Annotated in this window: 50 protein-coding genes and 9 pseudogenes (2 of these 59 only partly in view); 34 read left to right on the top strand and 25 right to left on the bottom strand. The window is 55.2% G+C overall.

Features of this window, described 5'->3' with window-relative positions:
- Together AC07ZE_RS30520 and AC07ZE_RS30515 are read right to left on the bottom strand one after the other, a co-directional pair.
- Positions 1–204, bottom strand: partial view of a methyltransferase domain-containing protein gene (locus tag AC07ZE_RS30520; RefSeq protein ID WP_137807344.1) — the 5' end (the start) only. The gene continues 840 nt to the left of window position 1, outside the view; 204 of the gene's 1,044 nt are visible here — the first part of the coding sequence; it begins with the start codon at positions 202–204; the stop codon falls past the left edge of the window.
- Positions 205–716: 512 nt separating this feature from the next.
- Positions 717–1,232, bottom strand: coding sequence for a YHS domain-containing (seleno)protein (locus AC07ZE_RS30515; RefSeq protein ID WP_137807345.1), 516 nt, complete (start codon positions 1,230–1,232; stop codon positions 717–719).
- 152 nt (positions 1,233–1,384) lie between these two features.
- Here AC07ZE_RS30515 and AC07ZE_RS30510 point away from each other — a divergent pair, with 152 nt between their 5' ends.
- Positions 1,385–2,200, top strand: coding sequence for an AraC family transcriptional regulator (locus AC07ZE_RS30510; RefSeq protein ID WP_137807346.1), 816 nt, complete (start codon positions 1,385–1,387; stop codon positions 2,198–2,200).
- Between the two features lie 746 nt (positions 2,201–2,946).
- Positions 2,947–3,717 carry a YkgJ family cysteine cluster protein gene (locus AC07ZE_RS30505; RefSeq protein ID WP_137807372.1) on the top strand — a complete coding sequence of 257 codons (771 nt, stop codon included), beginning with the start codon at positions 2,947–2,949 and terminating at the stop codon, positions 3,715–3,717.
- A 445-nt stretch (positions 3,718–4,162) separates the two neighbouring features.
- Here the strand turns inward: AC07ZE_RS30505 and AC07ZE_RS30500 are convergent, their stop codons facing one another.
- The 9 genes from AC07ZE_RS30500 to AC07ZE_RS30460 form a co-directional block, all read right to left on the bottom strand.
- Entirely contained in the window at positions 4,163–4,588 is a 426-nt protein-coding gene (locus tag AC07ZE_RS30500) for a DoxX family protein (protein WP_137807347.1), read from the bottom strand.
- Positions 4,589–4,662: 74 nt separating this feature from the next.
- Positions 4,663–5,745 carry an FAD-dependent oxidoreductase gene (locus tag AC07ZE_RS30495; protein WP_137807348.1) on the bottom strand — a complete coding sequence of 361 codons (1,083 nt, stop codon included), beginning with the start codon at positions 5,743–5,745 and terminating at the stop codon, positions 4,663–4,665.
- A complete protein-coding gene (locus AC07ZE_RS30490) occupies positions 5,742–7,931 on the bottom strand; it encodes a dihydrolipoyl dehydrogenase family protein (RefSeq protein ID WP_137807349.1) in 2,190 nt (729 codons plus the stop codon). Before AC07ZE_RS30490 ends, AC07ZE_RS30495 begins: the two co-directional genes overlap by 4 nt.
- Positions 7,928–8,899, bottom strand: coding sequence for a hypothetical protein (locus tag AC07ZE_RS30485; protein WP_137807350.1), 972 nt, complete (start codon positions 8,897–8,899; stop codon positions 7,928–7,930). The genes AC07ZE_RS30490 and AC07ZE_RS30485 overlap by 4 nt, the downstream gene beginning before the upstream one ends.
- 2 nt (positions 8,900–8,901) lie before the next feature.
- The gene (locus AC07ZE_RS30480; protein ID WP_137807351.1) at positions 8,902–9,420 is read right to left on the bottom strand and encodes a redoxin domain-containing protein; all 519 of its coding nucleotides are present in this window, start codon (positions 9,418–9,420) and stop codon (positions 8,902–8,904) included.
- Between the two features lie 9 nt (positions 9,421–9,429).
- Positions 9,430–10,815: a sodium:solute symporter family transporter gene (locus AC07ZE_RS30475; protein WP_137807352.1), complete on the bottom strand. Its 1,386-nt coding sequence runs from the start codon at positions 10,813–10,815 to the stop codon at positions 9,430–9,432.
- An 11-nt stretch (positions 10,816–10,826) separates the two neighbouring features.
- Positions 10,827–11,798 carry an arsenosugar biosynthesis radical SAM (seleno)protein ArsS gene (arsS, locus tag AC07ZE_RS30470; RefSeq protein WP_137807353.1) on the bottom strand — a complete coding sequence of 324 codons (972 nt, stop codon included), beginning with the start codon at positions 11,796–11,798 and terminating at the stop codon, positions 10,827–10,829.
- Positions 11,799–11,851: 53 nt separating this feature from the next.
- Positions 11,852–12,532, bottom strand: coding sequence for a haloacid dehalogenase type II (locus tag AC07ZE_RS30465; RefSeq protein WP_137807354.1), 681 nt, complete (start codon positions 12,530–12,532; stop codon positions 11,852–11,854).
- A gap of 72 nt (positions 12,533–12,604) precedes the next feature.
- Positions 12,605–13,189, bottom strand: a complete 585-nt coding sequence (locus AC07ZE_RS30460; protein WP_238347437.1) for a TetR/AcrR family transcriptional regulator — start codon at positions 13,187–13,189, stop codon at positions 12,605–12,607.
- A 946-nt stretch (positions 13,190–14,135) separates the two neighbouring features.
- On the opposite strand from AC07ZE_RS30460, the gene AC07ZE_RS30455 reads away from it, so the two are divergent.
- From AC07ZE_RS30455 to AC07ZE_RS30445, 3 genes are read left to right on the top strand one after another with little or no spacing between them, the layout of a single operon-like run.
- On the top strand, positions 14,136–15,392 hold the full coding sequence (locus AC07ZE_RS30455; RefSeq protein WP_137807356.1) for a TolC family protein: 1,257 nt from the start codon (positions 14,136–14,138) through the stop codon (positions 15,390–15,392).
- Positions 15,389–16,873: an efflux RND transporter periplasmic adaptor subunit gene (locus AC07ZE_RS30450; protein WP_137807357.1), complete on the top strand. Its 1,485-nt coding sequence runs from the start codon at positions 15,389–15,391 to the stop codon at positions 16,871–16,873. Before AC07ZE_RS30455 ends, AC07ZE_RS30450 begins: the two co-directional genes overlap by 4 nt.
- A complete protein-coding gene (locus tag AC07ZE_RS30445) occupies positions 16,870–19,998 on the top strand; it encodes an efflux RND transporter permease subunit (protein WP_137807358.1) in 3,129 nt (1,042 codons plus the stop codon). Before AC07ZE_RS30450 ends, AC07ZE_RS30445 begins: the two co-directional genes overlap by 4 nt.
- A gap of 186 nt (positions 19,999–20,184) precedes the next feature.
- Here the strand turns inward: AC07ZE_RS30445 and AC07ZE_RS30440 are convergent.
- Positions 20,185–20,514 (bottom strand): annotated as a pseudogene (locus tag AC07ZE_RS30440) (MerR family DNA-binding protein); the annotation flags it as partial.
- On the bottom strand, positions 20,507–20,983 hold the full coding sequence (locus tag AC07ZE_RS30435; RefSeq protein ID WP_137807359.1) for a MerR family DNA-binding protein: 477 nt from the start codon (positions 20,981–20,983) through the stop codon (positions 20,507–20,509). The gene AC07ZE_RS30435 and the pseudogene AC07ZE_RS30440, both read right to left, overlap by 8 nt.
- 71 nt (positions 20,984–21,054) lie before the next feature.
- Between AC07ZE_RS30435 and merT (AC07ZE_RS30430) the strand changes: the two genes are divergently transcribed.
- From merT (AC07ZE_RS30430) to AC07ZE_RS30370, 13 genes and pseudogenes are all read left to right on the top strand, one after another.
- The gene (gene merT, locus AC07ZE_RS30430; protein WP_137807360.1) at positions 21,055–21,405 is read left to right on the top strand and encodes a mercuric ion transporter MerT; all 351 of its coding nucleotides are present in this window, start codon (positions 21,055–21,057) and stop codon (positions 21,403–21,405) included.
- Between the two features lie 13 nt (positions 21,406–21,418).
- A complete protein-coding gene (gene merP, locus AC07ZE_RS30425; RefSeq protein WP_057978976.1) occupies positions 21,419–21,694 on the top strand; it encodes a mercury resistance system periplasmic binding protein MerP in 276 nt (91 codons plus the stop codon).
- Between the two features lie 2 nt (positions 21,695–21,696).
- Positions 21,697–21,942 (top strand): mercury resistance system transport protein MerF, encoded by a 246-nt coding sequence (merF, locus tag AC07ZE_RS30420; protein ID WP_137807361.1) that lies wholly within the window; start codon positions 21,697–21,699, stop codon positions 21,940–21,942.
- On the top strand, positions 21,939–23,591 hold the full coding sequence (gene merA, locus AC07ZE_RS30415) for a mercury(II) reductase (RefSeq protein ID WP_137807362.1): 1,653 nt from the start codon (positions 21,939–21,941) through the stop codon (positions 23,589–23,591). Before merF ends, merA begins: the two co-directional genes overlap by 4 nt.
- 17 nt (positions 23,592–23,608) lie before the next feature.
- Positions 23,609–23,972 (top strand): annotated as a pseudogene (gene merD / locus AC07ZE_RS30410) (mercuric resistance transcriptional repressor MerD).
- On the top strand, positions 23,969–24,205 hold the full coding sequence (gene merE / locus AC07ZE_RS30405; protein WP_137807363.1) for a broad-spectrum mercury transporter MerE: 237 nt from the start codon (positions 23,969–23,971) through the stop codon (positions 24,203–24,205). Before merD ends, merE begins: the two are co-directional and overlap by 4 nt.
- Positions 24,206–24,333: 128 nt before the next feature.
- Entirely contained in the window at positions 24,334–24,573 is a 240-nt protein-coding gene (locus AC07ZE_RS30400) for an EAL domain-containing protein (protein ID WP_425312262.1), read from the top strand.
- 132 nt (positions 24,574–24,705) lie between these two features.
- A complete protein-coding gene (locus AC07ZE_RS30395) occupies positions 24,706–25,026 on the top strand; it encodes a thioredoxin family protein (protein WP_202879048.1) in 321 nt (106 codons plus the stop codon).
- Between the two features lie 140 nt (positions 25,027–25,166).
- Positions 25,167–25,496, top strand: coding sequence for a heavy-metal-associated domain-containing protein (locus tag AC07ZE_RS30390; protein WP_202879044.1), 330 nt, complete (start codon positions 25,167–25,169; stop codon positions 25,494–25,496).
- Positions 25,493–26,386: a transporter gene (locus tag AC07ZE_RS30385; protein WP_137807364.1), complete on the top strand. Its 894-nt coding sequence runs from the start codon at positions 25,493–25,495 to the stop codon at positions 26,384–26,386. Before AC07ZE_RS30390 ends, AC07ZE_RS30385 begins: the two co-directional genes overlap by 4 nt.
- A gap of 9 nt (positions 26,387–26,395) precedes the next feature.
- The gene (locus AC07ZE_RS30380) at positions 26,396–27,379 is read left to right on the top strand and encodes an NHL repeat-containing protein (RefSeq protein ID WP_137807365.1); all 984 of its coding nucleotides are present in this window, start codon (positions 26,396–26,398) and stop codon (positions 27,377–27,379) included.
- Between the two features lie 52 nt (positions 27,380–27,431).
- Positions 27,432–27,509: a MerR family DNA-binding transcriptional regulator gene (locus tag AC07ZE_RS30375; protein ID WP_372242185.1), complete on the top strand. Its 78-nt coding sequence runs from the start codon at positions 27,432–27,434 to the stop codon at positions 27,507–27,509.
- Complete coding sequence (locus tag AC07ZE_RS30370; protein WP_259332071.1) at positions 27,506–27,847, top strand: MerR family DNA-binding protein; 342 nt, start codon at positions 27,506–27,508, stop codon at positions 27,845–27,847. Before AC07ZE_RS30375 ends, AC07ZE_RS30370 begins: the two co-directional genes overlap by 4 nt.
- 121 nt (positions 27,848–27,968) lie before the next feature.
- On the opposite strand, the pseudogene AC07ZE_RS30365 reads toward AC07ZE_RS30370, so the two are convergent.
- Positions 27,969–28,136: pseudogene (locus tag AC07ZE_RS30365) on the bottom strand (transposase); the annotation flags it as partial.
- Between AC07ZE_RS30365 and AC07ZE_RS30360 the strand changes: the two are divergent.
- The 8 genes from AC07ZE_RS30360 (at position 28,122) to AC07ZE_RS30325 (ending at position 37,422) form a co-directional block, all read left to right on the top strand.
- The gene (locus AC07ZE_RS30360) at positions 28,122–28,439 is read left to right on the top strand and encodes a DUF3734 domain-containing protein (protein ID WP_404940909.1); all 318 of its coding nucleotides are present in this window, start codon (positions 28,122–28,124) and stop codon (positions 28,437–28,439) included. The pseudogene AC07ZE_RS30365 and the gene AC07ZE_RS30360 sit on opposite strands and share 15 nt — an antisense overlap.
- A gap of 69 nt (positions 28,440–28,508) precedes the next feature.
- Positions 28,509–29,369, top strand: coding sequence for a sterol desaturase family protein (locus AC07ZE_RS30355; RefSeq protein ID WP_137807366.1), 861 nt, complete (start codon positions 28,509–28,511; stop codon positions 29,367–29,369).
- 201 nt (positions 29,370–29,570) lie between these two features.
- On the top strand, positions 29,571–29,996 hold the full coding sequence (locus tag AC07ZE_RS30350; RefSeq protein WP_137807367.1) for a MerR family DNA-binding transcriptional regulator: 426 nt from the start codon (positions 29,571–29,573) through the stop codon (positions 29,994–29,996).
- Positions 29,993–32,536, top strand: a complete 2,544-nt coding sequence (locus tag AC07ZE_RS30345) for a heavy metal translocating P-type ATPase (protein ID WP_137807368.1) — start codon at positions 29,993–29,995, stop codon at positions 32,534–32,536. The genes AC07ZE_RS30350 and AC07ZE_RS30345 overlap by 4 nt, the downstream gene beginning before the upstream one ends.
- Entirely contained in the window at positions 32,533–34,158 is a 1,626-nt protein-coding gene (locus tag AC07ZE_RS30340) for an efflux transporter outer membrane subunit (RefSeq protein WP_171017126.1), read from the top strand. Before AC07ZE_RS30345 ends, AC07ZE_RS30340 begins: the two co-directional genes overlap by 4 nt.
- Before the next feature lie 8 nt (positions 34,159–34,166).
- The gene (locus AC07ZE_RS30335; RefSeq protein ID WP_138739390.1) at positions 34,167–35,375 is read left to right on the top strand and encodes an efflux RND transporter periplasmic adaptor subunit; all 1,209 of its coding nucleotides are present in this window, start codon (positions 34,167–34,169) and stop codon (positions 35,373–35,375) included.
- Entirely contained in the window at positions 35,372–36,685 is a 1,314-nt protein-coding gene (locus AC07ZE_RS30330) for an ABC transporter permease (RefSeq protein WP_137807370.1), read from the top strand. Before AC07ZE_RS30335 ends, AC07ZE_RS30330 begins: the two co-directional genes overlap by 4 nt.
- A 2-nt stretch (positions 36,686–36,687) precedes the next feature.
- Positions 36,688–37,422, top strand: coding sequence for an ABC transporter ATP-binding protein (locus AC07ZE_RS30325; RefSeq protein WP_137807371.1), 735 nt, complete (start codon positions 36,688–36,690; stop codon positions 37,420–37,422).
- A gap of 186 nt (positions 37,423–37,608) precedes the next feature.
- Here the strand turns inward: AC07ZE_RS30325 and AC07ZE_RS30320 are convergent, their stop codons facing one another.
- A complete protein-coding gene (locus AC07ZE_RS30320) occupies positions 37,609–38,052 on the bottom strand; it encodes an oxidoreductase dimerization domain-containing protein (protein WP_057978534.1) in 444 nt (147 codons plus the stop codon).
- A gap of 33 nt (positions 38,053–38,085) precedes the next feature.
- Positions 38,086–38,511 (bottom strand): mercury resistance transcriptional regulator MerR, encoded by a 426-nt coding sequence (gene merR, locus AC07ZE_RS30315; RefSeq protein WP_057978532.1) that lies wholly within the window; start codon positions 38,509–38,511, stop codon positions 38,086–38,088.
- Between the two features lie 71 nt (positions 38,512–38,582).
- Between merR and merT (AC07ZE_RS30310) the strand changes: the two are divergent.
- Positions 38,583–38,932 (top strand): annotated as a pseudogene (merT, locus tag AC07ZE_RS30310) (mercuric ion transporter MerT).
- Positions 38,933–38,945: 13 nt separating this feature from the next.
- A pseudogene (merP, locus tag AC07ZE_RS30305) lies at positions 38,946–39,191 on the top strand (mercury resistance system periplasmic binding protein MerP); the annotation flags it as partial.
- Between the two features lie 38 nt (positions 39,192–39,229).
- Here merP (AC07ZE_RS30305) and AC07ZE_RS30300 read toward each other — a convergent pair.
- Positions 39,230–40,731: pseudogene (locus AC07ZE_RS30300) on the bottom strand (IS3 family transposase).
- Between AC07ZE_RS30300 and AC07ZE_RS30295 the strand changes: the two are divergent.
- Positions 40,708–41,043: pseudogene (locus AC07ZE_RS30295) on the top strand (oxidoreductase dimerization domain-containing protein); the annotation flags it as partial. The pseudogenes AC07ZE_RS30300 and AC07ZE_RS30295 overlap by 24 nt on opposite strands.
- A gap of 55 nt (positions 41,044–41,098) precedes the next feature.
- Here the strand turns inward: AC07ZE_RS30295 and AC07ZE_RS30290 are convergent.
- The 5 genes and pseudogenes from AC07ZE_RS30290 to ltrA all read right to left on the bottom strand — a co-directional run bounded on the left by AC07ZE_RS30290 (position 41,099) and on the right by ltrA (position 45,668).
- Complete coding sequence (locus AC07ZE_RS30290) at positions 41,099–41,569, bottom strand: arsenate reductase ArsC (protein ID WP_057978531.1); 471 nt, start codon at positions 41,567–41,569, stop codon at positions 41,099–41,101.
- 76 nt (positions 41,570–41,645) lie between these two features.
- A complete protein-coding gene (locus AC07ZE_RS30285) occupies positions 41,646–42,392 on the bottom strand; it encodes a DUF6969 family protein (protein WP_057978529.1) in 747 nt (248 codons plus the stop codon).
- A 91-nt stretch (positions 42,393–42,483) separates the two neighbouring features.
- A complete protein-coding gene (locus tag AC07ZE_RS30280; protein ID WP_082631619.1) occupies positions 42,484–43,125 on the bottom strand; it encodes a cytochrome c peroxidase in 642 nt (213 codons plus the stop codon).
- Positions 43,126–43,636: 511 nt separating this feature from the next.
- Positions 43,637–44,090, bottom strand: a pseudogene (locus AC07ZE_RS30275) (IS5 family transposase); the annotation flags it as partial.
- A gap of 72 nt (positions 44,091–44,162) precedes the next feature.
- Positions 44,163–45,668, bottom strand: coding sequence for a group II intron reverse transcriptase/maturase (ltrA, locus tag AC07ZE_RS30270; RefSeq protein WP_057978527.1), 1,506 nt, complete (start codon positions 45,666–45,668; stop codon positions 44,163–44,165).
- A gap of 709 nt (positions 45,669–46,377) precedes the next feature.
- On the opposite strand from ltrA, the gene AC07ZE_RS30265 reads away from it, so the two are divergent.
- The gene (locus AC07ZE_RS30265; protein ID WP_057978525.1) at positions 46,378–47,394 is read left to right on the top strand and encodes an IS110 family RNA-guided transposase; all 1,017 of its coding nucleotides are present in this window, start codon (positions 46,378–46,380) and stop codon (positions 47,392–47,394) included.
- A 251-nt stretch (positions 47,395–47,645) separates the two neighbouring features.
- Here AC07ZE_RS30265 and AC07ZE_RS30260 read toward each other — a convergent pair.
- The 3 genes and pseudogenes from AC07ZE_RS30260 to AC07ZE_RS30250 all read right to left on the bottom strand — a co-directional run.
- A pseudogene (locus tag AC07ZE_RS30260) lies at positions 47,646–48,146 on the bottom strand (IS5 family transposase); the annotation flags it as partial.
- Between the two features lie 413 nt (positions 48,147–48,559).
- Positions 48,560–49,600, bottom strand: a complete 1,041-nt coding sequence (locus AC07ZE_RS30255) for a phospholipase D family protein (RefSeq protein ID WP_057978523.1) — start codon at positions 49,598–49,600, stop codon at positions 48,560–48,562.
- 59 nt (positions 49,601–49,659) lie between these two features.
- Entirely contained in the window at positions 49,660–51,579 is a 1,920-nt protein-coding gene (locus AC07ZE_RS30250; protein ID WP_057978521.1) for a hypothetical protein, read from the bottom strand.
- Positions 51,580–51,895: 316 nt separating this feature from the next.
- Here AC07ZE_RS30250 and AC07ZE_RS30245 point away from each other — a divergent pair, with 316 nt between their 5' ends.
- The 4 genes in view from AC07ZE_RS30245 to AC07ZE_RS30230 are tightly spaced (at most 2 nt apart) and all read left to right on the top strand, a layout consistent with a single transcriptional unit that may run on beyond the window.
- Positions 51,896–52,198, top strand: coding sequence for a hypothetical protein (locus AC07ZE_RS30245; RefSeq protein ID WP_057978519.1), 303 nt, complete (start codon positions 51,896–51,898; stop codon positions 52,196–52,198).
- A gap of 2 nt (positions 52,199–52,200) precedes the next feature.
- Positions 52,201–53,232: a conjugal transfer protein TraF gene (gene traF / locus AC07ZE_RS30240; protein ID WP_082631618.1), complete on the top strand. Its 1,032-nt coding sequence runs from the start codon at positions 52,201–52,203 to the stop codon at positions 53,230–53,232.
- Positions 53,216–54,643 (top strand): conjugal transfer protein TraH, encoded by a 1,428-nt coding sequence (locus AC07ZE_RS30235; RefSeq protein WP_057978518.1) that lies wholly within the window; start codon positions 53,216–53,218, stop codon positions 54,641–54,643. Before traF ends, AC07ZE_RS30235 begins: the two co-directional genes overlap by 17 nt.
- Positions 54,643–57,457, top strand: partial view of a conjugal transfer protein TraG N-terminal domain-containing protein gene (locus tag AC07ZE_RS30230; RefSeq protein ID WP_057978516.1) — the 5' portion only. Its footprint extends 218 nt past the window's final position; 2,815 of the gene's 3,033 nt are visible here — the first part of the coding sequence; it begins with the start codon at positions 54,643–54,645; its stop codon lies off the right edge, out of view. Before AC07ZE_RS30235 ends, AC07ZE_RS30230 begins: the two co-directional genes overlap by 1 nt.

The following is a 57,457-nucleotide window of genomic DNA, read 5'->3' as shown; positions in this document are numbered from 1 at the left end:
GAGATCAAGTACTCGACAGCCCTCCAACAATGCGGGAGCAACCAGACCACAGCCGTAGTAGCGAGCGCTGACCTCTGGATGGATATTTGCTAAAAACTGCTTAAGCCATGTGGGTACATCGGAGACATCACAGCATGCGCTGGTTTTCAGGTCCTCGTTGCTTTGCAGGACTTTGCCATAATAATTCTGAACAGATTCGCGCATGTGATTCCTCTGTGACCGTGATTCAAAACGTTAGGAGCGGCGAGTCACTCCGTTTGCAACCAGGTCAAAATCCTGGTGTGCCGTTGAGTACTGCTCCCGGTACTGATGAGTCGACTCCAGATTTGTTACAAAGTCTTTTTCTTGATCCGCCAATTGATCTCTAAAGGAGGTAGATTCTCAACCAGAGTTTGGGGGGGCAGCGTTCGCTGAGAGCCGCTCAGAACCCATTCGATAAGGAAAGTACGAAGCAGTCGAGAAATGAAGCTAGTATCATATCGCCATTAATGCGACCAGAGATTCATTCATGACTTACCTTAAACTTTGATAAGCGGACAAAACATTATTATCAGAGATTCTCGAAAAGAGGATTAGTCGATACAAGTGCTAATATATTAAAAGCCTCTTTTGAAATATTCTTGTGCGATGAGGGCAGATTATAATCTGCCCTCATGTCAAAATCATTGCAGTCCGACCCTGACGTCCTAAGTTGTGAGTGGAATTTGGCCTTACGGTTATAATGCTGCCGGTGTTAGGTCTCTGATGTTGGGCCAGTTCAAGTTGGCCTTGTTTATATTGCCGGGGACATCGTCTAACCAGCGGGCTTGGGCTTCTTTATGTACATTCAGGTATAGTTTTCCATCCACAACGCGCCACAACTGCGGATTTACATCCAGTTTTTTCCCGAATACGACGCCCATTGCACAGAAACCACCGAAAGCAGGTTTGTACTTTTCTGGATTTTTCTTGAAAGCGTCTCGATTATCGGCGTTAGCAAATCGATAGGTTGTTCCTTCGTTAACATCAATGAAATTTGATGTGCCGAGCTTCGGCCCTCCAGGAGTGAAGTATGAGACCGGGTCGTATCCTTGAAGTGCGATGCCATTGCTGTCGACATTCATCGCACTCGTAGACTGTTCATCATAAGCATTAGCAGTCAAGGGTATCGAGATTGATACCATCGCTGCAACCATCAGCACTGCAGTAGAAGCGATGATATTACGTCGTGAGATATGAATAAACGCTTTCATGTGGACCTCCAGAGTCACTAGAATTATGTCGCTTTCGCTGGTTATTGATGAAAAATCAGCGTCAGACGACTATCGATAGACTACATCTCTGCTTGATACGCATGGCAACCAAACGTATCATAATATGCACCATTCGTATCGATTAAGATCTCATGGACAGACTGACGCATTTGCTGGACCAGTTCTCCTTGCATGCTGGAGTTTTTTATTCCGGTACAATTTGTGGGGAGCAATCCTTTCAGGCGATACCTTCGCGAGGTCATGTTCATCTGGTGAAGCGCGGGCCAGTCAAGCTGATTGGCGCTCAAGTAGACGTGATTGATGTGATTAATCCAACTTTATTGTTCTTGCCGCGACCTGAGCCCCATCGCTTACAAGCAGATGAGTCCGCGGGAGCTGATATTATTTGTGGGACAGTTCAATTTGATGGTGGCCGAGCGAACCCCATAATAGACTCACTTCCCAATATACTAATGATCGAAATTAGTGTCCTCCCTGGAGCTGATAGCGTAATCAACATGATGTTCGAAGAGTCTCTTTCTATGCGTAGTGGAAGACAAGCTGTAATGGATCACCTTTGTGAAGTACTGATGATTTTATTACTTCGCTATTGTGTCGAACAGGGATTAACGCATGCTGGTACATTGGCGGGATTGTCAGATATCCGATTAGCCAAAACGCTCATTGCCGTGCACAATAATCCTGCTCACGAGTGGGATATAAGTTCTATGGCATTGCTTGCGGGGATGTCCCGCGCTCGTTTTTCCTATCACTTTCGCCTGGTTACAGGTGACACTCCTGCTGATTATCTTGCCTCATGGCGCGTCATGATTGCGCAGAGACTTTTGATGAGAGGATTGCCTCTTAAGCAGGTTGCTTACGATGTCGGTTATGGTAGCGCTAGCGCTTTGACTCGAGCTTTTTTCCGTAAAATAGGTTGCACACCAAATGAATGGATCAAGCAATAAGTAAGTGAGGCGCAACAAAGGAATCTAACCTTGAAGAGACATTAAACGTTTCAGCTGCCCGGCATTTTTTCCGAAGCTATGATGATTAGCGTGCACGACTTATACCTCGTCACATCAAACGATATTACCTCTAAATTTATATAGTTCAGTTATAGACGCCACTTCCTCTGCAATTTTCAATATAACTGGCGACAGACTCATTTTATTTAAAGTGCCAATGACTCCCTCATGGAGATATTGCTACGCCCTGTCTACAAAGCACCTTAAGGTGACCGCTCCCAACTAGAACCCTGCTATTAATTTATTACCGTTTAAATATTTCTGTTAAAGTGGGTTGTCCAAACATTTTGCTATCACCAGTAGTTTCGTGCAAGACGCGCATTTAACAATCGATGATAAGCATCATATATTAACACTGCTCGATGCATTTCTTTACCGCGATATTGTACTTAAACTAGCGACCGAAAAATTTGACCTCACGCCATTAATCAATCGCTTTTTATTAAGAATTTAGCACTCTATTCAATCTCCTGATGTAACTCTTGAGTCACTGCAGCTATAATCTATCTTGTTGGTGGAGCTCAGCTTCTTAGCATGTTAAAAGCCGGTTAAATGCTGCGATATGAGAAGCGGTTCATTATCGCCAAGGAACACTATTTTTCGAGCAGATTTGGATGTACCAAGATACTGTTCCCAATCCAGTCACGACAATATCAAACAATAACAACCGAGTGGACAACCTGCTGATGGACATACAATATTCATGTGTTGGATGTGGTAAATGCTGCAATGATCACCATGTTCCATTGACGCTTAACGAATCTAAACGATGGGCGACAGATGGAGGGGCAGTAATCATATTGGTAGAAGCGTTTCTTGAAAATGGTTATGGCATACCAGAACATCAATTGAACCACGCACGCAGTCGCTCCCTTCTGGTCTCAAGTGGTGAAGCCAGAGCTTATATTGCGATTACATTCGCTGCGTACAATGCCGGCCCATGTCGAAATTTGAATTCAGATAATATGTGTAACATTTATGAGCGTCGCCCGTTGGTGTGCCGAATTTATCCAATGGAAATTAATCCTCACATCCCATTGCGACCAGTTACAAAAGACTGCCCTCCGCATTCATGGGAGGCAGGGCCAGATTTGATTATTGGTGGCAAGCTGGTCGATTCTGAGTTAGCGACTCTGATCGAGCAATCCCGACAGGCGGACCGGGACGAAATCATTACCAAGGAAGCGATTTGTACTCAATTGGGTATCTGCACGACTGCGTTGAAAGGCGATGGTTTCGCTACCTACTTACCAGATATGCCATCTTTCGCCGCAGCGATAGAGCAGGTTCTGGGACAGTCGATTATTCCTCCCTCCGAGTCCAACTGGTGCTTTCAACTTTCACGCGACTCTATTACAGACGCAATGAAACTTCATGGCGCCAAAATATCGAATTCCGGCACAGGTATCTATACCTTTATCCCATTGCAACAGGTAAGCTCAGCACTTGGAAAGTGATGTGAAATAGCGCTCTGCTACAAGCGCGCAGCGTGTTTAATTCGACGAACTTATTGTGTTATTTGCGGCGCGTCAATGAGTAGAGCAACGGTTAGATAGTTGTCTTTAAAGTGCGATTTCAAAAAATGCGCCAGGGATGGCATACATTTCTTAAATTGCATTTACAAACTGTGCACCACTTGATGCAACCCGGTGTATTTATGAGGTTTTTTGGTTTGACACATCATTTTCAATTTAAAAAAAAGGCCGTATAAATACGGCCTAAAGTCGGAGAACGAGGAGCGACCCCTATTTTTCACCCAGTCCAGAGTGAAAACCTTAAAATTGACAATGCAAATAATCTTTACAGTTTGACCTGTATCAGCGCCAACTTATTTAGAGCTTCTCTCAACACAACCCCTAAGATACTGTTTAGATGACGACGACCTCTCTGTAGAGAGCAACTTCAATGTCTCGATGAATCTCCACGTCGAAAGGTATCCAGTGCCAATCGATCCTGATCCCGAAATGCTATAAGCACGAGGCTGCCAGCAAATATAATCAAAGAAGGATAGAAAAGTACATTGCTGCCCTCATACATCCAACCCCACGGATCAACAACAGACTTCATAACGGCAAAGAGCGAGGCCGCGTTTAACAAAAGTTGTACGGGGTAGGTCCAGCGCCGTGCCAAACCCCAAACCACCAACAGCCCGACCAGTATTTGTAGCGCCCCAGCCACCTGAAGGGCTGAATCTAACGTCAGGACCCCAAAATAAAACTTGCTCGCGACTGCCTTGCTATGCTCCAGGTTGAAAATCTTATCTGCCCCCCAGATAACGAGTAACCAACCAAGTGAGATTCTTAAAAACAGCAGGGTCCAATTTTTCATAACGTTATTTTTCCGTTTCACACCTATACCGGAATTTGGTCTAGGTCATAGTAATAGGCGCCTGAATACATGCGTCATTGTTTGCTGGCTCTATGACGAGTCATGAACCTTCGATCCAAATAGTCTTTCCACTTTCCTATAAAAGATCCTTCTGCAATAAATCCCGCCCAACTCATCATCGCTCCTCCCTCACCGTCGGATAGCAAGGCTAGCGCAATTCGTTGCGGAACGTAGTTGGTAAATAGCTCCCCTTTAAGCGCAGACGCCAGGTTGGCAGCCAAAACAGGTCCTTGTCGGACTGCATAGACACCATTTCGTGGGGTGTCAACAAGGTTGGCGCAATCACCTGCTGCAAAAATTTGTGGGTGAGAAACACTCTGCAGTGTGGGCGACACCTGGATGAATCCCTGTTCATTACAGCTAAGACCAGACTCGCAAAGCCACCCTAACGGGCTAGCGCCAGTGGTAAGGATCAGTCTTACACCTCTCCAAACAATTTCACCTTTGGATATGAGTGCCCCTCCTAGAATTCGGTCGACCGGGCAGCGCTCGTGGAGCTCAACACCCAGTTGATGTAGATGCCTAATTGCAGCACCACGCAAAGCAGGTGCATGTCCCGCCAAAATATTCGCGGCGCTAAAAAGCGCTAGCGATGGCACTGTTCGAGCTAGTGCTAGAGCCAGCTCTACCCCGGCGGCACCACCTCCTAATATCGCAAGTCTCTGAGGTTTCTTTTGCCATTGCTCCCAGCGTGAGATAAAGCTAGAAAATGGCTTAACTGGTAGCAACTCCATGCCTGCATCCTCCGATTCCGGAGGTCTAGGTAATGAGCCTAAGTTTAGTGAAATCCATTCACTTTGTAGCGTTTCACCGGTATCTAGGTGAAGTAAATTAGCTTCTGGTTGGAGTGATGTAACGGCAGAGCTTATAAACTCAATACCTGCTGCCTGACAAAGAGGTTGCAAGTCAATACGGCACTGATCAGTTTTGTAGCGACCGGTTAACAAGCCCGGAAGCATGCCGGAATACCAAGCGTGTTGATCGGGAGAAATTAAACCTATCCGTCCACCGGGAGGTTTATCGCCTGCCCACAAACGCAGAACACCGAGGTGCGCATGACCCGCTCCCGCGAGCAACAAATCGAATTTATTGCTCACGAGATTTTGTCGCTCGGGGCCAGTGTCTCAGCCGGACGTTGACTTCGACCTAGACGCCATTGATGAAACTTGCCCAACCAGCGCAATGCTCGTTGGGGGGCGTGCGCCCTCTTCCATTCACCCGCCGCATACTTGTTAGCTTCAGCTAGTGTGGGATAGATATGGATGGTGCTGAGGATTTTGTTAAGCCCGTAACCATGCTTCATCGCCGCTACATATTCGGTGATTAGGTCACCGGCATGTTCACCAACTATGGTCACGCCGAGGATACGATCTTTGCCTGGCTCTGTTAGCACCTTGACGTAACCATGTGCGGCCTCATCAGCGATGGCGCGATCGAGATCGTCAAGTCCATAGCGAGTAACCTCATAGGCAATGCCTTGAGCTTTAGCATCCAATTCGTTGAGACCTACACGCGCCACCTCAGGATCAGTAAAGGTGGCCCACGGAATCACTCGGTAATCCACCTTAAACCTTTTAAAACCACTAAATAGACCATTTACGGCGGCATACCATGCCTGATGCGCCGAGGTATGGGTAAACTGATAGGGGCCAGTAACATCTCCTACGGCAAAGATGTTTGGGAAGCGCGTAGCCAAATATTCGTCGGTCTCCAATGTGCCGTTGGCGCGTACCTCGAGCTGCAGCTCCTCAGCGCCAAAGCCTTTTACGTTAGCGACCCGCCCCAAGGCCAGCAGTACCTCGTCGAAAGGTAACAGCACCTCTTCACCATCAACCAAGTTGCTACATACGAGTTGTCGCTGACCATTGGCCAACTCAAATCGCACAGCTTTGTGTTGGAGACGTAAATCAACACCGTCACCGCGCAGGCTAGCCATCACCGCTTCGCTGGCTTCGATATCTTCACGAATAAGGAGGCGTTCGACCATTTCAACCTGAGTAACAGCACACCCTAGGCGCTGGAATGCCTGCGCCAGCTCACAACCAATCGGCCCACCACCGAGAACTAGCAGCCGCTTAGGACGCTCGCGCAGATCCCAAATATTGTCAGAGGTAAGCGGCTCCACCAATTCGATACCTGGAATTCTAGGCACAAGCGGCCGTGCGCCTGTAGCGATGACAATGGACCTCGTGTTCAAGGTTTGGCCATTGACTTCGACTGTCCATGGTGAGGTTATCTTCGCCTTACCCTCCACAACCTCAACACCGAGCCCGGTATAGCGCTCGATGGAGTCATGGGGCTCCACCTCTGATACCACTCGCTGAACACGCTGCATAACTGCGGCGAAATCCACCTCGCCACTGACGTTTTTGAAACCCAATTGCTCCGCCTTCTTTAGCTCATTGGCTAACTTGGCCGAGCGAATCAACGCTTTTGAGGGAACACAGCCTGTGTTTAAGCAGTCTCCACCCATTTTGTTTTTCTCGATAAGGGTTACCTTGGCCTTTACCGCCGCGGCTATATAAGCCGATACCAAACCGCCCGAACCGGCACCAATCACCACTAGATTTCGATCAAAAAACTTGGGCTTGACCCACCCTGAATAGACCTGGCGAGCCTTGAAAAAGCCAAGCAGCCTTCGCGATAGAATCGGCAATAGACCTAGCAGCACAAAAGCACCAAGCAATCCCGGTGACAGAATCCCAGCTAGAGACTCCAGTTGTCCCAATTCTCGTCCCGCATTCACGAAGACTAATGTGCCCGGTAGCATGCCTAGCTGACTGATCCACCAAAAGGAAGAAGCTGATAATTTAGTCAGGCCCATGGCCAAGTTGATCAAAAAAAACGGAAATACTGGTACCAAGCGTAAAGCGAATAGATAGGAAGCCCCTTCGCGCTCAATGCCCTTGTCGATACCCGCCAAGCGGCGACTAAATTTTGCTTGCACCCAATCGCGCAACAGGAACCGGCTGATAAGCATGGCCAAGGTTGCCCCCAGAGTCGAAGCGAACGACACCAGTAAGGTGCCGCCAAGCAAACCGAACAATGCCCCTGCGACCAAGGTCATCAAAACTGCGCCGGGTAGTGAGAGTGCGGTGACGACGACATACAGTAGAAAGAATATCCCCCCAATTAAAAAAGGATTGGCCTCAACCTGGGCGTTCAACGCAGCTTGTTGGGCCTTAAGGGTCGATAGATTGAGATATTCACCAAGATCAAGGGCAAAAAAGCTGGCTATCAAGCCAAAGATCACTGCCAGTACTAGTAGCTTACGAACATTCATGGGAGACAGGCATCCTGTAGAGGGTTGGATTGGCATAGATGAAATCCGTGCAGCAGCGCCGAATGAGGCGTGCCGCTGGGCCCTTCGATCAGACGGTTCCAATATGAATAAGCTGCGGGGCTTTCTGATGGCCACTGTCGGCTGAAGTCGAGGAGAAAGTTTGTCTGGTCATAGACCAATGGTATTGCTTCCACAAATAGGTCATTTAACTGCGTTCTATATATCGCCAACGGATGTTGAGAGTTCGCGATTCGACTGACCAAGCCATAATGCGTACCGGCAAAATTGGGCATACCGGCTGCGCCGTTGTTGATTACAACGCCCTCTGCCATCTTCAGTGCAGCCGGTGTGCATGTGTGGCTAGTCGCAAGTACCGAGACCCGTTGTTCGGTCATCCAGGTAGCCAGTTGTCGACGGCGAGAGGCGTTTTGTAAGGCCTCACGCGAACACTGCCAACCAGCCAGAGATTGCTCATCCCCATGAGTAATGGCTATACGATGACCATTTACGTTCACCAACGCGTAGGCCGGCCTGCTTGCCATTTGCTCGCGGAGCCCAGGCAAGCCCATGAGCGTTGTACGCAAAGTACGATGTATAGCGTTGGACCAGTCAACAGTGTGTTCCGCAACGCTGTCAGGATAAGCGCAGCCACAGCCAGCGCCATTATCCCCACTACGTCCGAGCTCGGTTTCAACATTCCCGCGCAGGGGTAAGTGCTTAATGAGCCGTTCTTCTATCTCGAGGAAAAGTTGCTGATCGCGATCAAACCAATGCGCGTCACCGTTGAATACAGCTTGCGCACCCGGCTCCTGCAGTAACAACTGTTCAAGCGCATCCAACGCCTGGAGATTGCCGTAAAGTCCTCCTACTACGTAGAGGCTCTGGCAACTCAGCTGTGTCTCACCACTGAATGCCGCCGAAGATAGCCGGTAATCCAACGGGCAATCGCGACCAGGACGCAAAGTCATTTTCAGGCCTCGCCACGCGCCGGATAATCTTTGGCAATGATGTAATCGACTGCTCCAAGAATTTCATCGAAATGAGGGCGAGCGAAAGGCATGGTATTGATTGAGGCCATGTACAAGGTGCCATTGGGGCGGATCAGATATACCCCGGGCTCCGAGAACAGCGCGGGCTCATCGGAACCTGGTGTAGCTTTTGAAATGTATAGACCCCAGCGTCTAGCCTCCTCAATGCTCAAGCCGTAGCCTAGGCGTACGTTATTGATCGTCCAAATCTCTTGCGTTTTCTCGGCGCGCTCCCGGCTGTCACTAGAGAGAGCAATGACTTGAACACCCTTTTCGGCAAAACTTCCCACATGCCCGTTGAGCTCTTGCAGAGACTTACGGCAAAGCGGGCAATGCAGCCCTCTGTAGAACACCAATAACGTAAAATTCGCAGGGGGTTCAGCATTGAGGGTCCATTGCCCTTCCGGCACAAGTGATACATTCAAAGACGGCACTGGTTGACGAGGCATCAGCAACAACATAGCAATCTCCTAACAGTTCTCAGGTTGAGGAATTAACCCAGGCAACAGGTAGCCCAGGGTGCACAGCATTAAGCCGTAAAGATTGGCGCCAAGAAGCAAGGCATATTTACCCTCACCAATGGCCCAGCTTTCCGGTACCCAGCCAAGGACGAGTGATACACCCAATGCCATGCCAATCCAGAAGCTCAAGTGAAAACTCAACCAAGTTGGGCGCACCAAACCATGAAGGATGAAAACGGGAGCAAGCCCTATCACCATCGTTCCACTGATGGTGGTTGCCTTAAGAATATCGGTACCGGCCATCATCGGTATGTTGCCTAGTACGGCAAAAACCACCATCGCCGCCATTCCAGCGCCGATAGCCTTCCGCCCTAGGTCATGTCCGGCTAGTGCTGGCAATTCACGCCCAGCCAACTTGGCCAAACTGGAGAAGGTCGAGTCCAAGGTAGATCCCGCCGCAGAGACCATCACCACTGTCATCACCAGCAGGGCCACTACACCCATAGATTTCGCCAGTGCTGCCGGCACGTTGTCCGATACAGCGATATGAACCAGGCTGGCGTGAACCCCAATCAAGCTGAAGGCGAGGATCGAGAAAAAACCCAACACGCCGGCGATTACAAAGGAGCGGCGCATGGTTTTCTCTTCACTGATAAAACCGCGATCTGTTAGTACTGGGTCGTGGAACGGATAACTGAACACCTGTAATCCGGCGACAAGCAGCAGATCCACACCCGAATCGAGTGCCCAATGACTGGTACTGGCCAGTTCGATTGCACTGTGTTGTGGCAACACCAACCCGAGTACCCAGATCAGTGCTATTAAAAAAATTGCTGCTTGCGCTGCATCGGTCACGATTGAGCTGCGTAGACCGCCACGCAGGCTGTAGGCCAGGGTCACTGCGGTGAACAATAAGGCCGCAGCAATGAACGACAGACTGCCGGACTCTCCATAGTACCCCCCTACTACCGCCGTATTACTCCACACCTCATTGAACAGGCGTATCAAAATCGCGGCTGTAAACGCGAGAGCCGCCGCCCGCCCATAGTGACTAGTCAAAAAGCTCACAAGGCTGGTAGCGCCAAAACGTCGGCGTAATCGAAAGATGACGAATCCGGCCAGAGGAATTGATAGCCAGTAGGTCGCATACGCCAGACCACCCACCAGACCATAACTGGCCCCCAGATTGGCAGCATTGGTCACTGATTTTGCAAAAATCCAGCTAATGAAAATGCTGGAGGTCAGCAGCCAGGGCGCTGCACTGCGACCTTTTGCATCTTCTCCGTGAAAAAAGCCTCCTACGGTTACTGCGCGTGGTGACAGGGCGATCATAATCACGCCATAGACCACCAAAAAACCCCAAAAGAACACACCCAGTAAGCTATTCGTCTCCATTAAGATCATCCCTAGTCCTTGAGTGCGCCAGTACAACTTGAACCTTGACCTGCGGTACAGGCGTAGCAATGATCTCGAGTAACAATCGGATTACCTTCTAAACTTTGGGCATTGAGCAAATCACGCAAATGAGGTCGATCGCGACCGATCAGGTCTGACAGTGGTAGTTCGAGCATCTGATTGAAGTCGCAGTCATATAGATAACCCTGCCAGTCGACACTGACCAGGCTGCGGCACATTACGGCTTCGAGATTCTCTGGGCGGTAGCTGTCACGCAACAATTGCATGTAGCTGTTGAATTGACCTTTACTCACCAGGGTGCTGCCAAAGCGGGCAATCGGTTGGTTGGTAATGGTGAGTAGGTGGTTGAAGTGAATACCAAAGTCCTCGGCCAGATGGACTTTGTAGTCTGCTTCAAGCTGCGCCTGAGGTGGGGGAAGATTTGGGCCTTGCGGGTTGTAAACCAAGTTCAAGGTAAGACCACTGCCGTCGATGCCGTACCCCAAGGCATTGAGTTTTTTAAGCCCCTCAATGCTGGCATCGAAAACGCCGTCACCGCGTTGTTTGTCGACGTTTCCCCGTGAGTAGCATGGCAAGGATGCACTGACTTCAACCCGCTGTTGCGCTAGGAAGTCGGCTAGATCCTCATAACCCGGCTCACTCAAAATCGTCAGATTGCAGCGATCAATTACACGTAAACCTTCGCGCCGCGCATGGATGACAATCTCCCTGAAGCGCGGATGCATTTCAGGCGCTCCACCCGTTAGGTCGAGCGTATGAACCGGATGTGCATCAATAACCTGGTGCAGCAACACGAGACTTTCATCGGTCATGGCTTCAGTGCGTGTTGGCCCGGCGTTGACATGACAATGCAAGCAGCGTTGGTTACACAAATAGGTAAGATTGACCTGCAGGGCTTCTAGCTGACCTCGGCGTATTGACGGGAAATCTAGAGCGTTCAGGAGAGGTAAGGTCGCGTGCATAGCAAGGGTTACTCTTGGGAGCTTCTGAGTTTGAGACTCAAGACAGGCCTGCGTTACAAACTAGCCGCTTGTATTTTGCTAGCGATATCGTCAAACCCTCCTAGAACCAGATCAGGCACCACACCCCAAGGATCAAAAATCACCGTTGGATCGCGACGTAGCCAAGCGGTACGCAAACCGTAGTTAGCGGCCCCAATGACGTCGAAAGGATTGCTGGAGACCAGCCAAACCTCTCCTGCGGGCACCTCACATTGTTTGACGAGGTGTTCATATACAATTGGGTCCGGCTTGAAGGACCGCACGTCCTCAACGCTCAATACATCAATAAAGCTCTCTCGTAGCGTTGCATACCGCAAGAGGGCGTCGATGGCAGTTCGACTGCCGTTGGAGAAAGCAAACAGTCGGAGCTTTGAGCTTTGCAAGTCAGCCAGCCCGCCTTTCACGTCATCGAAAGCCTCCAGCTCTGTATAGGCATGCATCGCCTGCTCCTGCTCTGAGGTGCTAAGCGTCACACCATGGCTCTCACAAGCGAACAGAAGGGCGTCATGCGTACAAACAGAGAAGTCCTGATAATCGCGCATCAGTCCTCGTCGAAAGCTGTATTCCAACTGCTTCTGTCTCCAAAGCTCCGAGATAACCACAGATTTTTGGCCAGCCAGCAATCCCAAGGCTCTCTCTACGGATTTTGTGTTGATCAACGTTCCGTAGACATCGAAAGCGATTGTTGGAGTCATCTGGAGATCCTCAGTAGTGACGCTGATGCGGTCATATACGAACCGATCAGTCCAATTATAGGCAAAAAAATATCAGAAATTCGCCATGATTATTTCAATAACTGTAAGAATTTCTTTCCGAGCAATCCCGGATTTGACCTGAGTACGCAAACCACTCATCGCACAATGCATAAAAAGGGCAAGTGACGCGGGGTCTTTAGACTGGGATACCTCGCCACTTATTTTGGCTTGTTCGAAAGCTTCAACGAAGACTTCGCGAAAACGGCGAGTTGCAAGAAATATTAGCTTTTCTACAGATGGGTCATTGGTCGAAAACTCGTTTGCGACGTTCACGAGCATGCATCCACGCGGCCCGTATCCAGGGGCTACGTCCTCAAGAACCGAGTTCAAACAGTTGCGAATGAAAGCCAAGGGGCTGGCAGCCCTGCCCAGCTCCTCACGCATCAAGACAGCTCGCATATCGAAGTAACGGGTAAATGCAGCTTCAAACAAACTCTGCTTGTTACCAAAACTATCGTAGAGACTACTTTTCGACAGCCCAGTAGCTTGCAGTAGATCTTGCAGGCTGGTCGCTTCATAACCTTTGCGCCAAAAAAGCTGCATTGCGCTTTCTAGCACATATTCAGGGTTAAAAATTCTTGGGCGTCCACGATTCATGGGTGGATTATGGACTATTCGGTTCGCTATAGGAAGTGAGCCCCAAACACCAAGTCAGGAAGGATAAAGTCAATTTTTCCAAGGTGTATGAGCACTTAGGTTCCGCGCTATACCCTGCTGCGGCTTTCACTAGTCAATTTCTCCACCGATGTAAGGACGCAAGCGTGCACCATAGCAATGCTTTTGACGCTGAGCGTCCAGCGGAGCTCCGCTGTCGTAGGCGTGCAAATCACTTGCTGAATTTGTTGAGATGTAACAACACGCACTGAAAGTCATCTATGTGAACAATCAACGCTCAACCCAGGTGAGGCACTACCGGAGCACTTGATCACTTTCTTGCTAGGTCAAGTCAAAATGGCTCATGGTTTTGCTGCTGAAAGTGGATGCCTCATTTGGACCTCGAAATATTGCTATTCGTAGCGTAAGGTCCCAGTGCTGCTACTGTGGATGACTTGACGACGTGGTGCTATGCCTATGTTCGCCTCCCAATAACCTTGGCATTGATATGAAAACACTTGCTCGGCTCGGTATCTGCCTTCTGCTTTGCATTGCCCTTCCCTTCAACGGGATTGCGGGGCTTGCTGCGGCCACAGAGCTTTGCCCGATGAAGGCAGCAGGTGCGCCAAGCATCGGCGACAAAGCCCACAATTGTTGTCAAGACGAGGGTAACCGCTCTGACCATGGAAACCCCTGCAAACCCGGCCAGGAATGCAAGACCGGCTGCATGCTGCAAGTACTGATCATAAGAACACCGCCCACAGTACCAACCCGTATTGACGCTCAATTATTCAACGATTTCTTACCCGCCAGAACCCCGCTTGCAGTTTGGCGACCTCCTCGTACCTGATTCCTGTACCACACCGAGTTCCATTCCACGCTAGTGGGATGGCATATCTGCGCGCATATCTAATGAAGCGCGCAGTGAAACATCACAGGAATCGTGAGTATGAATCCCAAACGCTATTGCACAGGGTGGCCCGTCGTGGCTGCCCTGGCGGCAAGCGTACTCGCACTGCCGAGTCTCGCCGCCCCTCTAACACTCGATGAAGCCTTGCGACTGGCCGAAAGCAATGCTCCATCGCTGACCGCCCAAGCCGCCAAACTGCAAGCCGCCAGTAATGCAGCCATTCCAGCCGGCGAACTACCCGATCCCAAACTGCTGCTGGGCGTACAGAACTACCCCATTGGCGGTCCGAATCGTTGGACTATTGACCAGGACTTCATGACCCAGCAATCGGTTGGAGTTAGGCAAGAAGTACCCAATCGTGACAAACGCAAAGCACGTATCGAGGTCGCTGATGCCGCCGTCGATCGAGCAGCGGCCGAAGGTCGTGTCGAGCGCTTGAACGTCCGTCAGGCCACGGCACTGGCCTGGATCAGCAGCTATTCCATCGAACGTAAAGAGGTCCTGTTCCAGGACTTTTACAAAGAAAATCGTTTGTTGACCGAAACCATTCGGGCACAGATCGCCGGTGGTCGTGCCCAACCTGCCGATGCAGTGACACCCAAGCAGGAGGCGGCTCAATTAGCGGATCAACAGGACGACCTAATCCGCCTGCGTGCTCAAGCCCGGGCTGGGCTTAAGCGCTGGATTGGGCCGGCGGCCAACGACGAACCAACTGGTGGCTTGCCGCAATGGCCCGTCGAGACCTCTGGTTACACCCGCAAACTGCAACATCACCCCGCGCTGGCGGCCTTTGTGCCGATGACTCGCGAGGCGCAAGCCAAGGTGCGTGAAGCCGAGGCGGAAAAGCAATCCGACTGGAGTTGGGAACTCGATTACCAACACCGTGGCCGTCAGTTCGGTGACATGGTCAGCGTGCAGTTCAGTTTCGATCTGCCACTGTTTCCCGACTCCCGTCAAAATCCCAAGATCGCTGCCAAACACGCTGAACTGAACCAATTGGAGGCTGAGCGTGAAGTCACTGTGCGTGAGAAAACCCAGCAACTGGAGGAGGACTTGGCCGAATACGAACGCCTGAATCGCGCCGTGCGCCGCAGTCAGGAAAGCCTGGTACCCCTGGCCAAAGAAAAGGTCGGACTGACCATGGCCAGTTACCGCGCAGGGAAAGGCAACCTGACGGCTGTCGTCGCAGCTCGACGTGAACTCATCGAGGTCCGACTCAAACAAGTCGACATCGAAGAGCAGCGAGCCCTGACCAATGCGCGCTTGTATTTCAATTACGGGGAAACCAGCCTATGAGCACTCGAATATGGAAAGCGGCTGTGTTGACTGGCTTGTCGGTCGCCCTAGGGGTTGCAGGCGGCTACTGGTTCGCTCAGCAGCGTATGAGCGCAATGCCTGATGCGCTCGCCGAGCAGAGTCCCAAGACACAAGACCAACGCAAGGTGCTGTATTGGTACGACCCGATGAAGCCGCAGCAGAAATTCGATAAGCCGGGCAAATCGCCCTTCATGGACATGCAACTCGTGCCGCAATACGCTGACGCTGCAACGAATGGCGCAGCCATCAGCATTGATCCAAGTCTGACTCAGAATCTCGGCCTGCGCCTGGCGACAGTCACCCGTGGAGTCCTCGCTTCCAGCCTGGACGTGGTCGGCGTGCTGGCGTTCAACGAACGGGATGTCGCCGTGATTCAGGCGCGTACTGCGGGTTTTGTGGAGCGGGTCTATGCCCATGCTCCCGGCGATATGCTGAAAGCCAATGCGCCATTGGCGGATATCCTGGTACCGGAATGGGCTGCAGCCCAGGAAGAATTCCTTGCACTTAAACGTCATGGTGATGCTGACTTGTTGGTGGCAGCACGCCAACGGTTGCACCTCACCGGGATGCCGGCGGCGCTGATTACCCAGGTAGAACGCAGCGGCAAGATTCAGCCTAACCTGACCCTCACCAGCCCCATTAGCGGTGTGCTGCAAGAGTTGGATGTACGTACGGGTATGACCGTGGCGGGAGGCGAGACTCTGGCTCGAGTCAATGGCTTGAGTAGCGTCTGGCTAGCCGTGGCCGTTCCAGAGTCGGAGACGGGATCGATCGTCCTCGGTCAAACGGTCGAAGCACGCCTGCCAGCCTTCCCTGGGACTGTGCTCGGAGGCGTGGTCAGCACGATTCTTCCCGAAACCAATCCGGACAGCCGCACCGTTCGTGTGCGGGTCGAACTCGCCAACCCTGATGGGCAACTCAGACCGGGTATGACGGCGCAGGTGCGCTTGAATCGTTCAACCGAGCAAAGCGTGTTGTGGGTGCCGAGCGAGGCCGTCATTCGCACCGGCCGACGCGTCCTGGTGATGCTCGCCGAAGACGCTGGTCGCTACCGACCCGTAGAGGTGCAACTCGGGCAGGAAAACGAAGGAAAAACGGTGGTATTGAACGGTCTGGAGGAAGGCCAGCAAGTGGTCTCCTCTGGACAGTTCCTGCTCGACTCCGAGGCCAGCCTCAAGGGCATCGTCGCGCGAACGCTGGAAATGCCACCACCTCCCGCAACAGCCTCAGCCTTTCATGAGGCGGATGGGCAAGTCGTACAGATCAATAGCAAAGACGTGACCCTCGCTCATGGGCCGTTCAAGACGCTGGGCATGCCTGGCATGACCATGACCTTCCCATTGGCGGACCCTGCACTCATGCAAGGACTCAAGGCGGGCGACAAGGTTCGTGTATCAGTCAGTCAAACCGACGATGGTTTGCGAGTCGAGCGTCTGGAAAAACTAGGGGGCCAGCCATGATCGCCGCCCTTATCCGCTGGTCAGTGGCCAACCGCTTCCTGGTACTACTGGCCACGCTGTTCGTCACGGTCTGGGGCGTCTGGTCGGTTCAGACCACTCCCATCGATGCACTGCCGGACCTCTCCGATGTTCAGGTGATCATCCGCACCCCCTACGCGGGGCAAGCGCCGCAAATTGTCGAGAACCAGGTGACCTATCCCCTGGCGACCACCATGCTCTCGGTACCGGGGGCCAAAACCGTACGCGGTTACTCCTTCTTCGGCGACAGCTTCGTTTACGTGCTGTTCGAAGACGGTACCGATTTGTATTGGGCCCGCTCACGAGTGCTGGAGTATCTGAGTCAGGTACAAAGCCGCCTGCCAGCTACGGCCAAACCGGCCTTGGGACCGGATGCCACTGGAGTAGGCTGGATCTATCAATACGCCTTGGTGGATCGCACCGGTGGACATGATCTGGCACAACTGCGCGCACTTCAGGACTGGTTTCTCAAGTTCGAGCTCAAAACCCTACCGAACGTGGCGGAAGTAGCCACCGTTGGTGGCATGGTCAAGCAGTATCAGGTGCAGCTCGATCCGCTGAAGTTGGCCAGCCTGGGCATCACGCAGTCGGAGGTGACCGAGGCGATTGGCAAGGCCAATCAGGAAACCGGTGGCGCCGTGCTGGAGATGGCGGAGACTGAATTCATGGTCCGCGCCTCAGGCTACCTGAAGACCCTCAATGACTTTCGCGCGATTCCACTCAAGCTCGGTGCCGGTGGCGTGCCGGTGACCCTTGGCGATGTGGCAACGATCCAGTTGGGGCCGGAAATGCGTCGCGGCATCACCGAACTCGACGGCGAAGGCGAGACCGTCGGTGGCGTGGTGATTCTGCGCAGCGGCAAGAACGCTCGCGAGACCATTGCGGCGGTCAAGGCCAAACTCGACGACTTGAAAAGCAGTCTGCCGGCGGGGGTGGAAATCGTCACCACCTACGACCGCAGCAAGCTGATCGATCGCGCCGTGGAAAATCTCAGCCACAAACTGCTCGAGGAGTTCATCGTCGTCGCGTTGGTCTGCGGGATATTCCTCTGGCACCTGCGCTCATCCCTGGTGGCCATTATCTCGCTGCCGGTTGGGGTGCTGATTGCCTTCATCGTCATGCGTCATCAAGGGATCAACGCCAACATCATGTCGCTGGGAGGGATTGCTATCGCCATCGGCGCCATGGTCGACGCCGCCGTGGTAATGATCGAAAACGCCCACAAGAAGGTCGAGGCCTGGCACGCGGCCCATCCGGGGGAAGAGCTGAAGGGCGAACATCATTGGCAGGTGATGACCGAAGCGGCGACTGAGGTGGGGCCGGCGCTGTTTTTCTGTCTGTTGATCATCACCCTGTCGTTCATTCCGGTGTTCACCCTGGAGGCTCAAGAGGGCCGCCTGTTTGGTCCCCTCGCCTTCACCAAGACCTACGCCATGGCTGCGGCGGCCGGACTGTCGGTGACCCTGGTGCCGGTACTGATGGGGTACTGGATTCGCGGGCGTATTCCCAATGAACAACAAAACCCGTTGAACCGTTGGCTGATCAGGATCTATCAACCGGCCCTGGACGCGGTGCTGCGTCGGCCCAAAATCACCATGCTGGTGGCGCTACTGGTCTTTCTCAGCGCGCTATGGCCGATCTCTCGCTTGGGTGGCGAGTTCCTCCCTGCGCTGGACGAGGGCGATCTGCTCTATATGCCTTCGGCCCTACCGGGGTTGTCAGCGCAGAAAGCGGCGCAGCTGCTGCAGCAGACCGACCGCCTGATCAAGACGGTGCCCGAAGTCGAGCACGTCTTTGGTAAAGCTGGCCGCGCCGAAACTGCCACCGATCCGGCACCGCTGGAGATGTTCGAGACCACCATTCAATTCAAGCCGCGCGAGCAGTGGCGCCCAGGAATGACCCAGGAAAAGCTTGTGGAAGAGTTGGATCGGGTGGTACGTGTCCCTGGATTAACCAACATCTGGATACCGCCAATCCGCAACCGTATCGACATGCTCGCCACCGGGATCAAGAGCCCGATTGGGGTGAAAATTGCCGGCACCAACCTGACGGAGATCGATGCGGCTACTCAGGCTGTCGAACGCGCGGCTAAGGACGTACCCGGGGTCAGTTCGGCCCTGGCCGAGCGACTGACCGGTGGCCGCTATATCGACGTGGATATCGACCGCAAGGCGGCCGCCCGCTACGGACTGAATATTGCCGATGTGCAGTCGATCGTGGCAGGGGCTATTGGCGGCGAAAACATCGGGGAGACCATTGAAGGGCTCGCCCGCTTCCCGATCAATGTGCGTTACCCCCGCGAGTGGCGTGACTCGCTCGGCGCCCTGGAGCAGCTGCCGATCTACACCCCCTTGGGGAGCCAGATCACCCTCGGCACGGTGGCGAAGATCAAGGTCAGCGACGGCCCGCCGATGCTCAAGAGCGAAAACGCTCGACCTTCTGGCTGGGTGTACATCGACGTGCGTGGTCGGGATATTGCCTCAGTGGTCGCCGACCTGCGCCGGGTCGTCAGTGAACAAGTCAAGTTGCAGCCAGGCATGAGCCTGAGCTACTCGGGTCAGTTCGAGTTTCTCGAACGGGCCAATGCAAGGCTCAAGCTGGTGGTGCCAGCGACGCTACTGATCATTTTCGTACTGCTTTACCTGACGCTCGCCCGCTTCGACGAGGCCTTGCTGATCATGGCTACCTTACCGTTCGCACTGACTGGCGGGGCATGGTTCCTCTATCTGCTGGGATACAATTTGTCAGTGGCCACCGGTGTCGGCTTTATCGCCTTGGCCGGTGTGTCTGCCGAATTTGGCGTGATCATGCTGATCTATCTGAAGAACGCCTGGGCCGAACGTGAAGAGCTTGGTGACAACACTGAGCGTGGGCTAATCGATGCGGTTCGCGAAGGCGCGGTGCAGCGGGTTCGACCCAAGGCCATGACAGTGGCCGTGATCATTGCCGGCTTGCTACCCATCCTCCTGGGTAGCGGTACCGGCAGCGAAGTGATGAGCAGAATTGCCGCCCCCATGGTCGGCGGCATGATCACCGCGCCACTATTGTCCCTGTTCGTTATTCCGGCGGCCTTTCATCTTTTACGTCGTCGCCACCTGAAACGTTGAACTGACTGTAAATCCGAGATGGTTGAAGTGAAAGGATTAGCTAGAACCTGATCTAGCGGATCCTTTCACCCAGTCCAATTGAGCCGTGTCGGTACCTGCCAGAACCAACAAACGCGACGTAGGCATGAAGTCTATGCAGCTGTCCGCCAATCTGGGCATGCACTCAGTACTCGAAAAAGCCATTCGCTATGGCATAGTCGGCGCGGCGAGAAGCGCTCCACCCTGTAACGAGGCAACAAGCGGGCAGGAAATGTTCCCCTCCCTCGAGTGGCAAGCACGCACAAGCTCAGATAGGGCAGCCTCCATACGTTTCAAGTCTGCCATCTTCTCTCGCACGTCTTTAAGCCTGTGCTCTGTCAGGTGGCTGGCTTCCTCGCAGTGAGTACCGTCCTCCAGTCGCAGTAATCCAGCAATCTCGTCCAGGCTGAAGCCTATACGCTGCGCTGACTTTACGAATCGTAACCGCGCTACATCCGCGCCTCCATAACGGCGAATGCTGGCGTAAGGCTTATTGGGGTTGTCTCAGAATTCGGAAAATAAAGCACGCTAAGGCGTAGTCAACCCGTGACTCCCCCCGCGCCGACACCGTGAGCTTCGTTCCGTCTTGTAGTGACGCAATGAGCGGGCAGGACACGTTCCCCTTTCGCGCATGGCAGGCGCACACCAGTTCAGACAGCACGGCCTCCATGCGCGTCAAGTCGGCCATTTTCTCGCGCACGTCCTTAAGCATGTGTTCCGCCAAGCTACCAGCTTCCTCGCAATGTGTTCCGTCATCTAGCCGCAGTAGCTCGGCGATTTCATCCAGAATGAAACCCCGCCGCTGGGCCGATTTCACGAAGCGCACCCGCGTTACATCCGCCTCGCCATAGGGCTTGTCTGGTTCCGGCAGCAGTTCCTTGCGCTGATAGAGCTGGATGGTCTCCACATTGACCCCGGCTGCCTTGGCGAAATTGCCGATGGTCAGGTTCTCCAAATTGTGTTTGATGCTGCTTGATTCCGTACCTGACTACGGGATTAACCTTAACCCATCGATCAAATGCTCGAAAGGAGAAATGCATGTCTGAACCATCAAACGGGCGCGCCCCTCTTGTCGCCGGGGGGCTGGCGGCGATTCTCGCCTCGACTTGCTGTCTTGGGCCGTTGGTTCTGATCGCACTGGGATTCAGCGGGGCCTGGATCGGCAACCTGACGGTGCTCGAACCGTACCGTCCGCTCTTCATCGGTGCTGCGCTCGTGGCGTTGTTCTTCGCCTGGCGGCGCATTTTCCGGCCAGTACAGGCATGCAAGCCGGGCGAGGTGTGCGCAATTCCGCAGGTGCGGACCACCTATAAGCTCATTTTCTGGATCGTTGTCGCGTTGGTCTTGGTCGCGCTCGGTTTTCCCTATGTTGTGCCATTTTTTTACTAATCAGGAGTTCACCATGAAAAAACTGTTTGCCGCCCTCGCTCTCGTCGCCGTTGTCGCTCCGGTGTTGGCCGCCACCCAAACCGTCACGCTATCCGTGCCTGGCATGACTTGCGCTGCCTGTCCGATCACGGTCAAAAAAGCCATCTCGAAAGTAGATGGCGTCAGCAAGACCGACGTGATTTTTGACAAGCGTGAAGCTACGGTGACCTTTGACGACGCCAAGACCAGTGTCCAGGCACTGATGAAGGCAACCGAAAACGCCGGCTATCCATCCACACTCAAGAACTGATCATGCAAAATCCGAAAACACTGATGCGTGTCGGCGTGGTTGGCGCGGTGCTGGTAGCGCTGTGCTGCTTTACCCCGATTCTGGTTATTTTGCTCGGTGTTGTCGGCTTGTCCGCCCTCACCGGATATCTGGACTACGTACTGATGCCCGCCCTTTTAGTATTCATCGGTTTGACCATTTACGCAGTCCGGCGCAAACGCAAAGCCGATGCTTGCTGCCCACCAAGTGGAATAAGAGGAAAAAAATGATTGCAATAACTATAGACGGGATGACCTGCATGTCCTGCGCCACGCACGTCAAGGACGCTTTGGAAAAACTTCCCGGCGTAAGCCATGCCTTGGTGTCCTATCCCGAGAGCAAGGCGCAGGTACTGGCTGACACTGGCGCCAGTCGCGACCAGATGCTGGTAACTATCGCAGCGCTGGGTTATCGGGCCGCTTTCGATGAGGGGTCCAATAAACGCGACTCCGGCAAGATTCCGGCAACCGACAAGCCCGGGAGCGGTTTACACATTGCCATCATCGGTAGCGGCGGTGGCGCTATGGGAGCGGCGCTGAAGGCCGTCGAGCAAGGCGCGATGGTCACGCTGATCGAGCGCGGTACCATCGGCGGCACTTGCGTCAATATCGGCTGCGTGCCGTCCAAGATCATGATCCGTGCCGCCCACATCGCCCATGTGCGCCGCGAAAGCCCATTCGACGGCGGCATCGCGGCGACTGTGCCGGTGATTGACCGCAGCAAGCTGCTGGCCCAGCAGCAGGCGCGCGTCGATGAACTGCGGCACGCCAAGTATGAAGGCATCCTGGTAAGTAATCCGAGCATCACCGTACTGCGCGGCGCAGCCCGCTTCAAGGATAGCCAACACCTCGTTGTACATATGACCGAAGGCGGTGAGCGTACAGTGGCATTCGACCGCTGCCTGATCGCCACCGGCGCCAGTCCAGCCATTCCGCCGATCCCCGGCCTGAAAGACACGCCGTACTGGACCTCCACCGAGGCGTTGGTCAGCGACACCATTCCCGAACGCCTGGCCGTGATCGGCTCGTCGGTGGTGGCGTTGGAACTGGCGCAAGCCTTTGCCCGGCTAGGCAGTCAGGTCACGATCCTGGCCCGCAGCACGCTGTTCTTCCGCGAAGACCCGGCAATCGGCGAGGCTGTCACAGCCGCCTTCCGTGCCGAGGGCATCGAAGTACTGGAACACACACAGGCCCGCAATGTAGCGTATTCAGACAATGAATTCGTGCTCACCACGGAACACGGCGAAGTACATGCCGACAAGCTGTTGGTCGCTACCGGCCGGACACCAAATACACGCCGCCTGGCGCTGGAAACGGCGGGCGTGGCTGTCAATGCGCAGGGCAGCATTGCCATCGACAAAGGCATGCGCACCAGTACGCCACACATTTATGCTGCTGGCGACTGTACTGACCAGCCGCAATTTGTTTATGTCGCAGCGGCCGCCGGCACCCGCGCGGCCATCAACATGACAGGCGGGGATGTTGCCCTCAATCTGGGCGCAATGCCAGCGGTGGTGTTCACCGATCCGCAAGTTGCTACTGTGGGCCTGACCGAGGCCGAAGCGCATGCACAAAACATCGAGACCGATAGCCGTACGCTGACACTCGACAACGTGCCTCGTGCGCTCGCCAACTTCGACACACGCGGTTTTATCAAGCTGGTCATCGAAGAAAGTAGCGGACGGCTCATCGGCGTCCAGGCGGTAGCCCCGGACGCGGGCGAGCTGATCCAGACGGCGGTGCTGGCCATACGTAACCGCATGACGGTGCAGGAATTGGCTGACCAGTTGTTTCCCTACCTGACGATGGTCGAGGGGCTAAAGCTCGCCGCACAGACCTTCAGCAAGGATGTGAAACAACTGTCCTGTTGCGCGGGTTGAGGAAAAGGAGGTGTTCAGTGAGCACTTATACAGTTCCCCGCTTAGCACATGGCGCGGGCGTTAGTGTGCATATCGTGCGCAATTACATGCTGCGCAGGTTGCTGCTACCGTTAGCACGAACTTCGGCGGACATTGTCTGTTCGACAAGACAGCCTTGCGGCGCTTGCGTTTCGTGCAATCCTCCTTTGAGGCTGGTATCGGCCTGGACATGCTAATGCGCTGTTCCGTGCGATGGACACCGAAAATAGGAAGGCTGCGACAGTGCAGCTTGTTGACATACGCAAGCTTGTTGAGTGCCGCTGTCAGGCGCCCGCTGGCCTGGATGCGCAGTTGGTAGAGCAGTCGAGCGAAATGGCACATGAAACAGCGGTTTTGACATGAACAATCCCGAGCATTTGCCCGATGGAGCAGGTAAGCCAATCACCGCTCACCTATGGGGTGTGCTTGCGGTTCTATCGTGCCCCTGCCATCTACCCATTTTCGCCATTGTTCTGGCTGGTACGACAGCCGGCGCCTTCATTGGTGAACACTGGGGTATCGCGGCACTCGCACTGACCGGTTTGTTTGTCCTGTCCGTGGCACGACTGCTACGAGTCTTCATGGGGCGATCATGAGCGATATCCCACACGCCGAATGGACTACGGCGCAACTGGCGTAGGTGGTTGTGTGCGGGCAGCTTTAGCTGCATTACCAGCCGATTGTCGATCTGCCCAGAGACAAGATTGCCGGCGCGGAAGCACTGGTGCGCTGGCGGCACCCAAGTCTCGGCTTGTTACTGCCGGGTCAGTTCCTGCCCGTGGTGGAATCGCCCGGTTTGATGCCGGAAATTGGCACATGGCTGCTACACGAAGCCTGTCGCCAGATGCACGACTGGCTACCTCTGCAATGGAGGCCGTTCCGTCTGGCCGTCAATGTATCCGCACGCCAAGTCGGAGCAGATTTCGATGGTCAAGTGCCGCCGATTATTTGGAGATCGGGCTGACCGAAACTGAAGTCCGCGCGTCTACGTGAAATCTGTAATTCATTGCTAGGTTCAGACCTGGATTTTAAATAGAAATGCGTTTTTTGGACCTCTTTTCAAGGTTTCAACCAGCGCCGGAGGTTTTCACACAGCCTGTATGGTTGTTCGTTCTCGCGCACCGTTACCTCATTAACCTGGAGAAATATCACGACTACCAAACGCAAAGTCGAAGTTTTTAACGCGGGCTGTCCCGCCTGCCAAACCGCCATCGAATTCGACAATCACATCGCATGCAGTTCGTGTGATCTCTCAACTCTCGATATGAACGACATCAATGTGGCGAAACGTGCCCATGATCTGGGTGTCCGCTCGGTGCCAGCAGTCGCCATAAACGGCCAGTTGGCTTCGTGTTGTTGTTCAGACGCTGGCGTCGAAGAGCAGGCGCTTCGCGCCGCGGACCTCGGTCAAGCCTAGACAGCATGCACGGGAAGGGTTACGGCCGCTCCCCGGATGCCGCGCGCCAGTAATTTCTTTGGATAAACGCTTGACCTTGGTGCTTACTCCAAGGGTTATCGTTCTTATGTCCCTATTGACTTTAAATGACGGGAGATATCATGAATTTCAGAGCATCAACACAGCGTATGTTTCTCACATTGACCATCGCCCTGATGGCAACCGGCGTACTGGCCGCACCGCCCACCTACCGGTTGTACGTAGACGGCCTGTCCTGTCCGTTCTGCGCCTATGGCATCGAGAAAAAACTGAACGCCGTCGAAGGCGTCGAAAGTCTTGAAACCAACATCAAGGACGGCACTGTGACCGTCACCATGAAGAACGGCGCACCGCTCAACGAGGCCGCAGCTAAACTGGCGGTAAAAGCTGCCGGTTTCAGTCTACGCAAACTCGAACCGGTTCAATCCGCCCCGGCGGAACAGACGAAATGAAGGTCGTGCTGAAGACAGGGTTGGCGACGTTTTGCCTAACGGCTGGAACCGCATGGAGCGCGCCGATCACCTTCAACACGGCGCTGCCAGTGCGCGAAGGTGGCTACGTCCTGCGCGAGCAGTTTGTCTTCATGAAGAGCGCCGACGACCCGACGCCGGCTGGGCACGACATGGAAGCAAGCGCCCTGGTATCGGTGCTGGGCTATGGCGTGACGCGGGACTTCGCGCTGTTCGGCATGCTGCCCTGGTTCGACAAGCGTCTGGACATGAGCAAGGGCGGGCAGGATCTATCCCGGCAGAAATCGGGCGTTGGCGATCTCACGGTGTTTGGCCGCTACACCGCCTATGAATTCAACGCACAGGGGAAAACTTTCCGTATCGCACCGTTCCTGGGCGTGAAGGCACCAACTGGTGAGGATAATGCCCGCGACGGTGTGGGGCGCTTGCCTCCGCCGGTCCAACTTGGTTCCGGTTCATGGGATGTGCTCGGTGGCGCTGTGCTCACCTATCAGACGCTGGATTTCGAGATCGACAGCCAGGTGAGTTACAAGGCCAACACCGACGCCAACGGCTTTCAAGCTGGTAATGTCGCCAGCCTCGACACCTCATTCCAGTACCGGCTGTGGCCGCGCAGCCTGGGCGCGGGTGTTCCCGCTTTTCTGTATGGAGTGCTCGAAGCCAATCTCGTGCATTCGGCCCGGGATCGCAGCGGCGGAGCCGACGACCCGAATTCGGGGGGCACCACGCTGTTCATCACACCCGGACTGCAATACGTGACCCAAAAATGGATAGTCGAGGCCGGCGTTCAGATTCCCGCCAGCCAGCATCTCAACGGCACGGCGCTGAAGAACGATTACGTTTTCACCACCGGCTTTCGCGTCAACTTCTGAGACCAAACCATGCAATTTCGATCGGCAGCCAAATGGGCTAAAAATATCGTGATCGCATCGGCAGCGCTACTCGCTGCCGGTTGGCTGGCCTTTGTGCCGTCGGCCAAGGAGCCGCCCTACACCTTTGTGACGGCGTGGGGCGAGAAAGGCGGCGCGCCCGGCCAGTTCAACGATCCGACCGGAATCGCCGTCACCGCCGACGAAGTGTTTGTTGCCGACTCGCGGAATGGCCGCATCCAGGTCTTCGATCGTGACGGCCATTTCAAACGCCAATTCGGGACGCCCGGGAAGAAACCGGGCCAGCTCGACCGCCCGATGAATCTGACTATCCACCAGGGTGAGCTTTACGTGGCCGAATACTTCAATGACAGGATTCAGGTTTTCAGCCTCGACGGCCAGTCCAGGCGCCTGATTGGCAAGTCCGGTAGCGGCCCCGGAGAATTCAATGCGCCTGGCGGGGTAGCGGTAGCGCGTGACGGCGATATAGTAGTGGCCGATTTCTACAATCAGCGCATCCAGCAGCTTACGGCCAACGGCGGCTTCGTGCGCCAATGGGGAACGACCGGCAAGATAGGCACCCGGGGCGGCGAGTTCAACTATCCCACGGACGTCGCTTTCGGCCCCAACGGCACCCTCTACACGGCCGACGGCTACAATGATCGGATACAGTCCTTTGGACCTGACGGGTCGTCATTGGGCAAGTGGGGCGGCCCGTTCGCCATGAACATTTTCGGCCCCTTCAACGGCTGGTTCGCAACCGTGACCGGCGTGACCGTCGATCAGCAAGGTAATGTTTTTGCGGCCGACTTCTACAATCATCGAATTCAAAAATTCTCCGCGGAAGGCAGGTTTTTGACGAGCTTCGGCGGAAAAGGCAGCGGCCCGGGTCAGTTCGAGCACGCCATCGCGGTTGCCGCAGCCAGCGACGGAACGATATTCGCGGTCGATTTCGCCAATAACCGAATTGAAAAGTGGACTCCGGCAAAGCCTTGACCATGGTGCGTACTCCAGGGTTTGTATTGTCGCTAACCAATTGGAGAAAGCCATGTACACCATCGGTAAAGTAGCCGCGCTGGCGGGAGTTAGTCCGGATACGCTGCGCTACTACGAAAAGCACGCCTGATCACACCCGCATCGAAAACCGCTGCGGGCTACCGTCTATACAACAATGAAGCCGTGCGTCGTATCCGCTTCATCAAACATGCCCAACACTGCGGATTCACGTTGTCGGATATTCACGAGCTTCTGACGTTGAAGCAGACCGGTAGCGCCTTTTGCGAGGACGTGCGCAGTCTAGGCATCGAGAAGAAGCTGCGTATCGAGCACAAACTGCTAGCCTTGCAGGCCATATCGTGCGCCCTCGATGAATTGATACAGGGCTGCGAAGGCGGCGAGGCAGTGACCGACAACTGTCCCATCCTGGTGGCGCTGGAAAACAGTCTCGCCGAGGCGGCCCGATGAGTGTCAAGATCGAACTCATTGCCGCGCAGGGATGCGACAAATGCGTAGCCGCGCAAGAACAGCTACGCGCCATTGCAACCGCAAAACTTGGCGACAACGAGGTCGCTCACGCACAGCGCAGTCGGCGGAAGCTGGCCAGAGTGTCGTGATCGGGGTGGCTGCCGGCTGCGAGGTAGAAAAAGGCGAGCGAGTCGTAAACGGCGCGTTCAATCTTGCGGTTGGAAAAGGTGCCGATGGCATAGTCATAGTCCAGCAAACTGAGCAGCACCTCGGGGTGATAGGCGGCGCTGCGCGTCCGCCAAAAAACCGGGTGAGCCATCACCTGCGCCATGTTGTGCGCCAGTTGGGTAACCTGCTGCCGGAGAGCCATATCGGAAAGCCTGCCGTGAGGGACTTGTTGTCGCTGAACCGCGGGACGTTGATGCACGTCATTTCGCTGCAGGCGCCCGCACGGGAAGATGATGATCGCCTCAAGGATCTGGACTTCATCCCGACAGGTATCGCGGGGCGCGATTTTGCACGTCGCCAGATGGCGGCGGCACCATGGAATGAAGCTGTCGATACCGGAATGAGTATCGTCGTACACCGTTGAGCTGTTTGCAGGGGTTGCTATGATGTCGAAGCGTAGCCTCAGGGTCTCTCCAAACCGGAACATTCGACCGTGACGTCATTCCTGCTCACCTACGAGTCCGCGATACGCCTGGGTGCCTTTACCGGCATCTTCGCCGTGATGGCGCTGTGGGAAGTACTCGCACCCAAGCGGCGCCAATCCATTGGTCGCTGGCAGCGCTGGCCCCCCAACCTCGGCATTGGCGTGCTGGACAGCGTACTGGTGCGACTGATATTCCCCACCGCCGCTGTCGGCGTGACGCTGTATGCCGATGCCCACGGCTGGGGAGCGTTCCATGCGCTGGACGTGTCGGGCTTGCTCGCGGTGGTGGCGTCGATTCTGCTGCTAGACCTGGCCATCTATCTGCAACACGTGATTTTTCATGCGGTGCCACTGCTGTGGCGGCTGCACCGAATGCATCACACCGATCTCGAGTTTGACCTGACCACCGGGACGCGCTTCCACCCGTTGGAGATTGTGCTGTCGCTAATGCTCAAGCTGGGCGTTATCGTCGCGCTGGGTGCGCCGGCGATCGCGGTGCTGCTCTTCGAGGTGCTGTTGAATGCCACTGCCATGTTCAACCACGCCAACGCGCGTCTGCCTCGGCGGTTGGACGCGGTTCTGCGCTGGCTGCTGGTCACGCCGGACATGCATCGCGTGCACCATTCGTGGCACCCGGATGAAACCAACTCCAACTTCGGCTTCAACCTGTCGTGGTGGGACCGGCTGTTCGGCACTTATCGTGCACAGCCGCGCGACGGCCATGCCGGCATGACCATCGGCATCAACCAGTTCCGCGATCCACGTGAGCTGCGCCTTGACCGCATGCTGTGGCAACCGACGCGCGGGCCGGTGAACAGCTATCCGATCAATGCGCGGCCCGAGGCCCCGGGTGGTGCAGACATCCCGTGAACGACCGCAAAAGCGAAGCTGGCACATTGACGCGTCATGGAGGTGCGCTGCCACCCCGGACTCAAAGCCCGGCGATTGTCATGGATGGTCGCCCGTTCGGGCGGGGTGACACTCGCTTCGTGATGCTTTCGCGAGCGCTATGAAATTTTCGCGCCGCAAGGCCCTTGACTCTGACCTTGGTCAAAGGCCCAGACTCGCGGCATGAACACACAAACTGCTCCACTCACCATCGGTGCCGTCGCCAAGCGCGTTGGCGTGGCGATCAACACGATTCGTTATTACGAACGCTTGGGGCTGTTGCCCAAGCCACCGCGACGTGCCTCAAACTATCGAAGTTGTGGGGATGGAGCGATCGCGCAGCTGCGCTTTAACCGCCGGGCCATAAATCCGAGCCTCACCCTGAAGGAGATTCTCGATCTGCTCACGCTCCCGCATAACCACCAGAAGGGGGTGGCTGCAGTGAAGCAGCGCGCACAGCTTTGGCTGGTGGCGCTGAATGCCCGCATTGCCGAGTTGCAGCGTGTGTGCGATGGGCTTGCACAACGGGTGGAGTCCTGTCCCGGCCACGGCGCACCCGACCATTGCCCGAGCTTGCGGGTGCTAACCCATGAGGAGATGTCGTCATGAGCGAACCGATAGCCTGTTGCCAGGGTGCCAGCCAGTCGGCGGACGCGATGGCGATCGATCCGGTGTGTGGGATGCAGGTGAATCCGGCGACCGCAAAACACGTCAGCATGCACGACGGGCAGACGTTCCATTTCTGCTCCGTCGGTTGCAAGACGAAGTTCGAGGCGGCACCGGCATCGTATCTGGTGGCTTCCGGCAAGCAGATTGCGGCGGGTAGCTGCTGCGCCGGCGAGACGGTCGCGACGCCCGATCATGCCGCAGCAAGCCTCACCCAAGAGAAGGATCCGGTCTGCGGGATGACGGTGGACCCGCACACCGCCAAGCAGCATGTTGAACATGCCGGTCACACTTACTACTTCTGTGGGCAGCGGTGCAGCGACAAATTCATAGCCGAACCACTGGCCTGGCTCGAAGGTCACGCGGCCCCGGGGGCGATCTACACCTGCCCGATGCACCCGGAGATCCAGCAGGTCGGACCCGGCGAGTGCCCCAAGTGCGGCATGGCGCTGGAGCCAATGCTGCCCAGAGAGGACGAAAACGACGGCGGCGAAGTGCGCGCCATGACCCGCCGCTTTTGGCTGCTGGTGGCCCTCACGCTGCCGGTGTTCCTGCTGGCGATGGGACCGCACCTATTCGGCTGGCAGCTGCCGTCACCATGGGATGGGATAACCCACTGGGTCGAGGCGGTGCTGGGGACGGCGATGGTGCTGTGGGGCGGGGCGCCGTTTTTCCAGCGCGGCTGGAATTCGCTCAGGCCTTGGCGGCCGAACATGTACACGCTGATCGGCGTGGGGACCGGCGTGGCTTGGCTCTACAGCGTGGTGGCATTTGTGCTGCCGGGGATCTTTCCGGCCAGCTTTCGCGACGTGCACGGCCAGGTCGGCGTGTATTTTGAAACCGCTGCGGTGATCGTCACCCTGGTCACGTTGGGCGACTTTCTGGAGCTGCGCGCGCGCCGCCGTACCGGTGCCGCGCTGAAGGCGCTGCTGGGGCTGGCGCCGAAGACCGCGCATCGGCTGGCCGACGACGGCAGCGAGAGCGACGTGCCACTGGCTGAGGTGCATGCGGGTGATTCCCTGCGCGTTCGCCCCGGCGAAAAGGTGCCGGTCGATGGCGTGGTGCTCGACGGCGAGAGCCATGTCGACGAATCGATGCTCACCGGCGAGCCGATGCCGGTGAGCAAGACCAAGGGCGAGCCGGTGACCGGCGGCACCGTGAATCAGGACGGCGCGTTGACCATGCGTGCGGAAAAAGTCGGCGGCGAGACGATGCTGGCGCAGATCGTGGCGCTGGTGGCCAAGGCGCAGCGCAGCCGCGCGCCGCTGCAGCGGGTGGCCGATCGCGTTGCGGCGTGGTTCGTGCCGGCGGTGTTCGCCTGTTCCATACTGGCGTTCGCGGGCTGGGCCTGGCTCGGTCCAGATCCGAAGCTGACGCATGCGTTGATCGCGGCGGTGTCGGTGCTGATCATCGCCTGCCCGTGCGCGCTGGGGCTGGCCACGCCGATCTCGATCATGGTGGCCAGCGGCCGCGGTGCGCAGAACGGCGTGTTGTTCAAGGATGCCAGCGCGATCGAGGCGCTGCGCGACATCGACACCCTGGTGCTGGACAAGACCGGCACGCTGACCGAAGGCAAGCCGGCGCTGACCGAACTGCTGCCGCTAGGCGAACTGCCGCGCGAACGCCTGCTGCTGCTGGCTGGCGCGTTGGAGCAGCCCAGCGAGCATCCTCTGGCGCGAGCGATCGTCAATGCCCTCGACGGCGAAACGCCGCCCACGGTGGAGGATTTCCGCACCCTGACCGGTCGCGGCGTGCAGGGCCGTGTCGACGGCCGCCTGGTGGCGCTGGGCAATGCGCGACTGCTCGACGAACTCAAGATCAACGCCGACGACAAGGCCACGCAACAGGCCGAAGCGCTGCGCGGCGACGGCGCTACGGTGATGTTTCTCGCCGTCGACGGGGTGCTGGCCGGCTTGATCGCGGTCGCCGACCGGATCAAACCGGGCACGGCGAAAGCGATTGCGGCGCTGCATGCCGACGGCCTGCGCCTGGTGATGCTGACCGGCGACAACGCGACCACGGCGAGTGCGGTGGCGCGCCAACTGGGCATCGACGAGGTGCATGCCGATGTGACACCCGCCGACAAGGCATCGGTGGTGACCCGGCTGAAGAGCGAGGGCCGCCGCGTGGCGATGGCCGGCGACGGCATCAACGACGCGCCCGCGTTGGCGGCGGCGGACGTGGGCATCGCAATGGGCAGCGGCACCGACGTGGCGATGGAAAGCGCGCAGGTGACTCTGATCAAGGGCGATCTGGGTGCCATTGCGCGGGCACGCTCGTTGTCCCGTGCCACCGTGCGCAACATCCACCAGAACCTGTTCTTCGCCTTCATCTACAACGCGGTCGGCGTACCGCTGGCGGCCGGTGTGCTGTATCCGGTACTGGGCATCACGCTGTCACCCATGGTGGCCGCATTGGCCATGAGCCTGAGCTCGGTGTCGGTGGTGAGCAATGCGTTGCGCCTGCGCAAGGTGACGTTGTGATAGAACGTACCAGCAAGTGCCTTGCAATCGATCATCAGACCCCACTTCCAGTGACCACGTACAGCAATCTGTCCCGGCGACATCCCGCCAAACCTTTGCGCCTGACGGCCCTCGTTCTGGCCACGGCCTTGGGGGGATGCACGGTGGGACCGAATTTCGTGCACCCCGATCCGCCGCAGGCGGCGGCCTATACGTCGGCAGCGACCGCGCCGCATCTGCAGCCGGATGCCGGCGAGCCCGCGCAGCGGGTCAGCGTCGAGCAGGCAATTCCGGCCGCCTGGTGGCAACTGTTCCGCTCGCCACCACTGGACCGTCTGGTGCGCCAGGCGATTGCCAACAGTCCTACCATCGCGGCGGCCCAGGCCCGACTGCTGCAGTCGCAACAGGTGGTGGCCGAAGCACGCGGGGCCTATGCCCCGCAGATCGATGCTTCCGCTTCGGCCGAGCGGCAAAAGGGGCCGCCGTTTGCCCTGGGTATTCGGCCCAACCATGATCTGCCGACCTACAGCCTCTACTCGGCCGGCGCCACCGCAAGTTTCACCCCCGACGTGTTCGGCCTCACCGGTCGGCGGGTGGAACAGCAGCAGGCGTTGGCGCAGAACCAGGCGTATCAACTGGCAGCGGCGCAACTGGCCGTCACCGGCAATGTCGTCCATCAGACGCTCACCATCGCGGCGGCCCGGCAGCAGATCGCGGCGCTCGACGCCACCGTCGCCGCCGACGAAAAAACCCTCGCGCTGGTGCGGCAGAAATACACCGATGGCAAGCTGGCCCGGGATGACGTATTGACCGTCCGGGCTCAGCTCGCGAATGACCGTGCCCTTCTGCCGCCGATGCGGCAAGAGGTGGCCGTGGCGCAGGACGCGCTCGCCATCTTGGTCGGTGTGGCGCCAGCCTCGTTCTCGCCGCCGGACTTCGACCTGGCCGATTTCACGCTGCCGGCCGAGCTGCCGGTCGGGCTGCCTTCGGCGCTGGCTGAGCGCCGCCCCGACATTCTCGCCGCCGAGGCCCGGTTGCACGCCGCCAGTGCGGCGGTCGGCGTTGCCGACGCGCAGATGTATCCGAGCTTCACCTTATCTGCGTCGGTCGGCACGGCGGCGCTTGCCACCAGCTCGCTGGGCGGCGGTTCCAACCTGGTCTGGACGCTGTTCGGCGGTATCACTGCACCGATTTTTCATGGCGGTGCGCTGACCGCGCAGAAGCGGGCAGCGATCGATCAGTTCCACGCCGAGCTGGCGCTGTACCGGCAGACCGTGCTGACCGGACTTGGCCAGGTGGCCGACCTGCTGCGTTCGCTCGGCCACGATGCCGAACGGGTACAGGCCGAGCGCCAGGCGCTGGACGCCACCGACGACTCCTTGCATCTGGCGCAACGCCGTTACGCACTGGGCAAGACCGGCCGGCTGCCCCTGCTCGATGCCGAACGCCGTGATCAGCAGCAGCGCGTGTCGTATGTCCAGGTCAGGGCGCAACGTTACCTGGACAGCGCCCAGCTGTTCGTGGCCCTGGGTGGCGGATGGTGGCGCGATGCCGGCGCCCCCGACCAACGCGCCAACCCGACACGCCAACCCTCATCATCCGCCGTGCCTGATCGTCGACGCACCCTCGAACCGAACCAGTGAATACGCCAATGAAACCTCTTGTCCAAAAAATCCGCACCGTTTTCGGATCGATGCGAACTGCGCACGGCAAAAGACCGCGCCAGGGTGCTCGCCGTGCCTTGCGAATCGGGATCGTGCTGCTGGTGCTGGTCGCCTTCGGGTTGCTGCTGCGACTGACTGTGATGCAACCCCCTAGCGTTTCGGTGGCCACCGTGCAGCGCGGCAATGTCGTCGACGAAGTGAAAGGCTCCGGAACGGTGACGGCCGATGCGCTGGCCAATATTGCCTCGAAAATCACCGGACGGGTGGAGCAAGTCTTCGTCGCGGAGGGCGACAGCGTCAGCAAGAACCAGATCCTCGCCACGCTCGACCAGGATGGTCTGCGCCATCAGGTCGAGGTCGCCCAGGCGCGGCTGGACGCTGCCCGCATCAACGCCGAGCAACGCCAGCGCGAATGGACCCGGGAGAAACAACTTGTGGCCTCCGGTTCCGTCGGTGTCGAGGAAGCGCAGCAATACCGCGAGCGCAACGCCGTGGCGCAAAGTGCTGCGCGCGTCGCCGCGGCGGAGCTCGGCAAGGCGACATACGAACTGTCGCTGGCCGGCATCCCCTCTCTGTCGGACGGCATAGTCACCCAGCGCTGGGTGGTGCCGGGGGCCTCCGTGGTCGCTGGCCAACCGATGTTCACGATCGCCGACACCCATCTGATCTACGTGGATACCTTTGTCGACCAGAATGTCGCCGGACGCATCCGCAAAGGTGAGGTGGCGACGGTCATCCTGCGCGGCCGCGAGCGCCAGCCGTTGCCGGGGCACGTGCTGCGCATCCGCCCCCGCGCAGATGCGGCGACCGAAGAAACCGTGGTGGAAGTGAGCTTCAGCATCCCGGCCGACCAATTCCAGCTCGGCCAGTGGGCCAACGTCTACATCCGCACCGGCGAAGCGAAAGATGCACTGGTGGTGTCGCAGATGGCGCTGATGCCGATGGGCAACGATCTGTTCGTATGGGTGGTTGGCGCCGACCACACACTTCACCGCGTGCGTGTGACCGTGCTGGCGCGCAGCGCGCGGTCGTCAAAGGTGGCGGTCGTCGGTGACGATCTCCATGCCGGCGATCGCGTGGTGCTGATGCCGATGGGGCTGAGGCCCGGTGAAACGATACGTCCCGAGCCGGTCAAGGCCGCGATGTCGATGGGCATGGGGATGGGGATGGGGATGGGGATGGGGATGGCACCGTGAATCTTGCACTTCGCGACATCAGCTACCACCGCTTTAAGTTCTTCAGCTCCACGCTCGGCGTGTCGCTGCTGATCATGGTGGTGATGGCAATCGGCGGCATCATCCGCGGCGTCATCCTCGACTCGGCCACCATCATCAACGAGACGGGGGCGGACCTGTGGGTGGTACAGGCCTATGGTGCCCACCCGCAAGGAGGGACGCTCGGGCCGTTTGTCGAGACATCTCGCCTGCCGCAGCAGGTCTATCACGCGATCGAGGCGATCCCCGGCGTGGCACAGGCGAGTCCGTTGGCGACGGCGTGGGAACACGTGGAAGTGATGCCCCACCCTACCCGGCTGATGAAGTTCATGTACATCAACGCACTGCTCAACACCGCCAGCATGGTCGAGCCCGGCTGGATGGCCATGCCGAAACTGCAGCGATTCATCGTGATCGGCTACCAGCGCGGAAAAATAGGCGGGCCGCCGGTGATCGTAGCCGGCCGCGGCATCGAGTCCAGTCATTACGAGATCGTGGCTGACGTCAAGACCGGTTTCCAGCTCGGGCAGAGGATGCGCCTGGGCAACTTTGACTACACGGTAGTGGGGCTGACCAAAAACATGGTGGGTTTCACCGCGGACCCAGTGATCTACACCACGCTGGTGGACGCGCAGAACATCATTTTCCAGCAGGACCCCAACCTGTTGCGCAGTCAACGTCCCTCGGTTGCGCAGCCGTTCACGGAGCTGGCTGCCACCCAGCCGCGGCTGGCCGCACCACTAGCGACCACGGCGGCCGCCATGGCCACAAGCACACGTTTCATCAACGCAATCGCGGTCAAGCTGGTACCCGGCGCATCGGCGCAAAAAGTCGCGCAACGGATCACCCACTGGCAGCACCTGCAGGTCTACACTGCGTCGCAGGCGGTGAACCTGCAGCTGATGGGCTCCAACCGCCTGATCCTGTTTCAGCTGGCGCTGTTCCGCGACATCCTGGTGCTGATCGCGGGCATCGTCATCGGACTGATCACCTACACGTTCACGCTGGACAAACTACATGAGATCGCCATGCTCAAGCTGCTCGGTGCGCCCAGCGGCGTGGTGTATCGCATGATCCTGCAGGAGGCCTTGTTCATGGGCCTCGTGGGCACCCTGGTCGGCAGCGCCCTGGAGCTGCTGATCGAGCCGTACTTTCCGCGGCGCGTGCTCGCCACCTATGGCGATATCGCCCAGATGCTGGTGGCAATGGTGATCGTCGTCGTGCTTGCCAGCGTGCTTGCCGTGCGCCGGGCGATGCATGTCGATCCGCGCAGTGTGCTGGGGGGAGGCTGAGCATGACTGCCAACTACGCCATCCACGCCGAAAATCTGTCGATGGTCTACGGGCGCGGCCCTACCCAGGTGGAGGCACTCAAGGGCGTCGAATTGGCCGTGCGGCCGGGCGACCTGTGGGCGATCATGGGTCCCAGCGGTTCGGGCAAGACGACGCTGCTGACCATCCTCGGGCTGGTTACCACGCCGACCGGCGGAAGCCTGCGGATCGACGGGGAAAACATTTATGACGGCAAGCAGCCGGATCTGGCACGACTGCGGCGCGAGAAGATCGGATTCATTTTCCAGTCGCCCAACTTGATCCCGTTCCTGACCGTGAGTCAAAACGTCCTGCTGCCCCTGCATCTGGCGGGGGTTCGCGGCCAGCATGCCGAAGCGCGGGTGCGGGAGTTGCTGGGCTATCTCGACATCGCCGACCGCGCCGACCTGCATCCCAACCAGCTGTCCGGCGGCGAGCAGCAACGAGTGGCCATCGCCCGCGCGCTGGCCAACAACCCTAAAATCATCCTCGCCGATGAGCCCACGGCCAGCCTGGATACGGAACGCGCGTTGAATGTCATGCGTCTTTTGCGGCAGGTGACCAACGAACAACATGCGGCCGTGCTAGTGGTCACCCACGATCACCGCTTGATCAAGGAAGTCGATCGTGTGGTCCAAGTCATCGATGGTCGAATTGTCGATGCCATATCCGATGCACCGACCGGAGCTCAGGAACCATCGCGGGGCCCTGAGCGATGAGTGCCGGCAGTGCGAACCCGGGATGCGGCGACAACACGATCTTGGGCAAGTCGCGGTGCAAGGAGCTCGCATGAGCAGTTGGAGCGTCGGTGAACTGGCCATGCGCGCCGACATGTCGACAGAATTGTCAGCGCTGCTACCAGCGCCGCTGCAATGACCGTAGCAGCGGGGTCAGACGCGTGCGGTTTAGGCGTCCGCGGCCTGTTTGATCGCATCGGCCTGGGTCGGATAGTCGTGGATGACGCGGGCCAGCGTACGCAGACCGACCCTGGCAACCAGCGCCAGGGTGATCTCGTTGATCATGTCGCCGGCATGCCGGGCAACTATCGTCGCACCGAGGATGCGGTCGCTACGTTCGTGGACATAGATCTTGACGAAACTGGCCTCCTCGTTGTCGGCAATGGCCCGATCGGTGTAGGCGCACCAGGGTATGGTCAATGCACTCAGCCGTTGGCGGCCGGGAAACGGCGCATTACGGACCGCGATCCGCGCCGATGCCTCGGCAGTATGGGTAAACTTGTGCTCCAGGCAAACATCGCCGACCGCATAAATGCGCCGATTGCTGGTGCGTAGAAAATCGTCAACCCAAATGGGGGTTATAAGCTCAAACCGGCGGAATTTCTCCAACAAGGGGTTTGCTCCCGATACCGGGAAAATCGTACGTTAAGGCATAGCCGGGCTTGCATCACCCTGTAGCGACGCGATCAACGGGCAGGAGACATTTCCCTGCCGTAGATGGCAGGCGCACACAAGTTCGGACAGCACCGACTCCATGCGTGCCAAGTCGGCCATCTTCTCGCGAACGTCCTTGAGCTTGTGTTCAGCCAGGTTGCTGGCTTCTTCGCAGTGAGTGCCATCGTCCAGCCGCAGCAGCTCTGCGATCTCGTCCAAACTAAAGCCCAACCGCTGAGCTGATTTCACAAACCGCACCCGCGTCACATCTGCCTCGCCATACCGGCGAATGCTGCCGTAAGGCTTATCTGGCTCCGGTAGCAGGCCCTTACGCTGATAGAACCGGATGGTCTCCACGTTGACCCCGCCCGCCTTGGCAAAAACGCCAATGGTCAGATTCTCAAAAATGGTTTGCATATCGCCTAACTCCGTACATAACTACGGAAGTAAGGTTACGCTATCCATTCCAAATTCAAAAGGACAAACGCATGTCTGAACCACAAAACGGGCGCGGAGCGTTCTTCGCCGGCTGGCTGGCCGCCGTCCTCGCCTCTACCTGTTGCCTTGGGCCGCTAGTCCTGGTCGCTTTGGGAATCAGCGGAGCATGGATCGGCAACCTGACGGTGTTGGAGCCGTATCGACCAATCTTCATCGGCGCGACGTTGGTGGCGCTGTTCTTTGCCTGGCGTCGCATCTTCCGACCGGCCGCAGCCGGTAGTCCAGATGAGGTCTGCGCAATCCGCAGGTGTGCACCCTCTACCGGCTCATTTTCTGGATCGTGGCCGTGTTGGTCTTAGTCGCGCTTAGTTTTCCCTATGTCATGCCATTTTTTTACTAATCAGGAGTTCACCATGGAAAAACTGTTTGCCTCCCAGGCTCTCGTCGCCGTCGTTGCCCCCGTGTTGGCCACCAATCAAACCGTCCCGCTGTCCATACCAGGCATGACCTGCGCAGCCTGTCCAATCACGGTCAAAAAAGCCATCTCGAAAGTCGAGGGTGTAAGCAAGACCGACGTGAGTTTCGACAAGTATGAGGCCATTGTCACTTTCGACGATGCCAAAACCAGCGTCCAGAAGTTGACCAAGGCGAACGAGGACCGGCGTTTTTCAAGGTACTTGTCGCGTCAACCGTCTAACTATGCCGCCCTTTTCTCGACCTGCTGCTCCCGATCCGGGTTCAGCATCACCGTTCCTATTGGCTCCCAGTTTCGCGTTCGTCCAGACCAGCGTTCAGGGTTTTTCTCCCGGGCTTGTTCGTACAGCTCATGACGCCGAGCCAGGATCTGCTGATCCTGCCTTTGGTGCCGTTCTGCCTGTGTCACGAAGCGGATCCGGCTATGCCGGTGCTCGTGGTTATACCAACGCATAAAATCCCTTACCCAACCTCGTGCGGCGTCCAGGCTGGCAAAGCCCTCTGCTGGCCATTGCGGGCAGTATTTCAACGTCCGGAACAGTGATTCCGAGTACGGGTTGTCATTGCTCACGCGCGGTCGGCCACGGGACGGCGTGATTCCCAGGTCATGCATTTTGCTCAACAGCGTCAGCGATTTCATCGGTGCACCATTGTCCGAGTGCAACACCAGTGGCTCGTGCAAACACTGCTCGCCGATCACGCTACGTTGCAGTAGCGCAGCCGCCTTCTCGCCGCTTTCTTCTTCGTAAACCTCCCAGCCCACGGCCTTGCGGCTGTAAATATCCTCGATCAAGTACAGGTAGTAATACTTACCACGCACTGGCGAGGGAAGGTACGTGATGTCCCACGACCACACCTGGTTGGGACCTTTGGCTGCGTGAGTCGTCGGCGTGGCGTGGCGCCTGGGGCGCTGGCTACGACCACGATGCTGTTGTTGGCCCGCCGCACGCAGTACCCGATAAAACGTCGCTTCCGACGCCAGATAGCGCTGTTGGTCGGCCAACCTCGGTACGATCTGGCTGGGCGGCAAATGGGCGTAGGCCGGGCTGTTGCACAGGTTCATGATCGCTTGCCGTTCGACCTCGCTCAATGCATTGCGCGGCGTTGGTCGCACGGTGGTTGTTCGGGCGTCAGCCTGAACAGCCTCGGTTTCGGTCCATCGTTGCAAGGTTCTGAGTGAGAGGCCGACTTCCTGGCAGGCCCTGAGCTTTCGGGCTCCAACCGCGATGGCTTCACTTAACCAGCTCACCAGTAACTGCCGTTCCGGCAAGGCCGTCAGTTGTCCTCGTTGTCGATCCCCCAGTAATCGTTGAGCTTTTTTCGTAGCACCAGCAACGCAGCGGTTTCAGCCAGCGCCTTATCTTTACGGCGCAGTTCGCGCTCAAGTTCCTGGATGCGTTTCTTGTCCTTACGGGCTTGTTCGCGATCGTCTTTTTGCTGGGCTTTGTCTGCCTTCTGGCCGTTGATGCAGGCTTACCGCCACGCCTTGATTTGTTCCGGGTACAGGCCTTTACGGCGGCAGTATTCACCCAGCTCAATTTCGGACAAGCCGGCGGCTTCAAGGACGACCGCAAACTGGGTTTCGGCTGTCCAGTTCTGGGCCGATGGGATGTTCTCGGGCACTGCGTTTCCTTCAGAGCTGGCCTTTCTGCGCCAGTTGGCCAATGACATGTCGCTGACCCCTTCGCGCCGAGCAACCTCGGCCTGACCGAAGCCGAAGCCCATGCACAAAATATCGAAACCGACAGCCGTACCCTGAGCCTGGACAATGTGCCTCGTGCGCTCGCTAACTTTGACACCCGCGGCTTCATCAAACTGGTGGTTGAGGCAAGCTCTCGGCGACTGATTGGAGTTCAAACCGTGGCGCCAGAAGCGGGCGAGTTGATTCAGACCGCCGTGCTGGCCATTCGTAACCGGATGACGGCGAACGACCTGGCTGAGCTATTGTTCCCATATTTGACAATGGTTGAGGGACTCAAGCTCTGTGCACAGACCTTCACAAAGGACGTCAAGCAATTGTCATGCTGTGCCGGATAGCAGAACAATCGAAAATTGGTTTCGTGGGCAAAGCATCTTTATACGATCAAAAACCTCATAGGCAGCCGATCAGCGTCATCTCAGCCATGAGTTGCTCTCGGTTAAGTTGTTTGTGCGGTATCGCCATGAACAAGTTTACTCGTTTTTTGATGTGCGCTACGGTCGCATCGAATGCATCGTTGATTTGATCCGGTGATCCGCTAATGTCGGATGGATCTGCCAGCCCCCAATGGGCTTTTATCGCAGTACCAAACACGATTGGACAAGCCTCTGCAGCCGCTTTGTCGCATACAGTAATGACGAAATCGGGATCAAGAAAACGGTGAATTTCGATTGACTTACTGAACAACTCTTCGGCGATGATCCCCTCGCGTTTAAGCGCCTTTAGACTCTGCGGATGAATTAAGCCGGAAGGATGGCTGCCCGCACTGAACGCTTGCATTCCAGAGGGGGCGACACTATTAAAGATGGCTTCGGAGAGGATACTGCGACAACTGTTGGCGGTGCAGACAAATAAGATTTTCATCGTTGAAACTCATATACATAGTGAAATATGTTGGCACGAGTATCGCCAAAACAACTGCAGTTCAAACCGCTCAGCGCTAGGCTTGCAGTGCGCTGACCCACTCCTCGACGGAGATGCTCAGATAACCTGTAATCTCCAATGTTCGATCTTCTAGGGCATCGTGTTCTGGATGCATATGCTGCCACGCTCCTACCACCATATCGCGATGGGTCAATAGCGCCTCAATCTGTGGACGAAACAGTCTCAGCATTGAGGTCAGCCAGAGGTTGGTCGGCCAGGACGGATAAGCATGATCTACTGAAAAATCTTTCAGCATATTGATCGTGTCGGTTGAAGAGTACCAAGTTTCACCTGTCACCCAGCGGTTGCAAGCAAAAAGTCCAATTGGTAGCCCCCATGGATCCATCGAGATTGCAATCAGATGAGCAATCGCTTGGTCGCCTCGCGGCCACTCTTCGCTGGCCTGAGGATAGTCCATGGGGGTCACGCCTGAAGCGATGCCCTGTGCACGCATAAAGGTATGGAAATGTCCATGCTCAAGGCCACCCTCTCGATGGGCGTGGTAGTAGTATTGAGCGTGGCTCTCCTGATCGAACACATCACCGTCTGGATAATGGTTCATCTCGAAAAAACCTTCATGCCCCTTAATCACCTCCCCCACCACGTTGAAACCGGCTTTACTTAGTGCTCGCTGACAATCGACAATGACCTTGGAGGCTGAAAGCATCTCATGACGCGATGCCTGTGAAATCGAACCGACTTGCACGATGGGGATAGGTAACTCAGCTAATGCCGAACTGAATCCTGTGGGCTGGTCGTTCATCTTTTAATCCTGAGAATAGTGGTTACGAAAGGCTACGCCTCTGAATCTGGTATCTACGATGTGATTGCTCGACTAGAGATCCATTTTTGGCCTAAGGACTCTTTGCCGCAGGAGGATTTGGCTTAAATTGCCGCTGTAATGTTTCTATGTATGCCACCAATGCAGCTAACTCTTTGGACTCCCATTCGAGTGGAGCAGCTGCCATAGGGGCCACCATACAGACTTGTATCATCTCATCTAGAAACACGTGAGACATCCCAAACTGATTTTTACTCATGATCACTTCATGGGGATATGGTCGGGAGAAGGAAGGCTGGAACATATTTAGGCCCTGATGACAGGTGTCGCAGGAGAGACCGTTGCTACTCAGAAGTTTGTCTTTGAACAGTTTTGACCCCAATGTTACAAGCTCACTTTCATTGCCTTGATAGGGCTTGTAGTTAGCAGGCCGTTTAACTTCCTGTGCGGAACAAGGATAAGCTTTAGCAATACATGGATTTGTCGCTGCACAAGGGTTTGTGCCCTGTGAAGGGGGTGTCACAGCATATTTGTTGGCTGCGTAACCATTCTGCGCTGTGTATAGTGTGGAAAGTTCGGTTGAAGGTGGCTTTGCTGCATTCGAGGCCGCCATTATCGGCTCAGCGAGGGCCATAGTCAGTACTGCCGCGGACGCCATTGAAGCCAGCGGTATGGTTGCGTTGAGAGCTTTTTGGGATATCTGAAACGTGCTCATGGTGACTCCCCGACGTAAGCCATCCTAGAAAAAGCAACGGCTTTTTCTGTCATTTACAAGGAGTCAGATGAATCCATCGCCAATTCGTTACAGGTTCTCTTGGAGATTTTGAACGAGAGAATCATGGCCAGGTATTTTTTGACCCGGCCGTTTTCTAGCTCAAAGCACAGCCCGCTCGCCAGCAGCTTTAACAAGGAATTTTGCATAGCAGATCAGCTATCAGATCATCATTTAGATTTAAATACTTCGGCTGATGTGAAGCACTTGAACTATCAGGCCGCTCCAGAGAGGCCATGGAGTTCGTCCCTCAATAAAAAGCAAAAGCTTCAGTATAGACGGCTTAACTTCGAACGAGGAAAGGCAACACAGAAAAATATTTAAATCCTAGGGATGCTCCGATCAACTTGCCGAACGGCGGCGGCAAGTCGAAATTTCCTCGGGACGCACCGCTATTTGCCAAAAAACGACCGATGCTTCGTGTATTGAGGGCTATTTCGTCTGGTCTTCCGTGTTAAGCACGCAACTCGCCCATACCCATCAGCTGTTTTCGAGCCATCCACAGGTTTGACAGGGCGAACAGCGTGGTCAACTGAGCTGTGTTTTTCATCAGTCCACGAAAGCGCACTTTAACGTAACCAAACTGCCGCTTGATCACCCGAAACGATGCTCAACCTTGGCCCGTGTCTGAGCTTTGCAGTACTCGATCTTGGGCTTGGCTTTGACAGCAGGCTGCGTTTATTCAACTTGGAATAGGTGCTGCGGCGCGCTGCGATTTGCCAGATCACTTCACGATTTTCATGCTCTTCACGCTTCTCGACACCGGTGTATCCAGCGTCCGCATACACCGCGTTTTCTTCGCCATGCAGTAGCTCGGCGACCTGTGTGACATCGGCCACATCGGCGGCGGTGCCATGGACGTGATGAACCAATCCCGACTCTGCATCGGCGCCAATATGGGCCTTCAGTCGGGTAAAGCAGGAGTGTTACCACTCCTGCCTCCCCTAAGAACCGTACTTGAGAGTCACCCCTCATACGGCTCAAGCCTTCCAGCAGCCTGAGTGAGACCGGGCTACCTGACGATGCGCTCTTCGGCGCTCAAGGTAAGACGTCCATGCCGGGTCGAACGGGTTCGCTGCACTGCATATTTTGATATGCCGAACAATCGAAACACTGGCGGTGGCAAAAAGCCAAGCGGGTTGACTCATGCCACGTACTTTTTCCTTGCTGGCGAAAATCCAGTGCCGTTGACCCACTACACGAAAGTATCGTTGTTTTACCCAATGGGCACTTTTCATGGCATGCCGGCGGACAGCCCAGCGCCATAACACTCGCCAAATCTGGTGGTCGATCCACGCGAAACGCTTGGCGGCGACAACATGGCGATGATACATGGCCCACCCCCGGATCACCGGGTTCAGGACCAGGATCAAGTTAGCTTGCGTCGCCGCCTTGTTTCCGTTTGTGATTTCCCGGACCTTATCCAGAAGCGCTTTCACACTCTTGCGAGCCGGAGTGATGAGTAGCTTGCCGGCGTACTTACGTACGTTCAGGCCCAGAAAATCGAAGCCTTGCGAGATGTGCGTTATGTGAGTCTTTTCATCAGAGAGTTCCAAGCCGCGCTCTTTCAGGAATGCCTCAATTGCAGGTCGAACCTGATGTTGCAGGATAGCCTTCGAAGTTCCCGTGATGATGAAGTCATCGGCATATCTAACGACGTGTATCTTGAATGGCTGTCGCTTTCGGTCCGTCGAAGCCACGCTTGTGTGGACAACATGCTCCAGCCCATCCAACGTCCAATTCGCAAGTATCGGGGAGATGATTCCCCCTTGCGGGGTTCCTGCCCCCGTTGCGAACAAGGCTCCCTGATCGACATACCCGGCTCGAAGCCACTTATGCAGAACCACTTTCTCCATGGGTATGTTGGCGAGCAGCCAATCGTGGCTGATATTGTCAAAACAGCCTCGTATGTCACCCTCAAGTACCCATTGCGCCGAACTGCGTTTCGCCAGTGCATTGAAGCAATGTGCGATTGCATCGGCCGTGGATCGCTGTGGCCGAAACCCATACGAATTTGGATCCGCACGCGTTTCTGCCACCGGCTCAAGTGCCAGTTTCCACAGCGCCTGCATGGCGCGATCCCGCATCGTTGGAATTCCCAGCGGGCGCTTCTTGCCATTACTTTTGGGTATGTAGATACGTCTCAGCGGTTGAGGGCAATAGCCTCGGTGCTGTAACGCTTGTACTCCCTTCGATTTGGCCACAGGGGTTGACCAGATCTTGCCGTCAACGCCCGGTGTTCTCTTGCCTCTATTCTCCGTCACTCGTTTCACGGCCAACATCTTGCCGTTGTACGAGCGAGTCAGCAGCCGCTGCAAGGCTTGCACCTTGCCCCATCTTCCTTCTCGTGTTGCCTTGGCGATACGTACCTGGAGTCGTTTCACTTGCGATTCGATTTGGCACCAGGATAGGGGCCAGATCGAATCGAAGTTCGAAGATGCACCCGTGCCCGCCGCTGCTTGTGCATGGGATGTGAGCACTACCATCTGCTTTCCTCCGTACAACGATTGATCAGGTTATTTCGCCATGGAAGACCTTGTGGAAGTCTGCTCGCTTTCGCGCCAGATGATCTTTCAACCTGTATTCGCCCCATTACAGGGCGACCTTCGCTTTTTCCACATTCCTTTACCCGCAGCACCAACAGCTTGCTTTACAGCTCACCTGCCGAAACCGGCAGCGCTACGGGCTTACCCTGTTCCACATGGATTTCCGAACGGGTCGGGCTCCTCGATTTCGCCGGCGGCACCACATCCACGAGGGGGTATTGGTAAGACCCCCTACCTGTCCGCATACCTTTTGGTTCAAGCCTGTCAGCATCTTTGGCTTGGCTATTTTGACGACGTTTATATGAGGTTCACGTGTGTTAGCCGTACCTGTTCATCCCTAGCACCTCTCCGCCTTGATGCTGGCAGATTCGGTCTTGCCTCGCGGTTCGACCTACCGTGAATATCGGCGGTTACATTGTCCCCAGAGCTTCAGACCCAGCTGTTACCGGCTACGCCTGTCTGGGTAGGGAACGATTGGTGGAACAATCGGTTCCGTCGGGCGTTAACCTGCGGAACAGAAACCCATGCGACTTTCAGGTCGCACTCCCGAAGAAATACTGATTACCTTAATGAGATGGTCAGCCCGGTTCGAGAAATCCGGTGAGTCTAGACTTACCGGGTTTCTCTCTTTACCGAAGGAGGATCTCTCATGAGTACGTTGACGCTTCTGGGTATCGACATCGGCAAGAACACCTTTCACCTGCATGGCCAGGACGGCAGAGGAAATCAGCTCTTGCGCAAGAAACTAAATCGCAGCCAGTTATTGCCGTATCTGGCGCAGTTGCCGAACTGCAAAATTGCCATGGAGTCCTGCGGCGGTTCGCAGTGGCTGGCTAGGCAGATCGAAGGCTTAGGCCATCGCGTGCAGTTAATTGCAGCGCAGCATGTGAAGGCCTACGTCACCGGCAACAAGAATGATTTTATCGATGCAGAGGCCATCTGCGAAGCCGCGTCGCGCCCCAGAACCCGCTCGGTTGCGGTAAAGACCCTTGAGCAGCAGATCCTGTCGACTGAGCACAAGCTGCGCAAGTCTTGGGTGGATAATCGCACGCGAATCATCAACCAGGTGCACGGCTTTCTGCTGGAGTTTGGCATCATTTTCCCCATTGGGAATGCTGCTCTGGAACAGGTGCCCGCGTTAATGGAGCGCCATGAGCTGCCGATTCGACTGTGTAATGCGGTTGAGCGAATGTTGCTCGATATTCAACGCCTGACGAGAGATATCAAGGCGATCGATGTCGAGATCAAGCAGCAATTGTCTGAGGACGCCGCAGGCATACGCCTGTTGAGCATCCCCGGCATCGGCCCTCTCACCGCGAGCGCGCTGGTGGCCGACGTTGGCGACGCTTCGACGTACAAAAGCTCACGCGACTTTGCCGCCTCACTCGGGTTGGTACCTCGACAATATTCAACCGGCGGCAAGACGAGCTTGCTCGGCATCAGCAAGCGCGGCGACAAGTATCTGCGCTGCCTTCTGGTGCAAGGCGCTCACGCCTTGATGATCCGAATTGAAAAGCGAAACGATGCCCTCGGGGCCTGGGTGAGAAACCTTTTGGCGCGTAAGCCGCCAAACAAGGTCGCCTGTGCGCTGGCCCACAAAATGGCAAGAATCGTCTGGGCTGTCTTAGCCCGAGGTGGGAGCTACAACGTTCAACAAATGGCTTGATCCAACTGAGTGACTACCGGCTTTTGCGACGACAGTGATGATGACGATAAACGGCAGACATCCCGACTGAAATCCTGAAGACCAAGATAGCTTTTTTGCAGCTGGTGCCTTTATCAAGGACAGTGGGGAGCGACTTCTCATCAAGGGCCGAGCGCTAATCACTGTGCTCACCATGAGCCCGGATACATTAGCGCAAGCATGCTTTACCGTTTATCAAAGCTGGGTTGCAGGAGGCGGGCTGACCATACATTCTTGGTCTGATGTATCTCGGGATCGCGCTTGCCTTCCTCGTTCTTGGTGGAACAGGGGGCATGAATAATGGTGGCATCGACGATAGTGCCTTGACGCAGCGACAGGCCGTTTTCTTGTACATAACCGTTGATGACCGCGAGGATCGCAGGTGCGAGTTGATGCTTCTCCAGCAAGTGCCGGAAGTTCATGATCGTAGTGTCTTCCGGGATCGGCGCGCTCAACGTCAGGCGTGCGAATTGGCGCATGGGCGTGATTTCGTAGAGCGCTTCTTCCATGGCCGGATCGCTCAGGGAGAACCAGTTCTGCAACAGATGGATGCGCAGCATGGTTTCCAGCGGATACGGTTTACGGCCACCGCCGGCCTTGGGGTAGAACGGCTCGATCAGCCCCAGCAGGCCTGTCCAGGGCACGACCTGATCCATCTCGGCGAGGAAGCGTTCGCGGCGTGTCTGCTTACGTTTTCCGGCGTATTCGAAATCGGAAAAGCTCATCTGGCTCATGGGCAGCTCGGATCAGGTTGTCAGGCGTATTTCAGCACAGTTGAAGACTTGTTCGGAGATTCCCTAGCAAAATCATAATGTTACATAATTAATGTCGTAATTTTCCGTTATCTCGGCATAGCCCCAAATGAGTCTGACGTTGAGTCGTGGGGAGAATTTGCGCTCGCTGTGTGACCAGCTCGCACCCAATCACTTGGCCCTCACTGGGCGCTGTGAAGCGGGACAGTTACGACGCAATAGAGTTGGCTTGCTGTAAAGAGGCAAGCTGATTGGTGTAACAAAGAGCCGGTTACCAGTTCTTCTGGTAGTTGGCTGCTTTTTTCGTCACCCGCCTTCAATCAATGTAACTTATTGAAATAACTCAACTAAACATCTTTGGTTGAGTTAATACAGCTGCTAATCCGTAGGCTTGCTCATGTGTTCTCAGATTGAAGAATGCTTAGAAGGATGGAAAGGTGAATTCTCCTGGCGTCCTCATCCAGCATCTCTGATGCATTCCAGATGGCCTCAAATCTTGGCCTGATTTCCGTAGTAAGCCTCCTGCAATCACCGGTTGTAAGCCGGCGTCCGAGCAGCGTGGCCGCAGGCTTTGCTAGATCCACCCAGCCATCGCTTCCATCCTCTTCGTAGATGAATTTCAGTTTTGTATCTGTCATGCGGCACGCGCCGTCGACCCTTAGACGCTTTCGATCGTCCCAAAAAACGCACAGGTACTCATTCTTGTCTGTGGTGTCGAGAGAGTCGGGCCATGTCTCAAATGCCCACCGTTCGGTCCCCTCCCCATCACTAGCTGTGTTTGCATGTTCAAGGTGTTCCTGTTTGTCGTGTTGGTCCTTACGAGCATCCGCCTCAGGTCCAGGCCTCGACGTATATAGCAGCGCAAATGCATCGCGTCCCTCGAGGTCTGAGATCGAATAATTGGTAAAAGAGAAAGGCCCCTTTTTTCCGTAGTCCGGGCGACCGTTACGATTCTTCTTATATGCCTCTGCTGCGTCTACCAGGTCTTGGTCGGTTATTTCTCGTGTATCTCTCGATGACCAAAGCTGTTCAAACCATTTCTGCGCTGAACCGACCTCCGATTCTTCGGTGGTGTGGATTGCTGCTTCCAGCCATTTGGAGAGTTCAGACCCTTCAAAACCTAAGCCGTTGGCTGATAGGTTCGCTGATCCGATGATTGCCTGGGATGGCCCAACGATTACTTTCGCGTGAAGGCGATCGCACTGAAGGATCTGTACGTGTTCTATTTTTTTTGCGCGAGCGACAAGCTTTTTGATAACCGCGGGGTTTGTTCCGCCACTTCTGAGATTGCAAACAATACGGAGTGGTTTATCCCGCTTGGGATGAATTAACTCATCGGCTCCCCTCCCCCAAAATGCCACGGCGACATCCAACCGGTCCTCGCTAGCAACCATAGAGCGAATACAGTCCTGATACTGGTCGGGCCCAACAAACATTGAGAATCCTTATCGACTGGTACTAATAAAAATGGCTGATGCGCCCGTGCGCCCGTTGGCTACTCTTCGTGGTCTGCATTACGTTTGCGCCACTGTGCTTGTCTAGCTGCGACTCGTTCTTTTGGTTCTTTGAGCTTACCAGCCTCTCGAGCATCTCTAGCCCACTGGGCTTTCGCCTCCCGCCGAGCAATTGCTTTCGCTTCATCGCTGTCCCAAGCCTTTGGGGGCCGACCTCGCTTCTTGATTGTCGGAGGGAGGGATAAAATATTGTCAACGTTACGGGTGTGCTGCTTTGTGTGGAACTCAACACATTCATTAATTTCTGGTGGGAGGATTTTCTGTTTTTCTAACTTGGCGATGAACTCTTCAAGATATCCCTTCTCCCAGTAGCCATCCTCGATACCTTGTCGAATTTTGTTAAGTTCTCGATCAACAGCTATTTGACCAAGGCGCTCAAGAACTGGTGCTCCCACCGGGCATACCAAGCCGTCAATTGCTGTCGACGTACGGCCGGCAGTGAGAATGCTCCACGCACTGCAAGCTTCGTCCAGTTCGTGGTATCCAGGGTCATCATGGAGCACGTTGTCCTGAAGGTATTTAATGGCTTCGCTGTAGCGACTTGGAGTGATTGCATCCCGCAAAAAAGTAAGGAAATCGGTAGATGCCTTTCCATTGAATGCGGATGAATCTCTGCCTGATGGAAGGGTCGTGAGGCTGTAGAGCTTCTTGGTGCCATCTTTGGAGTCTTTAGGTTGTAGAACCTTGATGCGATAGATCGGCCGCGGGCAGTTAGCCGGTAAACTCATTGGCGTTGATGGCAGGACCGAGTAGAAGGCTGCAGCACCACCGCTATCTAATTCGGCAATTTCGCAGATGGTGATTAAAGCCCTTGAGCTGTGATCGGTCAGCAATCGTTGGAAATCACGATCAACCGTTTTTTGCAGCTCAATTCTCGCTTCTGCTTCGGTCTGCTCTGATGATGCCAGGCCAAGTAAACGTCGCGCAGTTTTAATAGGAGTGGTGAATACAACCTCCTTGTAATGCCCGTTGCCCCCTGTGATCTTGGCCATCTTTTCCTTGCCAAAAACATTGCGCGTGACGAGTAGAACGAACCAGAACTCGTCGTTTTTCATCAGGAATGCTTGCGCTAGTCGTCCATCGTAGGAATGGACAACCTCCAATCGGGCTTCATGATCACCGCCCTTTTGTCGCACTGAGTTTGGCCGTTGCAGGTCGAAATACGTAAATCCGTCACCGAGTTCTTTCCGCCGTCGGTCGAACACAATTTGTGCGTCCCTGGCGTTTTCAATTCCCCGTTCGAGGTCAACCAAGAGCATTGAAAGAATGCGTTGATTGTCTTTCAGCAGAGCATTAGAAATCCCATCGATTATTTTCTTGTCATATTCAGGTTCTGGTGAGTAACCCCGGGGATCCAGACTCCGAAGGCCAATCTGGCCAAACGGGGCTGCCTCCAGGACAAACTGTGTGGTTGCAAAGCCATAACTGTCATTCCTGCTGCAGGAAAGACGAGCTAGGAATCTGCCACCGTCATGGCCTTTTTCTTTAGGCCACAATAGCTCGTGGATGCGCCATACCCTTTTAAGGTTGACGATGTGTTGTCGCGCATATTCATCGTCACCTTTCAGAAGAAGATAATCAGTGAGGGCGTCTGAGTATTCAGCTTTGAAGGCATACGTGGCGGTTGTCAGAGCTGTTCGGGTCGTTGATCGAAAGGTTCTTTTCCTTTCAATGCTTTCGACAGGAACAGGTGCAGGCTTGGTATTGAGGCATGTCCCCCTCCTCCCCTGATCTCGCTTAATTCGCTGATGGACTACGCATGCAGAATCGATTGTCGATCGGTAAGCAAGCCACTTGATTTGAGAATCTATCAAGGTGCACTTCACTAACATGTCGGTACCGCCGTCCATGCGATCGTGCTCAGCTACGATTTCGGCCTCCACTACCTTCGATTTGGCCATCTCGCCTTTCCTGCATAACGTAGACATTAAATTTAGAGTCTATCTCATCTGGCTGAGCCTGGAGACGCGTCTCACCATCTTTTTAGTTAGAAATCGCCTCTGATCGATATAACGTAGACGATAAATGTCCAATTCCCAATTTTTAGCCCAACCCTGAGCCTGATTGTGGCAGGACTGGTCCAGTATCAAAGCGTACACAGTAACGTAGACAACAAAGACCTGACTCGTTCCGTACCCCAGCAGGGGGCCAATTGGCCTCCATCAAAGGAGCTCGGTCAATAGCATTAAGGCATCAGATCAACAATGCGGTGCTGCGATGCTTCAACTCACGTCTGACCATGGACAGCAGTCCTCAGCTGCGGTTGTGGCCATAAACTACGAAAAACTTCTTGAAGAAACCCTTAAGCGCTTGTCTGGCCTCTACGGCGATTACATGACGAGCGAACAGGTTTCTCGCGAGCTTAATTATTCCGAAAATTACTTCAGGAAAAAAATTGGCAATGCTCAATATCAACACCTGGCGTGGGTGAAGGTGATCAACCCAGCACGCAAAAAAAAGGGCAGATTCTGGGTATATGGAACTGCTGCTGTCGCCACTTACCTTGGGCAAGGAAGTTGAATATGCGGGTTTCACTAGCATTAGCTTCGGCTCTGTTAATTTCGATTGCTAATTCCGTTAATGCGGATACTCAAGAAGAACCTTCTCTGCCATCAGCGGGAAGTGAAAACTTTTATAAGGGCAAGGCAGAAGGCTGGTTTTGGTACAAAGATCCTCCAGAGGAGATTCCTGAGGAGCCCATAAAGCCTCCACCACCTCCTCCGCCTGCCCCCGTTCCAGAGAAAGAGCCGGAAAAACAAGAACCTCCTGCGCCAAAAGGTCCGGAGGTTTTCAGCGTGGCGTGGATTAAGAAAAATCTCCCTGTCTATCGTGATCGAGCAATTGATAACCCGACCGATGCTAACGTTCAGGCATATTATTATTTGCAGCGCGTCATGATGGACAAAGCTTCACAGTTCTCTGAAGCATCGTCGAGAGTAATCATGAAGGATCCATTCCTGGATGAGGATAGTCGACGTCCAGTTGCAACTTATGCAGCAAATGCTCTAAACCGGGAAGTTACATCAAATAAAGACAAAGTACTTCGAAGTCTTGGTAACAAGGTTGGGCTATTTTTCTTCTTTAAATCGAACTGCATTCTCTGTGCTGAACAAGCCAGTGTCTTGCAATCGCTGACAACGTCCACTGGAATCAATATTATCCCAGTCTCGGTGGATGGTAAGCCTTTAGATAACAACGCTTTTCCTGATTACCGCATCGACGACGGCCAGTCTAAAAAACTCGAAGTGTTCCAAACTCCGGCTTTAGCGCTTGCTATTCCTCCTAACAAGACTGAAATAGTCGGCTATGGTGCAATTACGCTAGACGTATTGTTTAATCGGATATTAATTGCTGCGCGCGATACAGGTCTTATTGATAAAAATACGTTTGATAGCACACAGCCCTTCTTCGATAACGGTCTTCTATCACTGGATGATAACGATGGCATTAACGAAGATCTTCTGAATAATCCTGAAAAATTCGTCGAAGAAATGAAAAAGAAATTGGCACGCAAGGCTATTGATGGGGAGCCTCACAATGAGACTGAAGAGTAATACCTTAATCCTTGCAGCGCTATTGGGTTTAGCGCCGCTTGGTGCACACGCGGATATACAGTCTCAACTCGATTCGATGTTTGATTCGATGTCGAACGTTACCGACGCTGGTGCTTATGAGACTGCCACACGAGGCGTCATCACAGGGGGCTCCTTACGAGTTCGCAATAAGATCTCAACCACACCCATTGTCTCGTTCAGACCACCGTCATTTCAGGCAGGTTGTGGTGGGATCGATATGTTTGCGGGGTCTTTCTCGTTTATCAATGCACAGCAATTCGTTCAATCGCTTCGATCTGTTGCGTCGAACGCTGTCGGCGTTGCATCTGGCTACGCATTCAAGCTTGCACTGAATGCTATGGGGCCTACGGTTCATAACGTTATTCAGAATCTTCAGGAGGTTATGCAGGACATCAACAGTTTGATGTCTAACTCCTGCCAACTAGCGCAAGGTTTGGTAACTGACGCATTCAGCTCTTTTACCTCCAAGGAGACAATGCGCGCTGCCAACATCAACGTTACTTCTGGTGTGGGCGATGCTTTTGCATCTCTTATGCCTGGCAGCCTGACTTCGAAGTCACCAAAAGAACAGCAAAATGATGCCGGCCATTTCAAGTCCTGCGAAGATATCGGTAACGTTCTTTGGTGCTCCATGGAGCAGTATGGTGCAAGAAGTTTCTTCACTTACGGTTCAAGACAGACCGATGAAATGATCATGTCTTTTACGGGCACCGTGATTATTAAGTCGCTGACTGACTCTGAAGACGGTAAGGGGAAAGTTCCTGAGACTCAGTATTTTGGTCCCACGGGTATCACACTACAGGATATTGTAGAAGGTAAAAAAGAAGAACAAGTGTCGATCTACGACTGTTCGGCAGATGAAGCTGCATGTATGGAGATAAAGAGCCAGCAAATTGCATTCGATGGTCTAGCTGAAAAGATCGTTAAGTCATTCAATGGTAATTCGAACTCCCCCGGTATCGTTTACAAGTGGGCAACGAATGTTGGTTCATTTAATGCTGATGAAGTAGCAGTCATTAGCGCACTGCAGAAAGCCGGCTTTTCCGCGATGATCCAACGTATTGCTCAGCGAAGTGAGTCGATGGCAAAAGGTTTTGTGGCCGCGCACGCCAAAATGCTTGCTTTGGAAGGGGCTTACTCGCTTACATCCTCCTACATTAATACTGCTGAATCTGTGCTTCAGCGGGGGAAAATGGTTGATCAGTTAGGCGAGAAGAGTCGAGATTTCATTGTCGATGCCCGTGATCGTTTAACCTCAGAGCATCTGGCACTTCAAGCCAAATACGGTAACGATAATGACATGTATAAGGATTGGACCGTCCGCATGGAAGTTATCCCGCCTCCGAACTTTATTTCGACGATGGGCAACCGTTCTGTGAGGGCTCAGTAATGGAGTTCACTATATATTCGGTAGGTTCAGCCTCCTATCTTGAAGAGGTCTTGAATGCCGTGGCCATGATCTGCGGCACCGGGGATGTTGAGTCTTTGGCCAAAATTGGTTTTTTGATTGGCGCGCTTTTTCTTGGTTTCCAGGCTGTTTATAAGAATCAAGCGATTCCATTCCACCAGGTTGGCGTTTGCTTAATCCTTTATCTCGCAATGTATGGTCCGTCCGGACGCGCCATTATTGAAGACGTTTACGATGGCACTGTCACGGTCGTAGATAATGTCCCGTTAGGGCCGCTGATGGTTGGCTCGACCATCTCCAACGTTGGCTACAACATTACTCACCTCATGGAGCAGGCGTTCTCTACACCTTCCATGACAAATTATGGTTTCGCTGACCCAATCGAGACTCTCATGAGAGTTCGGTCGGTTACGGGCAATCTGATGTCGATACCTGCATTCACAAACGGTGGTACCGTAAATCAGGACCTACTTTCATCATGGTCCAATTACTTTCGCGAATGCACTCTCGCCGGCATGGGAGACGACATGACGGTTTATGCGAATGTCGCGCGTAGCAACGATCCAATGCAATCAGCGAAATTCTCCAGCAACGTCTACTACACACAAATTTTTGATGGTACCGCCGGCGGCCGGACGTTGAGCTGTTCAGATGCTCACACCGCTTTGGTCTCTGCTACCAATTCTTCAGCTGACAATGTGATGGAGGAAGTGGCTACAGCCGGCTTCCAGCGTCCAGGAAAGGTTGTGAGTGGCGATGAGGTCACTACGCGGATCGGTGATTCTCTTTATGCTTTGAACCTTTCCTCGATGGACGCCCGTGCGTTCACGATGGCTTCCATCCTTTACCCGATTTTCACTCAAGCACCTGGTCAAAAGGCGGTTGAGGATCTTCAGGGTAGTTATGCGGTGATGATGAGCCAGGCCCAAGCTCAGCAAAACACTCAGTGGGCAGCAGAAGGTACGATGTTCACGAAGTATGTTCGGCCCTTTATGACGTTCTTTGAAGGGTTGATCTATGCGATCACCCCCCTAATGGCGTTCTTAATTGCTATGGGTGGTTTTGGCATTAGCCTGATCGGCAAGTACATGATGCTGCTTGCATGGATGGTGCTGTGGATGCCGGCGCTGTCCATCGTGAATTTATACACTGTGTCCTCCACCGCATCGGTGATGCAGGGGTTGTTGAATACCTCGTCATTTGACGTGGGCGGTGCGGCTGTATCTTTTGAGATGCTGAAGCAAATGCAGCCTGCCCTTGAGCAAGCTGTTGGCGTTGCAGGCCTGATGGCATCGTCAGTGCCAGCAATCTGCTTGTTCCTTGTTTCGGGAACCGCCATCGCTGCATCTGGTATCGCCGGGCGTATGAATGGTTCTGATCAGATCAACGAAAAAATTGCTTCTCCCGACGTCATCACACCTGCAGCAGGACTTCAGACGACTCCTTTTGCTACCAGTGATTACGACAAAGGTTTGCGTATTAATGGTTCAGAAAATCAACGTGGCGATATTTCGGTTGGCTCAATGATGAGCGAGGGGCTCTCCAGCACGCGCACTCGTGCCGAAGCTTCCGCTGAAAGCTTCTCGAAACAACTTACCAGCGCATATGGCCGTCAACTGGACAGTTCAAACAGCATCGGTGACCAGGCGGCAGTTGGCCGTGGTTTGCAAAGCTCCTTTGGTATGAATAGCGATGCTGGCTTTCAAGCCGGTATCGATCAGTTACGGCAGCAAGGGTACTCCTCAACTCAAATTGAGGCCGGTATTGCCAGTGTGGCTTTGCGTGGCGGTGCCTCTGGTACCGCGGGGCTGAGTGCTAAGGCCGAAGCTCCAGGCGGAACTGGAGGAAGTGCTGGAGTGGGCGTTAGCGGTGGTGTGGATGCATCCAATACCAGTCAGTCGTCCAGATCTGACAACATGAACAGCTCTGAGAACGTTAACAATGCTGTAAAGGCCGTTCTTGGCGAGAGAATTGCCAACTCTTTAAACCGTACACAGGGTTACAATCTCGCTCAAAATTTTGACCATTCCGAGAGAGCTGGTGTCTCGAAATCAGATCAGGAGAGCCTTTCTAAAGCAGCTCAGCAAACGCTATCCGATCAAAAGGCGTTTCAACAAGCTGAATCCTTTGTACGGTCCGCCGGCTACAGTGAGAATTTTAAATTGGATTCCTGGGCCGGTAAGGTTGTTGGTGAAGGTCGCGATGGTGCGGTCGTATCTGATGCGATGAACAAGTACGGTGAAGAGTTCCAGGAGCATCAGCGACAGTTGAGCAACACAATGCTTGATCCTCGTCGAGCTGACGCTGCTGCAGCACTTATGACACTTGCAAAGCATGGCGATTTTTCGTCGCTTGACGGTCCAGCTGTTGATTACGATCGCTATGCGAATCTTCGGGCTCCTGCCACTGGCAACCTTGAGGGAGAAACGCAGCGTGCTGGCCACTCCGTTGATACGTCAAGCTTCAATTCATCATTCGCGGGAAGGAAAGCAGCTGCGATCCATAATTCCAACCCAGGTGGTGAGTACCAACGTATGCAGCCGGTGGTGGAAAACGACGCACAGGTGTACGGGCAATCAGCTATGAAACCTGCAGCTGATCAGGCGGAGAGTCGCATTCGAGGTCTGGCCAAGGACGTGCATGACTTTGGTGAGTCCTCCGGCGGGGGAATTGCCGGTATCACCAATAACATTGGTAGCACCCTCGGAATGCGAGGTAACAGGGAGGATTACCTTGAGGAGGGCCGGCACCTGGGGTTGAATGACGCGCAAGCTGAAGTCTTTGCAACTGCGCGTG

It is taken from the genome of Pseudomonas sp. GW101-3H06, from assembly GCF_059424605.1.
Note: the sequence above shows the minus strand (reverse complement) of the source record. Positions and strands in the feature narration are given on the sequence as shown.

What these genes read in the sequence shown, in the direction of transcription:
- merT (WP_137807360.1), top strand. Translation starts at nt 21,055, where the DNA reads ATGTCTGAACCATCAAACGGGCGCGCCCCTCTTGTCGCCGGGGGGCTG.
- merE (WP_137807363.1), top strand. Translation starts at nt 23,969, where the DNA reads ATGAACAATCCCGAGCATTTGCCCGATGGAGCAGGTAAGCCAATCACC.
- traF (WP_082631618.1), top strand. Translation starts at nt 52,201, where the DNA reads ATGCGGGTTTCACTAGCATTAGCTTCGGCTCTGTTAATTTCGATTGCT.
- AC07ZE_RS30380 (WP_137807365.1), top strand. Translation starts at nt 26,396, where the DNA reads ATGCAATTTCGATCGGCAGCCAAATGGGCTAAAAATATCGTGATCGCA.
- merP (WP_057978976.1), top strand. Translation starts at nt 21,419, where the DNA reads ATGAAAAAACTGTTTGCCGCCCTCGCTCTCGTCGCCGTTGTCGCTCCG.
- AC07ZE_RS30235 (WP_057978518.1), top strand. Translation starts at nt 53,216, where the DNA reads ATGAGACTGAAGAGTAATACCTTAATCCTTGCAGCGCTATTGGGTTTA.
- AC07ZE_RS30445 (WP_137807358.1), top strand. Translation starts at nt 16,870, where the DNA reads ATGATCGCCGCCCTTATCCGCTGGTCAGTGGCCAACCGCTTCCTGGTA.
- AC07ZE_RS30350 (WP_137807367.1), top strand. Translation starts at nt 29,571, where the DNA reads ATGAACACACAAACTGCTCCACTCACCATCGGTGCCGTCGCCAAGCGC.
- AC07ZE_RS30510 (WP_137807346.1), top strand. Translation starts at nt 1,385, where the DNA reads ATGGACAGACTGACGCATTTGCTGGACCAGTTCTCCTTGCATGCTGGA.
- AC07ZE_RS30480 (WP_137807351.1), bottom strand. Translation starts at nt 9,420, where the DNA reads ATGTTGTTGCTGATGCCTCGTCAACCAGTGCCGTCTTTGAATGTATCA.
- AC07ZE_RS30250 (WP_057978521.1), bottom strand. Translation starts at nt 51,579, where the DNA reads ATGGCCAAATCGAAGGTAGTGGAGGCCGAAATCGTAGCTGAGCACGAT.
- AC07ZE_RS30455 (WP_137807356.1), top strand. Translation starts at nt 14,136, where the DNA reads ATGAATCCCAAACGCTATTGCACAGGGTGGCCCGTCGTGGCTGCCCTG.
- AC07ZE_RS30500 (WP_137807347.1), bottom strand. Translation starts at nt 4,588, where the DNA reads ATGAAAAATTGGACCCTGCTGTTTTTAAGAATCTCACTTGGTTGGTTA.
- AC07ZE_RS30265 (WP_057978525.1), top strand. Translation starts at nt 46,378, where the DNA reads ATGAGTACGTTGACGCTTCTGGGTATCGACATCGGCAAGAACACCTTT.
- AC07ZE_RS30515 (WP_137807345.1), bottom strand. Translation starts at nt 1,232, where the DNA reads ATGAAAGCGTTTATTCATATCTCACGACGTAATATCATCGCTTCTACT.
- AC07ZE_RS30460 (WP_238347437.1), bottom strand. Translation starts at nt 13,189, where the DNA reads ATGAATCGTGGACGCCCAAGAATTTTTAACCCTGAATATGTGCTAGAA.
- AC07ZE_RS30375 (WP_372242185.1), top strand. Translation starts at nt 27,432, where the DNA reads ATGTACACCATCGGTAAAGTAGCCGCGCTGGCGGGAGTTAGTCCGGAT.
- AC07ZE_RS30345 (WP_137807368.1), top strand. Translation starts at nt 29,993, where the DNA reads ATGAGCGAACCGATAGCCTGTTGCCAGGGTGCCAGCCAGTCGGCGGAC.
- AC07ZE_RS30450 (WP_137807357.1), top strand. Translation starts at nt 15,389, where the DNA reads ATGAGCACTCGAATATGGAAAGCGGCTGTGTTGACTGGCTTGTCGGTC.
- ltrA (WP_057978527.1), bottom strand. Translation starts at nt 45,668, where the DNA reads ATGGTAGTGCTCACATCCCATGCACAAGCAGCGGCGGGCACGGGTGCA.
- AC07ZE_RS30485 (WP_137807350.1), bottom strand. Translation starts at nt 8,899, where the DNA reads ATGACTTTGCGTCCTGGTCGCGATTGCCCGTTGGATTACCGGCTATCT.
- merF (WP_137807361.1), top strand. Translation starts at nt 21,697, where the DNA reads ATGCAAAATCCGAAAACACTGATGCGTGTCGGCGTGGTTGGCGCGGTG.
- arsS (WP_137807353.1), bottom strand. Translation starts at nt 11,798, where the DNA reads ATGCACGCGACCTTACCTCTCCTGAACGCTCTAGATTTCCCGTCAATA.
- AC07ZE_RS30280 (WP_082631619.1), bottom strand. Translation starts at nt 43,125, where the DNA reads ATGAGCACGTTTCAGATATCCCAAAAAGCTCTCAACGCAACCATACCG.
- AC07ZE_RS30465 (WP_137807354.1), bottom strand. Translation starts at nt 12,532, where the DNA reads ATGACTCCAACAATCGCTTTCGATGTCTACGGAACGTTGATCAACACA.
- merA (WP_137807362.1), top strand. Translation starts at nt 21,939, where the DNA reads ATGATTGCAATAACTATAGACGGGATGACCTGCATGTCCTGCGCCACG.
- AC07ZE_RS30245 (WP_057978519.1), top strand. Translation starts at nt 51,896, where the DNA reads ATGCTTCAACTCACGTCTGACCATGGACAGCAGTCCTCAGCTGCGGTT.
- AC07ZE_RS30390 (WP_202879044.1), top strand. Translation starts at nt 25,167, where the DNA reads ATGAATTTCAGAGCATCAACACAGCGTATGTTTCTCACATTGACCATC.
- AC07ZE_RS30290 (WP_057978531.1), bottom strand. Translation starts at nt 41,569, where the DNA reads ATGAAAATCTTATTTGTCTGCACCGCCAACAGTTGTCGCAGTATCCTC.
- AC07ZE_RS30285 (WP_057978529.1), bottom strand. Translation starts at nt 42,392, where the DNA reads ATGAACGACCAGCCCACAGGATTCAGTTCGGCATTAGCTGAGTTACCT.
- AC07ZE_RS30255 (WP_057978523.1), bottom strand. Translation starts at nt 49,600, where the DNA reads ATGTTTGTTGGGCCCGACCAGTATCAGGACTGTATTCGCTCTATGGTT.
- AC07ZE_RS30490 (WP_137807349.1), bottom strand. Translation starts at nt 7,931, where the DNA reads ATGAATGTTCGTAAGCTACTAGTACTGGCAGTGATCTTTGGCTTGATA.
- AC07ZE_RS30325 (WP_137807371.1), top strand. Translation starts at nt 36,688, where the DNA reads ATGACTGCCAACTACGCCATCCACGCCGAAAATCTGTCGATGGTCTAC.
- merR (WP_057978532.1), bottom strand. Translation starts at nt 38,511, where the DNA reads ATGCAAACCATTTTTGAGAATCTGACCATTGGCGTTTTTGCCAAGGCG.
- AC07ZE_RS30335 (WP_138739390.1), top strand. Translation starts at nt 34,167, where the DNA reads ATGAAACCTCTTGTCCAAAAAATCCGCACCGTTTTCGGATCGATGCGA.
- AC07ZE_RS30475 (WP_137807352.1), bottom strand. Translation starts at nt 10,815, where the DNA reads ATGGAGACGAATAGCTTACTGGGTGTGTTCTTTTGGGGTTTTTTGGTG.
- AC07ZE_RS30505 (WP_137807372.1), top strand. Translation starts at nt 2,947, where the DNA reads ATGGACATACAATATTCATGTGTTGGATGTGGTAAATGCTGCAATGAT.
- AC07ZE_RS30385 (WP_137807364.1), top strand. Translation starts at nt 25,493, where the DNA reads ATGAAGGTCGTGCTGAAGACAGGGTTGGCGACGTTTTGCCTAACGGCT.